46 protein-coding genes and 3 pseudogenes (1 of these 49 running past the window's edge) are annotated in these 57,671 nt (G+C 53.0%); 15 read left to right on the forward strand and 34 right to left on the reverse strand.

The genetic code is table 11. The features are described 5' to 3' along the window. The 3 genes from FDW98_RS09340 to FDW98_RS09350 all read right to left on the reverse strand — a co-directional run. The coding region (locus FDW98_RS09340) for a hypothetical protein (RefSeq protein WP_137398839.1) at positions 1–752 on the reverse strand (752 nt) is incomplete at its 3' end. A gap of 9 nt (positions 753–761) precedes the next feature. Beyond that, positions 762–2,858, reverse strand: a complete 2,097-nt coding sequence (locus FDW98_RS09345; RefSeq protein WP_096758675.1) for a DUF3274 domain-containing protein — start codon at positions 2,856–2,858, stop codon at positions 762–764. Further along, positions 2,851–5,391 (reverse strand): type VI secretion system Vgr family protein, encoded by a 2,541-nt coding sequence (locus FDW98_RS09350; protein ID WP_096758676.1) that lies wholly within the window; start codon positions 5,389–5,391, stop codon positions 2,851–2,853. Before FDW98_RS09350 ends, FDW98_RS09345 begins: the two co-directional genes overlap by 8 nt. A gap of 513 nt (positions 5,392–5,904) precedes the next feature. Here FDW98_RS09350 and FDW98_RS09355 point away from each other — a divergent pair. From FDW98_RS09355 to FDW98_RS09365, 3 genes are read left to right on the forward strand one after another with little or no spacing between them, the layout of a single operon-like run. Beyond that, positions 5,905–6,588 (forward strand): D-lyxose/D-mannose family sugar isomerase, encoded by a 684-nt coding sequence (locus FDW98_RS09355; RefSeq protein WP_096758677.1) that lies wholly within the window; start codon positions 5,905–5,907, stop codon positions 6,586–6,588. A gap of 14 nt (positions 6,589–6,602) precedes the next feature. Further along, positions 6,603–7,463 (forward strand): ketose 1,6-bisphosphate aldolase, encoded by an 861-nt coding sequence (locus tag FDW98_RS09360; protein WP_096758678.1) that lies wholly within the window; start codon positions 6,603–6,605, stop codon positions 7,461–7,463. After that, positions 7,460–8,464 (forward strand): carbohydrate kinase family protein, encoded by a 1,005-nt coding sequence (locus tag FDW98_RS09365; protein WP_096758679.1) that lies wholly within the window; start codon positions 7,460–7,462, stop codon positions 8,462–8,464. The genes FDW98_RS09360 and FDW98_RS09365 overlap by 4 nt, the downstream gene beginning before the upstream one ends. Before the next feature lie 86 nt (positions 8,465–8,550). Here FDW98_RS09365 and FDW98_RS09370 read toward each other — a convergent pair whose 3' ends face one another. Next, positions 8,551–9,282, reverse strand: a complete 732-nt coding sequence (locus FDW98_RS09370) for a response regulator (protein ID WP_096758680.1) — start codon at positions 9,280–9,282, stop codon at positions 8,551–8,553. 288 nt (positions 9,283–9,570) lie between these two features. Between FDW98_RS09370 and fdhF the strand changes: the two genes are divergently transcribed. Beyond that, positions 9,571–11,718 carry a formate dehydrogenase subunit alpha gene (gene fdhF, locus FDW98_RS09375; RefSeq protein WP_096758681.1) on the forward strand — a complete coding sequence of 716 codons (2,148 nt, stop codon included), beginning with the start codon at positions 9,571–9,573 and terminating at the stop codon, positions 11,716–11,718. Positions 11,719–11,900: 182 nt separating this feature from the next. Continuing rightward, a complete protein-coding gene (gene yjcO / locus FDW98_RS09380) occupies positions 11,901–12,584 on the forward strand; it encodes a Sel1 family TPR-like repeat protein YjcO (RefSeq protein WP_096758682.1) in 684 nt (227 codons plus the stop codon). A gap of 81 nt (positions 12,585–12,665) precedes the next feature. Here yjcO and gltP read toward each other — a convergent pair whose 3' ends face one another. The 7 genes and pseudogenes from gltP to nrfA form a co-directional block, all read right to left on the reverse strand. Then, positions 12,666–13,976 (reverse strand): glutamate/aspartate:proton symporter GltP, encoded by a 1,311-nt coding sequence (gene gltP, locus FDW98_RS09385; RefSeq protein WP_096758683.1) that lies wholly within the window; start codon positions 13,974–13,976, stop codon positions 12,666–12,668. Positions 13,977–14,320: 344 nt separating this feature from the next. Next, positions 14,321–14,938 carry a heme lyase NrfEFG subunit NrfG gene (nrfG, locus tag FDW98_RS09390; RefSeq protein ID WP_096758684.1) on the reverse strand — a complete coding sequence of 206 codons (618 nt, stop codon included), beginning with the start codon at positions 14,936–14,938 and terminating at the stop codon, positions 14,321–14,323. Next, positions 14,935–17,164: pseudogene (gene nrfF / locus FDW98_RS09400) on the reverse strand (heme lyase NrfEFG subunit NrfF). Before nrfF ends, nrfG begins: the two are co-directional and overlap by 4 nt. A gap of 13 nt (positions 17,165–17,177) precedes the next feature. Continuing rightward, positions 17,178–18,134, reverse strand: coding sequence for a cytochrome c nitrite reductase subunit NrfD (gene nrfD / locus FDW98_RS09405; RefSeq protein WP_096758687.1), 957 nt, complete (start codon positions 18,132–18,134; stop codon positions 17,178–17,180). Continuing rightward, positions 18,131–18,802: a cytochrome c nitrite reductase Fe-S protein gene (nrfC, locus tag FDW98_RS09410; protein WP_096758688.1), complete on the reverse strand. Its 672-nt coding sequence runs from the start codon at positions 18,800–18,802 to the stop codon at positions 18,131–18,133. The genes nrfD and nrfC overlap by 4 nt, the downstream gene beginning before the upstream one ends. Next, entirely contained in the window at positions 18,799–19,365 is a 567-nt protein-coding gene (gene nrfB / locus FDW98_RS09415; protein WP_096758689.1) for a cytochrome c nitrite reductase pentaheme subunit, read from the reverse strand. Before nrfB ends, nrfC begins: the two co-directional genes overlap by 4 nt. A 44-nt stretch (positions 19,366–19,409) precedes the next feature. Then, a complete protein-coding gene (gene nrfA / locus FDW98_RS09420) occupies positions 19,410–20,846 on the reverse strand; it encodes an ammonia-forming nitrite reductase cytochrome c552 subunit (protein ID WP_096758690.1) in 1,437 nt (478 codons plus the stop codon). 436 nt (positions 20,847–21,282) lie between these two features. On the opposite strand from nrfA, the gene acs reads away from it, so the two are divergent. The 3 genes from acs (at position 21,283) to actP (ending at position 25,440) form a co-directional block, all read left to right on the forward strand. Beyond that, a complete protein-coding gene (gene acs, locus FDW98_RS09425; RefSeq protein WP_096758692.1) occupies positions 21,283–23,241 on the forward strand; it encodes an acetate--CoA ligase in 1,959 nt (652 codons plus the stop codon). 238 nt (positions 23,242–23,479) lie between these two features. After that, entirely contained in the window at positions 23,480–23,794 is a 315-nt protein-coding gene (locus FDW98_RS09430; protein ID WP_096758693.1) for a DUF485 domain-containing protein, read from the forward strand. Further along, positions 23,791–25,440: a cation/acetate symporter ActP gene (gene actP, locus FDW98_RS09435; RefSeq protein ID WP_096758694.1), complete on the forward strand. Its 1,650-nt coding sequence runs from the start codon at positions 23,791–23,793 to the stop codon at positions 25,438–25,440. The genes FDW98_RS09430 and actP overlap by 4 nt, the downstream gene beginning before the upstream one ends. Positions 25,441–25,485: 45 nt before the next feature. Here actP and FDW98_RS09440 read toward each other — a convergent pair whose 3' ends face one another. Together FDW98_RS09440 and FDW98_RS09445 are read right to left on the reverse strand one after the other, a co-directional pair. After that, positions 25,486–26,175 (reverse strand): LrgB family protein, encoded by a 690-nt coding sequence (locus tag FDW98_RS09440; RefSeq protein WP_096758695.1) that lies wholly within the window; start codon positions 26,173–26,175, stop codon positions 25,486–25,488. Beyond that, positions 26,168–26,578: a CidA/LrgA family protein gene (locus FDW98_RS09445; protein WP_096758696.1), complete on the reverse strand. Its 411-nt coding sequence runs from the start codon at positions 26,576–26,578 to the stop codon at positions 26,168–26,170. The genes FDW98_RS09440 and FDW98_RS09445 overlap by 8 nt, the downstream gene beginning before the upstream one ends. A 101-nt stretch (positions 26,579–26,679) precedes the next feature. Here FDW98_RS09445 and FDW98_RS09450 point away from each other — a divergent pair, with 101 nt between their 5' ends. Further along, entirely contained in the window at positions 26,680–27,570 is an 891-nt protein-coding gene (locus FDW98_RS09450) for a LysR family transcriptional regulator (protein ID WP_096758697.1), read from the forward strand. 60 nt (positions 27,571–27,630) lie between these two features. On the opposite strand, the gene FDW98_RS09455 is transcribed toward FDW98_RS09450, so the two are convergent. The 4 genes from FDW98_RS09455 to soxR form a co-directional block, all read right to left on the reverse strand. Continuing rightward, positions 27,631–28,122, reverse strand: a complete 492-nt coding sequence (locus FDW98_RS09455; RefSeq protein WP_096758698.1) for a hypothetical protein — start codon at positions 28,120–28,122, stop codon at positions 27,631–27,633. A gap of 222 nt (positions 28,123–28,344) precedes the next feature. Then, a complete protein-coding gene (locus FDW98_RS09460; RefSeq protein ID WP_096758699.1) occupies positions 28,345–29,991 on the reverse strand; it encodes a Na+/H+ antiporter in 1,647 nt (548 codons plus the stop codon). A 158-nt stretch (positions 29,992–30,149) separates the two neighbouring features. Beyond that, complete coding sequence (gene ghxP, locus FDW98_RS09465; RefSeq protein WP_096758700.1) at positions 30,150–31,499, reverse strand: guanine/hypoxanthine transporter GhxP; 1,350 nt, start codon at positions 31,497–31,499, stop codon at positions 30,150–30,152. 599 nt (positions 31,500–32,098) lie between these two features. After that, positions 32,099–32,557, reverse strand: a complete 459-nt coding sequence (soxR, locus tag FDW98_RS09470; RefSeq protein ID WP_096758701.1) for a redox-sensitive transcriptional activator SoxR — start codon at positions 32,555–32,557, stop codon at positions 32,099–32,101. Between the two features lie 86 nt (positions 32,558–32,643). Between soxR and soxS the strand changes: the two genes are divergently transcribed. Further along, positions 32,644–32,967 carry a superoxide response transcriptional regulator SoxS gene (soxS, locus tag FDW98_RS09475; protein ID WP_096758702.1) on the forward strand — a complete coding sequence of 108 codons (324 nt, stop codon included), beginning with the start codon at positions 32,644–32,646 and terminating at the stop codon, positions 32,965–32,967. A 2-nt stretch (positions 32,968–32,969) separates the two neighbouring features. Here soxS and FDW98_RS09480 read toward each other — a convergent pair whose 3' ends face one another. After that, entirely contained in the window at positions 32,970–34,556 is a 1,587-nt protein-coding gene (locus tag FDW98_RS09480; protein ID WP_096758703.1) for an EAL domain-containing protein, read from the reverse strand. 548 nt (positions 34,557–35,104) lie between these two features. On the opposite strand from FDW98_RS09480, the gene FDW98_RS09490 reads away from it, so the two are divergent. Then, positions 35,105–35,386 carry a YjcB family protein gene (locus FDW98_RS09490; protein ID WP_096758704.1) on the forward strand — a complete coding sequence of 94 codons (282 nt, stop codon included), beginning with the start codon at positions 35,105–35,107 and terminating at the stop codon, positions 35,384–35,386. Positions 35,387–35,467: 81 nt separating this feature from the next. Here FDW98_RS09490 and FDW98_RS09495 read toward each other — a convergent pair. Together FDW98_RS09495 and ssb1 are read right to left on the reverse strand one after the other, a co-directional pair. Further along, positions 35,468–37,777: pseudogene (locus FDW98_RS09495) on the reverse strand (autotransporter outer membrane beta-barrel domain-containing protein). A gap of 376 nt (positions 37,778–38,153) precedes the next feature. After that, positions 38,154–38,687, reverse strand: coding sequence for a single-stranded DNA-binding protein SSB1 (gene ssb1, locus FDW98_RS09500; RefSeq protein WP_096758705.1), 534 nt, complete (start codon positions 38,685–38,687; stop codon positions 38,154–38,156). A gap of 251 nt (positions 38,688–38,938) precedes the next feature. Here ssb1 and uvrA point away from each other — a divergent pair, with 251 nt between their 5' ends. Beyond that, positions 38,939–41,761 (forward strand): excinuclease ABC subunit UvrA, encoded by a 2,823-nt coding sequence (uvrA, locus tag FDW98_RS09510; protein WP_096758707.1) that lies wholly within the window; start codon positions 38,939–38,941, stop codon positions 41,759–41,761. 96 nt (positions 41,762–41,857) lie between these two features. On the opposite strand, the gene FDW98_RS09515 is transcribed toward uvrA, so the two are convergent. The 5 genes and pseudogenes from FDW98_RS09515 to dnaB all read right to left on the reverse strand — a co-directional run bounded on the left by FDW98_RS09515 (position 41,858) and on the right by dnaB (position 47,168). After that, positions 41,858–42,214 carry an MmcQ/YjbR family DNA-binding protein gene (locus FDW98_RS09515; protein ID WP_096758708.1) on the reverse strand — a complete coding sequence of 119 codons (357 nt, stop codon included), beginning with the start codon at positions 42,212–42,214 and terminating at the stop codon, positions 41,858–41,860. A gap of 127 nt (positions 42,215–42,341) precedes the next feature. Continuing rightward, positions 42,342–43,055, reverse strand: a pseudogene (gene aphA, locus FDW98_RS09520) (acid phosphatase AphA). Positions 43,056–43,316: 261 nt separating this feature from the next. Further along, positions 43,317–44,510, reverse strand: coding sequence for an aromatic amino acid transaminase (gene tyrB / locus FDW98_RS09525; RefSeq protein ID WP_096758710.1), 1,194 nt, complete (start codon positions 44,508–44,510; stop codon positions 43,317–43,319). Between the two features lie 131 nt (positions 44,511–44,641). Continuing rightward, positions 44,642–45,721, reverse strand: coding sequence for an alanine racemase (gene alr, locus FDW98_RS09530; RefSeq protein WP_096758711.1), 1,080 nt, complete (start codon positions 45,719–45,721; stop codon positions 44,642–44,644). Between the two features lie 31 nt (positions 45,722–45,752). Then, a complete protein-coding gene (dnaB, locus tag FDW98_RS09535) occupies positions 45,753–47,168 on the reverse strand; it encodes a replicative DNA helicase (RefSeq protein WP_096758712.1) in 1,416 nt (471 codons plus the stop codon). A gap of 61 nt (positions 47,169–47,229) precedes the next feature. Between dnaB and FDW98_RS09540 the strand changes: the two genes are divergently transcribed. Continuing rightward, complete coding sequence (locus FDW98_RS09540) at positions 47,230–48,213, forward strand: quinone oxidoreductase (RefSeq protein WP_096758713.1); 984 nt, start codon at positions 47,230–47,232, stop codon at positions 48,211–48,213. A gap of 228 nt (positions 48,214–48,441) precedes the next feature. Here FDW98_RS09540 and pspG read toward each other — a convergent pair whose 3' ends face one another. From pspG to FDW98_RS09555, 3 genes are all read right to left on the reverse strand, one after another. Beyond that, positions 48,442–48,684 (reverse strand): envelope stress response protein PspG, encoded by a 243-nt coding sequence (gene pspG / locus FDW98_RS09545; protein ID WP_096758714.1) that lies wholly within the window; start codon positions 48,682–48,684, stop codon positions 48,442–48,444. Between the two features lie 133 nt (positions 48,685–48,817). Continuing rightward, a complete protein-coding gene (gene dusA / locus FDW98_RS09550) occupies positions 48,818–49,816 on the reverse strand; it encodes a tRNA dihydrouridine(20/20a) synthase DusA (protein WP_096758715.1) in 999 nt (332 codons plus the stop codon). 91 nt (positions 49,817–49,907) lie between these two features. Beyond that, positions 49,908–50,396, reverse strand: coding sequence for a cupin domain-containing protein (locus FDW98_RS09555; protein WP_096758716.1), 489 nt, complete (start codon positions 50,394–50,396; stop codon positions 49,908–49,910). A gap of 117 nt (positions 50,397–50,513) precedes the next feature. On the opposite strand from FDW98_RS09555, the gene zur reads away from it, so the two are divergent. Further along, on the forward strand, positions 50,514–51,032 hold the full coding sequence (gene zur, locus FDW98_RS09560; protein WP_096758717.1) for a zinc uptake transcriptional repressor Zur: 519 nt from the start codon (positions 50,514–50,516) through the stop codon (positions 51,030–51,032). Between the two features lie 44 nt (positions 51,033–51,076). Here the strand turns inward: zur and FDW98_RS09565 are convergent, their stop codons facing one another. The 4 genes from FDW98_RS09565 to FDW98_RS09580 form a co-directional block, all read right to left on the reverse strand. Further along, entirely contained in the window at positions 51,077–51,286 is a 210-nt protein-coding gene (locus tag FDW98_RS09565; protein WP_096758718.1) for a CsbD family protein, read from the reverse strand. A 137-nt stretch (positions 51,287–51,423) separates the two neighbouring features. After that, positions 51,424–52,743, reverse strand: coding sequence for an MATE family efflux transporter DinF (dinF, locus tag FDW98_RS09570; RefSeq protein ID WP_096758719.1), 1,320 nt, complete (start codon positions 52,741–52,743; stop codon positions 51,424–51,426). Positions 52,744–52,874: 131 nt separating this feature from the next. Continuing rightward, complete coding sequence (lexA, locus tag FDW98_RS09575) at positions 52,875–53,483, reverse strand: transcriptional repressor LexA (protein WP_096758720.1); 609 nt, start codon at positions 53,481–53,483, stop codon at positions 52,875–52,877. 109 nt (positions 53,484–53,592) lie between these two features. Beyond that, the gene (locus tag FDW98_RS09580; protein WP_045438520.1) at positions 53,593–53,961 is read right to left on the reverse strand and encodes a diacylglycerol kinase; all 369 of its coding nucleotides are present in this window, start codon (positions 53,959–53,961) and stop codon (positions 53,593–53,595) included. A gap of 170 nt (positions 53,962–54,131) precedes the next feature. On the opposite strand from FDW98_RS09580, the gene plsB reads away from it, so the two are divergent. Beyond that, positions 54,132–56,552 carry a glycerol-3-phosphate 1-O-acyltransferase PlsB gene (plsB, locus tag FDW98_RS09585; RefSeq protein ID WP_096758721.1) on the forward strand — a complete coding sequence of 807 codons (2,421 nt, stop codon included), beginning with the start codon at positions 54,132–54,134 and terminating at the stop codon, positions 56,550–56,552. A 53-nt stretch (positions 56,553–56,605) separates the two neighbouring features. Here plsB and ubiA read toward each other — a convergent pair whose 3' ends face one another. Together ubiA and ubiC are read right to left on the reverse strand one after the other, a co-directional pair. Further along, the gene (gene ubiA / locus FDW98_RS09590) at positions 56,606–57,478 is read right to left on the reverse strand and encodes a 4-hydroxybenzoate octaprenyltransferase (RefSeq protein ID WP_096758722.1); all 873 of its coding nucleotides are present in this window, start codon (positions 57,476–57,478) and stop codon (positions 56,606–56,608) included. A 13-nt stretch (positions 57,479–57,491) separates the two neighbouring features. Continuing rightward, positions 57,492–57,671 carry the 3' end of a chorismate lyase gene (gene ubiC, locus FDW98_RS09595; RefSeq protein WP_096758723.1) on the reverse strand. 318 nt of this gene lie beyond the right edge of the window, so only the last 180 of its 498 coding nucleotides appear in the window; its start codon lies off the right edge, out of view; it ends in the stop codon at positions 57,492–57,494.

A 57,671-nucleotide genomic window follows, 5' to 3' on the forward strand; every position in this document is an offset into this window, starting at 1 on the left:
ATCCGGGTCCAGCCCTTATAGCCCACCACCTCCGGTTCTTTGTCCGGCAGATTTTGATAGTTAGCCTTATAACCTTCCGTTAAATGAACTAAAGATGCTTTCATAAACACCACCGTTCCCCAGGCATCACCTGGAGATTCAGGTCTTATATGGCCGTTCACATACTCGCCACTGGATTTATGCTTGCCTGGCTTATAGAGATAATACGTATCATCATAGTATTGATAATCTATACCCGGACCACCCGGCGCCAGACGCGGGTCGTCAAAAGGGTATGAACTCATATACAAATGGTCCTGCTCCGTGGTAATAAATGCCTGATTATTGACCACCACCACTCTTTTTATTTCTTTTCCTTCAGGTCTGTCACGCATAACACCATCTGAATTCCTCTCCATCGACGGGAAAGAGGCCATATATGTGGCGACCTGCCACGTTTGCCCGTAATCTTTAGATATCAGATAAGCAGTCGGCTCCCAGTTTGGGATGAGTATATATTTATCGGAAGGATGAATATAGGTTCCCGAGAAAAGTCTGAAGGAGGCAAATCTTCCATCAATTAACTCTTTGTGAATATTTTTTTTACCATCGTGATACCAAAGCGCTCCCTCACAATTATAGCCTTTTAACTCCAGATAACGATTATCATCATAACGATAAATAACCTGTGAGGGTGTTTTTTTTGTACAGGCAGCGATGGCGCATAGTGAAACTGCGCCGATTATTATTCTTACCGTAATTCCTGCTTTCATAATTCATCCTTAAACGTTAAGTGGGTCAGGCATATCCCATTGCAGATTGGGAGTCTCGGCATTGTATATTTCATTGTGTCTGGCAGGTTGAACCGTTGTTGAATGACAATATTCATTAACCACACCAAATTGACCTTTGGGTAAAATATCATCCGGCCTGTTCATAAATGGTTTTGTATATAAACCATTTAAAATACCAGCATTATAATAATTAACAGCATCAGAAAAACCATTACGCTTCATACGCCAGTCTCCGCGCAGAAGTAGCTCGGTCCAGAATTCTCCGCAGCGGTGATCAAATGCTCTGCATGTTCCCACCGCCAGATCGAAGGCCATCGCTTTCGCGGGGGCATCTTTCGACATAACAATAGAGGAATGCTGGCTGTAACCAACCCGCTCTGATTGCATCCATTCTTTTTGCAGCTCATCCGGCGTTTTTTCATAAATCAACTGCACGGTCTTATTGTATCCCCCGCCCAGGACAACGCCTTTGGTATAAGGCTTGCCATATTTTTTGGTGAATATCGCGAGTTCTGCGGGCGTTAATTCCTGCCCCGGCTGTAAATAATCAAAACCGGCCCCACTCAGGTTTTTGGTGTCAGTTTCAGTACGCGCAATGACATTCGCCTTTGCAGAAAATGAGATGTCCTGATCGGGTGAACGCGGCGCTATCGAATATTTATACTGACTTCCCGCGCCTTGTAACTGGTGCCTGAAGGTAACAGGGAGCTGCTCGCCGTTAACAACCACATCCGCAAACGTATATTGTCTGGTCGCCCCCGTATCCTGATTAAAGCTATTCTTTTCTAACGCCGGCATTTCAAAAGGCACGCTCAGCGGGCTGCCGCCTATTTCCGGACCATTTTCACAGAAAACCCGCTGGCGCAGATTGCCTATCCCGCTGGCTATGTCTTGGGGGACGCCCCGCCAACCCAAACCCTGTACGTTAAGTAATGAAACCACACTGTCATTGGGGCAAAAATAATTATAGACCTTGCCAAAGTTATTACGCGTATAGAGTTTATTCTGACGCCACTGTGAATTGGTTTTACTCAGGCACAGCGCGCCTTCTAATTCATCGATCTCGGCCTGCGTGTGATATTGCCCCTTGCCGTATCTGGCGTTGGTCGCCATCAACTGGCAGAAATTGCGGAACGTCTGCCGCCGGGCGCGATCCGTTTGATGATGTCCGGGCGTCATACCTTCAGCAGCCGTTTTTTCCAGTGCGTAGGGAGAATGGTTGAGAATCACACAATCGGCGGGATCGGCACCTGTTGCTTTTACCAGCATATTAGCCAGCATGGTGATTATCGTTCCCTGGGAATGCGCAATGATATTAATGGGATCGAATTTTGTTGCCGGTTCTCTTCGAATCATCAGGATTAAATCAGCCAGCCGCTGCGCGGCAAAAAACTGATAAATACGGTGCGGATTATCATAAATAGGGTGCGTAAAATCCCCGGCATTCAGATACAGTGATGCAAATCCTGCCGCACCGTTCGCCAGGCCGCCGGAACCCGGGCCTAACATATCCGGAATAGTGGTTGTCGCATTGGCAAAGGTACCGCCGCCTTTGGCGTACACATCGTCCAGCACGTTGCCGAAATTATCATTCTGATATTTCAACGTGGCTTGGGGAATATGTCCCAGCTTTTCCAGCTTTGCGTGGTCATCTTCCTGATAGGCATTGTAAGGCAGTTTTGCGGCGTCTCCTGATTTTGCCCGCTCATCGCGATAACGCCGCTGGTCTTCTATATACGTCGCATGATCGACGGGTTTATACCCCCAATAAAATGGAATTACCGGGTTGCGTCCGGGCATTTTGACATTCTGCTGCTCGCCATCCCCCATATCCATTTTGTACTGCTGCCATTCATGCGGATACATATCCGTGCGGCCCATACGTTCATTCAGGCCAGCGATAATACCCTGCTCCTGATTCTGATATGCCTCGCCTACATCGTTGACGCCGTGCACAAGGATCACAATGCAGGGCATGGGATACTTAACAGGTACGTCGCAGACAGCCATTTTTCCGCCCGTTGATTTAGGCACGCCCTGTACACCTGTCGCCACCACCCGCGGATTAAAGGGACTGTTACTCATTTGGCAAAATCTCCATTTTCATTTCATCCATTTCAGTCATATCCAATAACGGCGTCATTCCTTCATCATCAGTGACGCCTTCAATGGTTTCGCCTGACGCCTTAGTCAGTTTGAATTTTGTATTTTTCAGAACATCGTCTGGGTTGCCAGAGCCATGTAATTTAATGCGGCGATGAAACTGCTCTTCCTGAAAGACAGGGATTTTATCTTTTACCGATTCCGGTCCGCTCCAGTCGAGAGTGGTGCCTTTCAACTGCACTTTGGCGGGGGAGAATATTTTTACGGAGCCGTCTTCATTTATTCTGATTCCGCCCCCACCGCACAAAAGCTGGATATTCTTCCTGGCGCTGATGGTTACGTTGCCGTTCATACTCTGAATATGAAAATGCTTATCAGAAAGCAGGCCCATTTCGCCACGCTGTGCCTGCACGGAAATATCATCTTTTGCAGCGATGATTTTGATACCGATGGCTCTGCTGAAAAGTGACAGGCCCTGTCCAACGGCCATTGAGAGTTTTTTAAAGACGTTGAAACTGCCGTTATTGGCAGCGTTTAGCGACAAATCTTTGTCTGCTGACAGTGCCATCGTTTGCGGTGTAAGCAGGGCCATACCGTGATCGGCATAGGCCACCAGCCCCGAGCGGGTGAGCTGTTCAAGCGCGGCGTTAAGCTGCTGCTGCGGCCCCATTTCGACATTTAACGCCTGTGCCGTCAGCGCACTTTGTTGCAGAGACGTTGCCAGCGTCAGCGCATCCTGAAGCTGCTGAACCACGGCGTTCATGTCGAGCTGCTTACCCAGGGCTTTTGGCTGCGCCTCTGTCGTGAGCAATATCCCCTTTGCTGCCCTCAGCACTGCCCGGTCATCCGTGCGCAGTTCCGCACCTTCGCCGCGCGGTTTACCGCCAGCATCGACAAGATGGCCCATATTAAGCTGTGTCTTGACGTACTCAGTACTTAGCTTGACGTGTTCCTGTCCGCGCTTATCCTCCATCCGCAGCTTGTTGAGTCCCGCAGTGCGGATGACGTTGCGGGTATTATTGCGGCTGGTGACGAGGTCAGGCTTGGGGGCATGATGCAGCGCATGCGCAATAAAAGGTCTTTCCGGATCGCCACCTTCAAACGCAATGGCGACCTCTGTCCCCTGGACAAGGGGGAAGTGATGACCATAAGTATCACCGGCATAAATCCGCGCCAGACGAACGGGCATACTTTCATAGCCTTTCACCTGGAGGTCCAGATCAAACTCAAACTTAACCCAATAGCGGCCCTGTGCATCGATATGCGCGTATTTGTCATTATCTATTGATGATGAAACGATCGCGGGAACCGTACCTGCTATACGTGGTCGGGGTAACGGCTGCGGTCGAAAGCAAACGCGCTCACGGTAAGGAATACCACTCAGTTGGGATTGAAGGGCTGCATCACGCCTGCCCGTGACCCGCATTGCAGTGACTACAAATCCAGGTGTGAATGCGTCCGGAACCGTCCCGTCAATATTAAGCACCATACCAGGCGTGATCAACGGACTGGTGGTCTCACCGCTTAATACCGACTGGTGATTTAGAATAATTTCGTGATGCAATCTGGCATAAAACCCGCTTGATTCACCCGGCTGCACATGACCAAATTCGGATCCCGGTTGATGATGGTTATCCGCGTAGCGATAATCCATGCCATACGTCGTCGATGTTTGTTCAGCCCCATTGGCATCAGCATGAAGTATTAGCGAGTTGGCAAGCCGGTAGTCAAAGTTCTTTGCTTTAACACCTGCGGAAACAACGTTGTGCGTTGATACCAGCTTATCGATCGAATAATCATTTGATGTCAGCCCGGCATGGGATGAGTGCATAATCTTTTGCTCAAAGATGTATTGGCATTGTGAATCACTGAAGATAAGCACCATAATGTGCGGAACATCATGATGATTTGCGATCCTGAACCAGATCCCGACTTCTGAGAGGATGCGGCTAATAAACGCTAAATCTGACTCCTCCCACTGCACGATCATTTCCCGGTTGGGATAGATACAAACAAGCGTATCAAAGTCGATTTCATAATCGGCAAAAGCATGTTCGTTGAGGATCTGCGTGACCAGTTTCGGAACGTTTGTGTTGAGATAAATAGCCGATCGCTTACGTCGTGAGAGTAATGCAAGCTTATGTTCCAGCTTGATTTCGTACAGTGATTCATCTGCGGAGGTGCTAATTAGCGAAAATGACGTCACTATTCCTTCTATTTGCCGTTCATATAGCCACATCTCAGAACCTTGAATATATTTATTCCAGTTATGGTTAGGTGCTCTGATTTGTAGCGATCCTTCAATATTTAGAATTGAGTCAGGAGAGATTTTTTTTAGTTTTGATGTGAATGTGATTTTATAACTATATGGTTTACTTAAATTTTCATAGCCTTCAATTGTTTCAACATCCAGCACGCCTAACGTACCCTCACCCCTCACGGAGAATAAATACTTATTTATACTCTCCTCTGAAACTATATCTTCCAGATTATAGAATCCTGAACCTTTTTTCATTATCGCATCCCTTACCAAAAGAAAGTAATACATAAGAAATAAAGTCCAGTCAGCATATCAACAATAATAAAAAAGGGGTATTTTTTACTGAAAACAAATCTGGAAAGTGAGTTAATTATCATTAGTCAAACATGTAATATAACCCTGACATATAAATAAACGGTTAACTGGTGTGATTTTATATTCAATAGCATCGTTTTTTTCATGGTAATGCAACAATCCAGCAGACAAATCCAAATGATTCCAAAAACCGAGAAGCAACTAAAAAAACAAAGCATTAAGCCAATGATTTACAATAATATTTATAAAAAAATTCTGTTTATTTATTATTTTATTGAATAAATCACATCCTCCCATAAAAAAACACAATAAAATATAACTATTCCCTATTCTTTGCGAAGGGAGAGCTAACTGGATTGTGCCCATGTCTCCCATGGGAAAGCTGTTGATTTTCTCCCTCTCCCCCTGAGAGAGGGCCACTGAGAGGTCATCTTATCAGCCACAGGAGAATCGATGAAACGCTCCGCAATAAATGAGATTCTGGGTCACACGCGCCAGTTTTTTTCCTTGCACGACGTGCATCTCCCACCCTTCGCCAGCTTCCCACCCACCCAATGGCGCAAACTCGACGCCGGAGCCTGGAGTGAAGTCTTTGACCTCAAACTCGGCTGGGACGTCACCGCATTCGGCGGTGATAACTTTGCCGCCCTGGGCTTAACGCTGTTTACCCTGCGTAATGGTTCACCAAAAGGCATGCCCTATGAGAAATGCTACGCCGAAAAAATCATGCACGTCCGCGATGGCCAGGTGACACCCATGCATTTTCACTGGCGCAAGCGCGAAGACATTATTAATCGCGGCGGCGGTAATTTGATTGTCGAACTGTGGAACGCCGGAGTCAGAGAACAAGCGGAAGACAGCGACGTCAGCGTGGTGATTGACGGCTGCCGGCAAACGCACGCCGCAGGCAGCCAGCTGCGCCTGACGCCAGGGGAAAGCATCTGCCTGACGCCCGGTCTGTATCATAGCTTCTGGTCCGAAGAAGGGTTTGGCGACGTGCTGGTTGGCGAAGTGTCTTCGGTTAACGACGACGATCACGATAACCATTTCCTACAACCCATCGCCCGCTATAACGACATTGAAGAAGACGAACCGGCGCTGCTGGTGTTGTGTAACGAATATCGCCTGTTCCGCTAACCAAGGAGCACATTATGCCGTTGATTTCCCTCGCCGATGGCCTCGCCCATGCCCGCGAGCACCGCTATGCTTTAGGCGCGTTTAACGTTCTGGATTCGCACTTCCTGCGTGCGCTGTTTGCCGCCGCGAAGCAGGAACGATCGCCATTTATTATCAACATTGCCGAAGTGCATTTTAAATATATCTCGCTGGATTCTCTGGTCGAAGCGGTAAAGTTCGAAGCCGCACGCCATGACATTCCGGTGGTGCTTAACCTCGATCACGGCCTGCATTTTCAGTCGGTGGTGCGGGCGCTGCGCTTAGGCTTCAGCTCGGTGATGTTCGATGGATCTACGCTGGAGTACGAGGAGAATATTCGTCAGACCCGCGAGGTGGTGAAGATGTGCCACGCCGTCGGCGTATCGGTGGAAGCGGAGCTGGGGGCCGTCGGCGGCGATGAAGGCGGAGCGCTGTACGGCCATGCCGACGAGTCGCTGTTTACCGACCCGATGCTGGCACGGGATTTCGTCGACAGAACCGGCATTGATGCCTTAGCCGTCGCCATTGGCAATGCCCACGGCAAGTACAAAGGCGACCCCAAACTCGACTTCCCGCGGCTGGACGCTATTCGCCAGCAGGCAGCGATCCCGCTGGTGCTGCACGGCGGTTCCGGCATTAGCGACGACGATTTCCGTCGCGCCATTGAGCTCGGCATCCACAAAATCAACTTCTATACCGGCATGTCGCAAGCGGCGCTGGCGGCGGTGGAGACGCGGATGGCAAATCGCCAGCCGCTGTACGACGAATTTGCTGAGCTGCTGCTGGGTATCGAAGAGGCCATTACCGATACCGTCTCCGAACAGATGCGCATCTTTGGCAGCGCGGGACGGGTCTGATGGAACGCAGAGGTATTATCGCCGCAGGCAACATGCTGGTCGATCATGTGCATCAAATTGTGCAGTGGCCGGAGTGCGGCTGGCTGGCGGAGATCACCCACAGCGAACGCGCTACCGGCGGTGCGCCTCTGAACGTGCTGCTGACGCTGGCGAAAATGCACACCGGGCTACCGCTGCAGGCGGTGGGATTGATCGGTCAGGACAGCGATGGCGACTACATTATGGCGATGCTCGAGCAGTATCACGTGAATCGCCAGCACGTGCAGCGCACCACGTCCGCCCCCACCTCGATGTCGCAGGTGATGACCGACCCGAGCGGCCAGCGCACTTTTTTTCATTCTCCCGGCGCAAACCGGCTGCTGGATCTGCCCGCCTTTGAGCAGCTTGATAGCACGATGAAAATTTTCCATCTCGGCTATCTGCTGCTGCTCGACAGCCTGGACAAGCCGGATGATACCTTTGGCACGCGCAGCGCCCGGCTGCTGGCGCAAATGCGCGACAACGGGTTTGAAACATCGCTGGACCTGGTGTCGCGCAAGGGCGATCCGCGCTATCAGCCGCTGGTAATGCCCGCGCTCCGTCATCTCGATTATCTGGTGATCAACGAGCTGGAAGCCGGCGAGTTCAGCGGGCTGGCGATCCGCCAGCCCAACGGTGAGCTGCATATCCCGCACATCGCCAGCGCCGCGCGTAAGCTGCTGGACGCGGGCGTGCGCCAGCGGGTGGTGATCCACTGCCCGGAAGGCGCCTGGGGCGAAACACCGGATCGGGCCGGGGCGTGGATACCGTCACAGTTACTGGCACAGGAGGAGATCGTCGGCAGCGTCGGCGCGGGTGACGCGTTTTGCGCCGGATTTTTGTATGGCTGCCATGAACACTGGCCGCTGGAAGAGAGTATCCGACTGGCGCACGCCTGCGCGCGAGCCAGTTTGCTGTGCGCCAATGCCATCGACGGCGCGAAAACGCTGGCAGAGTTAAAAGCTGGGATGGCTGATGCCTGATGCGCTGCGCTTATCAGGCCTACGGGGTCGTTATCGCCATTGTAGGCCGGATAAGGCGCTGACGCCGCATCCGGCAACTGCGTAGATCACGCCGCCTTATCGTGATGCTGCACATCGGCGGCAAAAACATAACCCAGCCCACGCAGGGTTTTAATCAACGTCGGCTGATGCGGGTTGGCTTCTATTTTGCGCCGCAGTCGCATGATTAACACGTCGATGGTGCGATCAAACACCTCGACGCTGTCGCTGCGCGTCAGTTCCAGCAGCTGCTCGCGGCTCAGCACCCGCCGGGCATTTTGTGCCAACGCCAGCAGCAGGCTGTATTCGCCCTGCGTCAGGTCGACTTTCAACTGCTGGGGATTACGCAACTGGCAGCCCGCGGTATCCAGATGCCAGCCATTAAAGGAAAGCCCGGTGGTTTGCGCACCCGAGCCTTCAGGCGTGAGCACGCCTACGCGTCTGAGCACCGCCTTCACCCGCGCCACCAGCACCCGCGCATTGAACGGTTTACCGATGTAATCATCAGCGCCCATTTCCAGCCCGACCACCACATCCGACTCACTGCCCATTCCTGTGAGCATCACTACCGGCAGGCCAGGCCTCATCTTTTGCACCTGTTGCAGCACCATCAGGCCGTTGGTGTCGGGCAGCACCATATCCAGTAAAACCAGCGCAATATCCGGCTGAGTCTCAATGCAGCGCAACGCCGCCTGTCCGGTATGACAGGCCGTCACGGCAAAGACGTGTTCGCTCAGCACATCCTCCAGGAGTGCGCAGATTGTTACGTCATCATCCACAACCAGTATCGCCGGCTTCATTGTTTTTCCCCATCTCGCGCCAACTCAAATGAGTGTGAATGATTCTGCACAGAGTGACAGCGATAAGGCACAAGGACGTGCGGGAAACATAGCCCCGGTCACACTGCCGGGCCGTCACACTTGTAGGATTCGTCACGTCAAATATGACGACAGCCTGTTTTTCGTCAGGGTTTTGCGCAAATGATGCCCGTATTATCGGCCAATGCCCCTGCTAAAAACATGGCATAAAAGATGCATAACAAAAACGACAAGCGCGTATGCGCGATTTGATTAACTGGAGCGAGACCGATGAAAAAAGTCGTCACGGTTTGCCCATATTGCGCATCAGGTTGCAAAATCAACCTGGTGGTCGATAACGGCAAAATCGTCCGGGCTGAGGCGGCGCAGGGGAAAACCAACCAGGGTACCCTGTGTCTGAAGGGCTATTATGGCTGGGATTTTATCAACGATACCCAGATCCTAACCCCTCGCCTGAAAACCCCAATGATCCGTCGCCAACGTGGCGGCAAACTGGAATCTGTTTCCTGGGATGAAGCGCTGGATTACGTGGCAACTCGCCTGAGCGCCATCAAAGCGAAGTATGGCCCGGATGCTATTCAGACGACCGGTTCATCTCGCGGAACGGGTAATGAAACCAACTATGTAATGCAAAAATTCGCACGCGCCGTTATTGGTACCAATAACGTTGACTGCTGCGCTCGCGTCTGACACGGCCCTTCGGTTGCAGGTCTGCACCAATCGGTCGGTAACGGCGCAATGAGTAATGCGATTAACGAAATTGATAACACCGATTTAGTGTTTATTTTCGGGTACAACCCGGCGGATTCCCACCCTATCGTGGCGAATCACGTGATTAACGCTAAACGCAACGGGGCGAAAATTATCGTCTGCGATCCGCGCAAAATTGAAACCGCGCGTATTGCCGACATGCACATCGCGTTAAGAAACGGCTCGAATATCGCGCTACTCAACGCCATGGGTCATGTCATCATCGAAGAAAAACTGTACGACCAGGCGTTCGTGGCCTCACGTACGGAAGGCTTCGAAGAGTACAGCAAGATTGTCGAAGGCTATACGCCGGAGTCCGTCGAAGAGATTACTGGCGTGAGCGCACAGGAAATTCGTCAGGCTGCACGTATGTATGCATCGGCAAAAAGCGCGGCTATCCTGTGGGGCATGGGCGTGACCCAGTTCTATCAGGGCGTGGAAACCGTGCGTTCACTGACCAGCCTCGCCATGCTGACCGGCAACCTCGGTAAGCCAAGCGTGGGCGTTAACCCGGTTCGTGGCCAGAACAACGTTCAGGGCGCGTGCGACATGGGGGCGCTGCCGGATACCTATCCGGGCTATCAGTACGTTAAGTTCCCGGAAAACCGCGAGAAGTTTGCTAAAGCCTGGGGCGTAGAAAGCCTGCCTGCCCATACCGGCTATCGCATCAGCGAGCTGCCGCACCGTGCGGCGCATGGCGAAGTGCGCGCGGCGTACATTATGGGTGAAGATCCATTACAGACCGATGCTGAACTGTCCGCAGTGCGCAAAGGTTTTGCGGATCTGGAACTGGTCATCGTGCAGGATATCTTCATGACCAAAACCGCCGCTGCCGCAGACGTTATTTTACCGTCTACGTCATGGGGTGAGCATGAAGGCGTCTACTCTGCGGCTGACCGTGGCTTCCAGCGCTTCTTTAAAGCGGTTGAGCCGAAGTGGGATCTGAAAACGGACTGGCAGATTATCAGTGAAATTGCTACCCGTATGGGCTACCCGATGCACTACAACAACACCCAGGAAATCTGGGATGAGTTGCGCGGCCTGTGCCCGGATTTCTACGGCGCCACCTACGAGAAGATGGGCGAACTGGGCTATATCCAGTGGCCTTGTCGCGACACCTCGGATGCCGATCAGGGCACGTCTTACCTCTTCAAAGAGAAGTTTGACACCCCGAACGGTCTGGCACAGTTCTTTACCTGCGACTGGGTTGCGCCAATCGACAAGCTGACCGACGAGTACCCGATGGTCCTGTCGACGGTGCGCGAAGTCGGCCACTACTCTTGCCGTTCAATGACCGGCAACTGTGCGGCGCTGGCGGCATTAGCGGATGAACCGGGCTACGCCCAGATCAACACCGCCGATGCTGAACGTCTGGGCATTCAGGATGAAGAGCTGGTGTGGGTTAACTCGCGTAAAGGTCGTGTCATCACGCGTGCAGCAGTCAGCGATCGCCCGAACAAAGGCGCGATTTATATGACCTACCAGTGGTGGATTGGGGCCTGTAATGAACTGGTCACCGAGAACCTGAGTCCGATTACCAAAACGCCAGAGTACAAGTACTGTGCCGTCAACGTTGAGCGCATTGCCGATCAGCGTGCTGCCGAGCAGTATGTGATTGATGAGTACACCAAGCTGAAAGCCAGTCTGCGCGAAAGCGCGATGGGCTGATCTGCCGGATGACGCCATGAATGCCTTATCCGGCCTACGACCTGTTTCTACTGTAGGCCTGATAAGATGCGTTGGTATCGCCATCAGGCATTTTCCTTACAACGGTCTCCATTCGGAGGCCGTTTTTTTATGCAAATAATCTCTCTATACTGTTCGTTCCCTACTCTAAATCTAAAAATAAGATGAAACGACTTTTCGCCTTGATGGTGTTATTGACATGTTTTGCCCATGCCGAAGAACCAGGTAGCCAGTTCCTGAAGGCCGCCGAGGCTGGAGACCGACGCGCACAATACTTTCTCGCCGATACCTGGTTTAGTTCAGGCGATTTGAGTAAAGCCGAATACTGGGCGCAAAAGGCTGCCGACAATGGCGATTCGGACGCCTGGGCTCTGTTGGCACAAATTAAAATTACCAATCCAGTCAGTCTGGATTATCCGCAAGCCAAAACGCTGGCTGAAAAAGCGGCCCAGGCGGGCAGTAAGAGCGGCGAAATTACACTGGCACGTATCCTGGTCAATACCCAGGCGGGGCGTACCGATTACCCCAAAGCCATTACGTTGTTACAAAACGCCTCGGAGAATCTGGAGAGTGACTCCGCCGTTGATGCGCAGATGCTGCTCGGCCTGATTTACGCCAACGGCGTAGGCATTCCCGCAGACGATGACAAAGCCACCTGGTATTTCAAACGCAGCTCGGCCATTTCGCGTACCGGGTATTCCGAGTACTGGGCCGGGATGATGTTCTTAAACGGTGAGCAGGGTTTTATTGAAAAGAATAAACAGAAGGCACTGCACTGGTTGAATCTGAGCTGTGCGGAAGGGTTTGATACCGGCTGCGAAGAGTTTGATAAGTTAACGAACGGGTAGTAAAGGTGGATTGCCTGATAAGCATAGCGCCATCCGGCAATCCAGAGCGGGTTGCCGGATGGCGGCGTTGCCTTATCCGGCCTACACGGCGGTCTTATCAAATTTGCCCAGTACTTCGCGCTCATAGGCCAGCGCTTTTTTACGGTCAAATTTGTGTTCCCACTTGGCGATAACCAGTACCGCCAGCGCGTTACCCACCACGTTTAGCGCCGTACGCGCCATGTCGAGGATACGGTCAACACCGGCGATAAACGCCAAACCTTCCAGCGGAATGCCCACGCTACCCAATGTTGCCAGCAGCACCACAAACGACACGCCCGGCACACCCGCGATCCCTTTCGAGGTCACCATCAGCGTCAGCACCAGTACGATTTCCTGCCACAACGACAGGTCAATGCCGTACAGCTGGGCGATAAAAATCGCGGCGATACTCTGGTACAGCGTCGAACCGTCAAGGTTGAACGAATACCCGGTCGGCACCACAAAACTGGTGATTGAGGCCGGTGCGCCATAGGCTTCCATCTTCTCAATAATACGCGGCAGCACGCTCTCAGAGCTGGCGGTAGAGTAGGCCAGAATCAGCTCGTCTTTCAGAATACGAATCAGGATCCAGATGCTCAAACCGCACACGCGCGCCACGATACCGAGCACCACCAGCGCGAAGAACAGGATGGCGAAATGCACCAGCAGCACCAGCTTCGCCAGCGGCCACAGGGAAGCAAAACCGAAGTTCGCCACGGTGACGGCGATCAGCGCAAAGACACCGACCGGCGCATAACGCATCACCATGTGCGTCACTTTAAACATCGTTTCAGAGATGGAACGGAACACGGTCACCAGCGGTTCGCGGTGAGTGGCCGGCAGTGAAGACAGGCCCAGACCAAACAGCACCGAGAAGAAGATAATCGGCAGCATGTCGCCTTTCGCCATCGACGCAACGATGTTGGTCGGCACCAGTGACAAAATCGTACCCATCAGGCCATGCGCGTGGCTCTGCACTTCTGCGGTTGTACTTTGATATTTCGAAATATCCACGGTCGCCAGCTGCGACATATCGACACCGGTACCAGGCTGGAACACATTCGCCAGCGTGATGCCGAGGATAATTGCCACGGTGGTGATCACTTCGAAATAGATAATGGTTTTGGCGCCAATACGACCCAGCTGTTTGGCATCACCGACCCCGGCAATACCGACGATCAACGTGGAGATCACTATCGGCACAACAATCATTTTGATCAGGTGGATAAAGATATCCCCTGCCGGAGACAGCAGGTTAACTACCAGCCATTCGCGGCTGTCACTGTGATAATGCAGGTAACTCCCCAGCAAAATGCCCAGCACCATGGCGATCAAAATCTGCCAGGCCAGGCTGACTTTCAAATTTTTCATAACAACGGACTTCCTCGATGGAGCGCTATTTCACATATAACCTATGGGAATAGTACATACTGAAAGGGTATGAATTGTGTTGCGTTCGTTTATGGAATTATTTAACGCTTATTATCATTATCATTTGCATGGCATTCAGCGCAACCCTTTAAGAACAGGGCCTTTAGCTGATTTTATGCATAAAAACGCGAGTTTATGCGGGTCATCATGAATAACTTTTTGTTATAAAAGAATATTCATTTGATAAAAAATGAAGAATTATGACTGTGCGTTTTTTTCGCTAATTTGTTCAACTGCTGTTTTTTTGCACAGCAAAAACGACGCAAATCACAAAAAAACAAAAATTATTTTTGTCGATTCTGCAGCAATTTCGCCATATTGATTGAGTCAATCAACTGAGCACGATCCACCCTCGGCGAGTTTAAATCGAGAACTTTTTGCCACTGCAAAATAGCCTGTGCATAGTCGGCCTGCATAAACGCATCAGCAGCCAGCAGCATCAGCGCGGTAACTTCTGTCGGGTCCAGCGCCAGCGATTTCTCAATCATCTCACGGGTTTGCGGCGTCATATGCTGCCCGGACTGATAGTACAGCACCGTCGCCAGTGCCGAATAGATCTCAGCGTTTTCACCGCGCAAACGCAGCGCCTGCTCATAGGCCAGTAGCGCATTATGATACGCGTTTTGCCAAAGATAATACTCACCCAGTTGCGCCCATTGCGTGCTGTCTTGCGGGTTGGCACGTATTTTTGACTGCAGCGAAAGCAGCTGTTTTTCCTGCATATTTTCATCAGAAAACGCATGTAACGGGTCAGCCAGTCGCGCCTGCTCCTGCTGGACCGCCTGCCATTTAGGCGACAACAAATACCCTCCCGTGCAGGCAATCACCATCAGCACAGCTATAGCGGCCAGGCGTTTTACCGGCATAGGACGTAACGGTGCACAACATTCAGGCTGACTCATCGTTCATCCTCTTCTACGCGCTGACGCATTCTCACCCGCCAGATAATCACACCCACCAGCAGCAATAACAGGCACGGCAGTGCCCACAACAACAGCGTCTGCTCATTGAGCGGCGGGTTATAGCGAACGAAATCACCGTAACGATCGGTCATCCACGTGGTGATCTCATGTTCACTTTTGCCCTCTGCCACCATGCTATACACCTGATGACGCATACTGACCGCCACCGGCGCATTGGATTCCAGTAAGTTTTGATTCTGGCACTGTGGGCAGCGCAACTGGCTGGCAATCGACAGCGCTTTTTCCTGTTGTTGCGGGTTGTCAAAACGCCAGGTGTCGACAACCTGGGCATGCGTAGCGAAAGTGATGAAAAACAAGACGATCGTTAAGAGTAAAAACTTTCTGCCGGATGGCGCTGCGCTTATCCGGCCTACGGTTTGCGTACCCTGTAGGCCGGATAAGGCGTTTACGCCGCCATCCGGCAACGCTGTGATTAATTTACGCATCGCGCTTTCTCCCCCGCCAGCCGCTGAGCAGCGCGCCGAATACCATCAGCAGCCCTCCGCCCCAAATCCAACGCACACCACTTTGCACGTACAAGCGCATGGCATAGCGCTCCGGTCCGGTTTTTTCGCCGATCACCGCGTACCAGTCGTGCAGCAGGTTCCAACGGATACCCGGCTCCATCATTTGCTGGCGACGCGCGGAATAGAAGCGTCTTTCGGGCTGCAGGCTGCCGATGCGTTTCTCATCCTGCCAGAGCGTAATCAGCGCCTTTTCACTGGTGTAGTTTCCTTTTGCTTCCAGAGAGAGGTGCTCAAAGCGGAAAACATAGCCTGCCAGTTCAACCTGCTGCCCAGGACTCAGATTCAGACTCACTTCCTGGCGGCTCCCGCTGGAGAACACGATGCCTGCAGCAAAAACCAGCACGCCAGCATGTGCCAGCAGCGCCGGAAGCTGGCTTCGCAGCGGCACCTTCCGGCTTCTGATCGTCGCTATCACGATGACCACCAGCATCAGCAGGCCAAACGGCAGCGTTGCACGGTTGAAGTAAGGCGCGCCAACGGAGAGTCGTCCCCAACCAAACAGGCCGTAAATCATCGGATACAGCGTGCCAATCAGCACAATCAGCAGCACCGCGCAAAACAGCAGCAGCGCGACCAGAATCATCATCTCACGCGACCAGCCGCCAAAACGTACCGTGTGACCGACGTCCCGCGCCCGCCAGGCATACAGACCGAGCGATGCCAGGCTTAACACGGTAAACAGCGCAAACAGCGGCGCAGCGCGGACGTTGTCCAACGCAAAGGCATGAACAGAAACCAGTATGCCGGAACGCACAATCAGCGTGCCCAACAGCGATAAAATCAGCGTGACAATCGCCAGCAGCAGCGACCAGTGCGGGAAGCCTCCACGCTGCCGTGAGACATACAGGCTATGCAGTAACGCACTGGCGGAAAGCCAGGGTAATAAGGAAGCGTTTTCTACCGGGTCCCAGAACCACCAGCCGCCCCAGCCCAGTTCACAATAAGCCCACCAGGAGCCAAGAATGATACCCAGCGTCAGGGCGCACCAGCCGGGCAGCGCCCAGCGCCAGCACACCCAGGCAGTCCGTGCGTTAAAGCCGCCGCGCAGCAGCGAAGCCAGCGCCACGCCGGCCGCCACCATCAGCCCACCGTAGCCCAGATACAGCAGCGGTGGATGCAGAATCAGCCCCAGGTGTTGCAGCATCGGGTTCAGGTCGCGCCCTTCAATTGCCGGCGGGAAGATGCGTACGAACGGATCGGACCACACCACCACGAACAGCAGCAATGACGCGGTCATCATTGACAGGACGCTGAGGGTTAACGGAAACAGCGCGTCCGGCTCACGCCTGGAGCGCCAGGCGAACAGTGCGCTCCAGGCAGAAAGAAACAGCACCCACAGTAGCAACGATCCTTCATGCCCCCCCCACACCGCCGCCAGCTTTAATCCCCACGGCAGCAGGCTATAGCTGTGCTGAGCCACGTAAACAACGGAGAAATCACTGGTCAGGAAACAGAACACCAGAATGGCAAAGGCCAGCAACAGCAGCGCAAACTGCGTCCACACGCCCACGCAGGCCAGACGCATAACGCCCTGCCAGCGCTGACGTACGCCCGTCAGCACGGCAAGCGGGGTCAACACGTTGACCCCGAGACTTAACAACAATGCCAGAAAACCGGCTTCAGGAAGGAGTACGTCCAGAAATCACCTTGCCCTACGCAACCGTCAGTTGCCCTGCATACAGAATGAAAAAGCGCAGCAGCAGCACGCCGGTCAGGCTGGCACCACACACTGCCAGCACACCGTGAAACGTCGGGCTGCGATTCGCCCACGGTTTCAGCAGCATCGGCAGGATCAGCCCCAACCCGGCCACGCCCAGCCAGAACCACCAGGTCCAGAAACCACCGCCCAACGCCGCAACCAGCGCGCGCATTTTGCCGTCATCGCCCAGCGCCAGCCCGATAAAGAACGCCGCCAGCAGGAAGATTTCCAGCCACACTACCGGGGTTTCCATGCGGTGTACAAAATGTGCCTCGGTGGTGTGCGGGTTACCGCGATGGCGCAATGCCATGGCGATCAGCGCCACCGCCGCACCGGACGAGATCCCGGAAAACAGGAACAGCACTGGCAAGATCGGGTTATTCAGGAACGGATAGGATTTCAGCGCCGACAGCAGGAACCCGGTGTAGGCCCCGAGCAGCACCGCCAGCACCAGCATCACTGTTTCCAACAGACGATGGAACGGCGCGATCAGCGCCAGCAGTTTTGGCACGATCGTCAGACGAGGCACGAAGCGCTGTTGCAGGGCAATAACCTCTTTATCAAAGATTTTTGCCAGCCACAGCACCAGCACCACCATATACAACTGGAATAGCATGACCCCCATCGACATCACCGAGGTGAAGCTGTAGTGGAACATCAGTTTCCAGAAGGTCCATGGACGCGTCAGGTGCAAGACCAGGATCAGCAGGCCGAGAATAATCGCTCCCGGCCCGAGTACCAGCGTGGTACGCAGTAACGTACTGTCTGAACCGCCCGCTTCCGGATGCAGCCGTCGAAGCAATACCGACAGCGTCACCAGTCCGGCGGAAATACCGATCAGGAACAGATAGATGGCGATGGGCCAGTCCCACACCAGTGATTCAAAATGGAATGCAGAAGCGGGTGTCATTGGCTCACCTCCCCGTATTTAAAGGGAACGCGGTAGACCTTCGGTTTGGTGCCTAACGCCAGCTTGTAACGGTAGGTATTTTTCTGGTGCAACAGACGAGAGATCTCACTGTTGGGATCGTCCAGATTACCAAACGTCAGCGCTTTCGTCGGACATGACTCAACGCAAGCAGGCTGCTTGCCCGCTTTCAGGTTGGTTTTACGGCAGAAGTCGCACTTATCTGCCGTCTTGTTGACCGGATGAATAAAGCGCACGCGATACGGGCAGGCGGCGATGCAATACTGGCAACCGACGCACAGATCCGGGTTCACATCCACAATGCCGGTGGCAGCATCGCGATACGATGCCCCCGTCGGGCAGACGTCAACACAGGGGGCGTGATCGCAGTGCTGGCACGAATGGCGGAAGAAGCGGTACTTCACATCAGGAAACGTCCCCAGCGGCTCGCTGCGAATAATCGTCAGACGCGATACGCCTTCCGGCACGCTGTTCACTTCCCGACAGGCATCCATGCAGGCGGTACAGCCGATGCATAATGACTCATCATGTATCATGCCGTAACGCACGCCGTTGATGTTTAACGTCTTCGCCACGACGCGTCCCGCCGTCCCGCTAACAGCCACCAGCGCGCCGACGCCGGTGATAAACTGGCGACGAGAGCAACTCATGGATGCTCCTTAAGCAAGGGAATCGACGCCGGGTTAAAGTTTGGATTGTTACGCTGATCGCTGTGGCAATCGACGCAAATCTTAATCCGTCCTTTATCGCTTAGCGTCTGCATCGTGTCTTGCTTCGGATGCAGTGAGTGACAGCTGGCACACGCTACTTTCGTCACGTGGACATCGTGCGGCCAGAACGCTTTTTGCAACTGCTCAGGCAGGTGACAGGACATACAGACGCTGTTCTGCTGCTCCACGTTGTACATCGGCTCGTTAAAGCGCATCACATCCTTCACCCCTTCGCGGTGATTGGGTGACGGCTGGCCGTGACAGTTGGTGCAGGTGACCGGCAGTTTATTATTCGGGTTGATCACTTCGGCATGTTTACCATGCATGCCTTCGGTATCGGGCTTGTGACAATCCAGACAGGCGGCATCCGGATTACGCTGTTGGGTGACCGTAAAGCGTTGATCCGATTCCTGTGGCGTGGGGGTCGCGGCATTCCCGCACAGGCTCCAGAACAGGCCTGACGCCAGCACCCCAGCAGTTAATAACGAACGTAATACGCTCATATTCACTCCGTTGAGTTATCCGCCCCTTGCGAGGCGGAAAGGGGTTATTGGCTTAACAGACCGTTTTTACGCGCCTGGTCTTCCCACTGCGGAATCACCGTTTTGATGAAGTCCTGCTTCTCAGCATTGATTTGCTGCATGTTCAAACCGATCGCCTTCTGGGCTTTCTCTTTGGTCGAGATATCCGGCAGCGGAATTTCATGGGTGATGCCTTTGGTCGCCAGCAGACGGACCAGTTTGGTACGGGCATCGGCCGCTTTATCCATCGCGCTACCCAACATACGCAGACCTTCTTCCGGCGCGTGCATGTGAATCCCGTGCGAGGCGATAGACAGATCCCAGCGCCATTGCGCATGGCGAATATCTTCCAGAATCGGCTTCATTTCAGCTTCCGTTGCGCCCGCATCCCATGCAGCTTTCGCTTCGAAGTGGGCATGTACCAGCTGATCTTCAACCTTGATTTTCAGGTCATGAATCGCTTGTTTACGCTCGGCAACCACTTTTTGCAGGGACGCTTTGTCCTGGGTGTGGCAGTTGGCGCAGGTCTGAGGGAAGTTATCGAACGGGTTACCAATTTTATGGTCGGTGTAGATCTTGCCTTCGGCGTTTTGCACTTTCGGCATGTGACAGTCAATACAGGTCACGTTGTTCTTGCCGTGAATGCCCGCAGTCCAGGTTTCATATTCCGGGTGCTGCGCTTTCAGCATCGGCGTTTTAGACAGGGAGTTGGTCCAGTCGGAGAACGCAATGGCGTCGTAGTATTTCTCCATGTTCTCAACTTTCATCCCCTCGTCCCACGGGAACTTAACGGCTTTGTTTTTACCGTCGAAGTAGTACTCCACGTGACACTGACCGCAGACCATGGACTGCTGATCAAAGCGACCGGCTTTATCGAACGGTTTACCGATGCTTTCCATCGCGCGTTCCGCATAAGGACGAGACAGCGTCAGCTCGGGCTTCCCTTTGGCGAAATCTGCCGAGGCGGTGTTATGGCAATCCGCACAGCCTAAATTGTTAACAATTTCCGGGCCGCCGCGCGCCCATTTACCATGGAAATAACCGTCCTCGCCGTCTTTCTGGATCAGACGCGCCACGTCAGGGCTTTTACAGCTCCAGCAGGCCATCGGCAGCGGACCATCTTCTGCAGTTTTTGGCGCGCCGGTACGTAATGTTTCACGGACATCGGTCACCGCGTAAGCATGCCCACGCGGTTTGTTGTAATCACGCGAGAAAGGATATCCCGCCCACAGAATCACCAGTCGTGGATCCTCTGCCAGCGCATCTTCACGTGCGGACTGCTCCGACGTGGCTTTCCATGAGAGGTATTGATCGGGATGCTGAGGGGCGAAGGTTTCATTCTTCGCTTCAACGGTGACGGTTTTTGCGGGTACTGGGGTTTGTTCAGCGTGAACAGCAGAGATAAATAAAAACGGTAATATCAGGCTGAAGAAACGGAGTACGGGTGATTTTGTCCTTGCCATAGGGGGGTCTCATCCAGATGACGCCATTGTCTGCAATGGCGATTCTTTTATTGTTTTCCATAACAGCAACCACACGTATACTGTCATGACATTGCTCCACCCTCTTTTTAACAAAAAACCACACTTAGAATGTTGTTTTTAATCAATTGTAAGTGCATGTAAAATACCACTTTAGAGTTAGTAACCCCTTCCAACCTCTCACTCTTTGGTCTATTCCCGACGCCGATCACCTTTTTCAAACTTCTTCATATAACTGCATGTTATCGCGAGATTTAATCAATTTTTGCTCGTTCCCTTCAAAAATCAGTTTGCCGCTAATTTGCACAATTCGCTTATTGCGTGATCTGCCGCTCAAATCCCAAACAAAACTCCAAATGCCCCTACATTTAACGTTTATGAGACATATTATTAACATCCTACAAGGAGAACAAAAGCCATGAGCCAAATACATAAACACGCTATTCCCGCAAATATTGCGGATCGTTGCCTGATAAACCCGGAGCAGTACGACGCGAAATACCAACAATCTATTACCGACCCCGACACATTTTGGGGCGAGCAGGGAAAAATTCTCGATTGGATGCAACCTTATAGCCTGGTAAAGAACACCTCTTTTGCGCCCGGCAATGTGTCCATTAAATGGTACGAAGACGGCACGCTGAATCTGGCAGCGAACTGCCTTGACCGTCATCTACAGGAAAACGGCGATCGTACCGCCATCATCTGGGAAGGCGATGACGCAACCCAAAGTAAACATATTACCTATCGCGAACTGCATCGCGACGTTTGCCGTTTTGCCAATACATTGCTGGATTTAGGCATTAAAAAAGGCGATGTGGTGGCGATCTATATGCCAATGGTCCCGGAAGCTGCGGTGGCGATGCTGGCATGCGCCCGTATTGGCGCGGTGCATTCGGTGATCTTTGGCGGGTTCTCGCCGGAAGCCGTTGCCGGGCGTATCATCGACTCAAACTCGCGCCTGGTGATCACCGCCGATGAAGGTGTGCGTGCTGGACGCGGCATCCCGCTGAAAAAAAACGTGGATGATGCGCTGAAAAACCCGAACGTGAAGACCGTTGAGCACGTGGTGGTCCTCAAACGTACCGGCGGAAAAACAGACTGGCAGGAAGGCCGCGACCTGTGGTGGTCCGACCTTATTGAGAAAGCGAGTCCTGAGCATCAACCGGAAGAGATGAACGCGGAAGATCCGCTGTTTATTCTGTATACCTCCGGTTCAACCGGTAAGCCAAAAGGCGTGCTGCACACCACCGGCGGGTATCTGGTTTACGCGGCGAGCACCTTCAAATACGTGTTCGATTATCATCAGGGCGATATCTACTGGTGTACCGCTGACGTCGGCTGGGTAACCGGGCACAGCTATTTGTTGTACGGCCCGCTGGCCTGCGGCGCTACCACGCTGATGTTCGAAGGCGTACCCAACTGGCCAACGCCTGCGCGTATGTCGCAGGTCGTGGATAAGCATCAGGTCAATATTCTCTATACTGCCCCGACCGCGATCCGCGCCCTGATGGCAGAAGGTGATAAAGCAATTGAAGGCACCGACCGTTCGTCACTGCGCATTCTGGGCTCTGTCGGCGAACCGATTAACCCGGAAGCGTGGGAGTGGTACTGGAAGAAGATCGGCAACGAAAAATGCCCGGTCGTCGATACCTGGTGGCAGACCGAAACCGGTGGTTTCATGATCACCCCGCTGCCGGGCGCTACCGAACTGAAAGCCGGTTCGGCAACACGTCCGTTCTTCGGCGTGCAGCCGGCGATTGTCGATAACGAAGGCAACCCGCTGGAAGGCGCGACCGAAGGCAACCTGGTGATCACCGATTCCTGGCCGGGTCAGGCGAGAACCCTGTTTGGCGATCACGATCGTTTTGAGCAGACCTACTTCTCCACCTTCAAGAATATGTACTTCAGCGGCGACGGCGCGCGTCGTGACGAAGACGGCTACTACTGGATAACAGGACGCGTGGACGACGTGCTGAACGTTTCCGGCCACCGTCTGGGGACGGCAGAAATCGAGTCGGCGCTGGTGTCGCATCCGAAGATTGCCGAAGCCGCAGTAGTAGGCATTCCGCATAATATTAAAGGCCAGGCTATCTACGCCTACGTCACGTTGAACCACGGCGAAGAGCCGACACCTGAGCTGTACGCTGAAGTGCGCAACTGGGTGCGTAAAGAAATTGGCCCGCTGGCAACGCCAGACGTGCTGCACTGGACCGACTCACTGCCAAAAACCCGCTCCGGCAAAATTATGCGCCGTATTCTGCGCAAAATTGCGGCGGGCGATACCAGCAATCTGGGCGATACCTCGACCCTCGCCGATCCTGGCGTGGTAGAGAAACTGCTCGAAGAGAAGCAGGCTATCGCGATGCCATCATAACCCTAACCGTGAAATGCCCGATGGCGCGCTGCTTATCGGGCCTACAGGTTCAGCATCCCTTGTAGGCCGGATAAGGCGTTAGCCGCCATCCGGCAAAATAAAAAATCCCCCTACCCTCTCTTCATCGGGAGGGAAATTATAAAACCTCCCCCAAAGGATTTCGTGTTGCCGGACTGCGACAGCTAACAGGTCATGCCTGTAGCGCGAAAGACGAAGGGGACCTCTGGAGAGCTCTGCGATGAATGACAATATTTATCAGCGGATAGAAGACAGTGCGCGTTTCAGGGAGTTAGTTGAAAAAAGGCAACGGTTTGCCGCTGTACTATCCATCATCATGCTGGTGGTTTATATCAGCTTTATTTTACTGATTGCCTTTGCGCCTGGCTGGCTGGGGACGCCGCTACATGCGGGAACCAGCGTCACCCGGGGTATTCCAATTGGGGTGGGCGTGATCCTCATCTCCTTCCTCCTGACCGGAATCTATATCTGGCGGGCCAACGGTGAATTCGATCGTCTTAACAATGCGGTTCTGCACGAGGTTAAAGCATCATGAAGAGAGTCCTGACGGCGCTAGCCGCCACGCTGCCCTTCGCCGCAAATGCGGCGGATGCTATTAGCGGTGCAGTCCAACGCCAGCCAACCAACTGGCAGGCGATTGTTATGTTCCTGATTTTCGTCATCTTTACGCTCGGCATTACCTACTGGGCGTCTAAGCGCGTGCGTTCGCGTAACGACTATTACACCGCGGGCGGTAACATCACCGGTTTCCAAAATGGGCTGGCGATTGCGGGCGACTATATGTCGGCGGCGTCGTTCCTCGGGATTTCCGCGCTGGTCTTTACCTCTGGCTATGACGGGCTGATTTACTCACTCGGCTTCCTGGTCGGCTGGCCAATCATTCTGTTCCTGATTGCCGAACGTCTACGTAACCTCGGTCGCTACACCTTTGCGGACGTCGCCTCTTACCGTCTGAAGCAGGGGCCTATCCGTATTCTGTCGGCCTGTGGTTCATTGGTGGTGGTCGCGCTGTACCTGATCGCCCAGATGGTGGGTGCCGGGAAGCTTATCCAACTGCTGTTCGGTCTGAACTATCACATTGCCGTGGTGCTGGTTGGCGTGCTGATGATGATGTACGTGCTGTTCGGCGGCATGCTGGCCACTACGTGGGTGCAAATCATCAAAGCCGTGCTGCTGCTGTTCGGTGCCAGCTTTATGGCCTTTATGGTCATGAAGCACGTCGGCTTCAGCTTCAACAACTTGTTCACCGAAGCAATGGCGGTACACCCGAAAGGCTCGGCGATAATGAGTCCGGGCGGATTGGTGAAAGACCCAATATCGGCGCTATCGTTAGGCCTCGGACTGATGTTCGGAACCGCGGGTCTGCCGCACATTCTGATGCGTTTCTTCACGGTCAGCGATGCCCGCGAAGCGCGTAAGAGTGTGTTCTACGCCACCGGCTTTATGGGTTATTTCTACATCCTGACCTTTATCATCGGTTTTGGCGCAATCATGCTGGTCGGTGCAAACCCGGCGTATAAAGACGCGGCTGGCGCGCTGATTGGCGGCAATAACATGGCGGCGGTGCATCTGGCCAACGCGGTGGGCGGTAACCTGTTCCTCGGCTTTATCTCCGCTGTGGCCTTTGCCACCATTCTGGCCGTGGTTGCTGGTCTGACGCTGGCGGGCGCTTCCGCGGTCTCTCACGATCTGTACGCTAACGTGTTCCGTAAAGGCGCTACCGAGCGTGAAGAACTGCGCGTGTCGAAAATTACCGTACTGGTACTGGGCGTGATTGCCATCCTGCTCGGCGTGCTGTTTGAAAACCAGAACATCGCCTTTATGGTCGGTCTGGCGTTCGCTATCGCGGCAAGCTGTAACTTCCCGATCATTCTGCTTTCCATGTACTGGTCACGACTGACCACGCGTGGTGCCATGCTGGGTGGCTGGTTAGGTCTGATAACGGCAGTGGTGCTGATGGTGCTTGGCCCAACGGTATGGGTGCAAATTCTCGGTCACGAAAAAGCCATTTTCCCGTATGAATACCCGGCGCTGTTCTCCATTAGCGTGGCGTTCCTCGGTATTTGGTTCTTCTCTGCCACCGATAATTCCGCAGAAGGTAATCGCGAGCGTGAGCAGTTCCGTGCTCAGTTCATCCGTTCCCAGACCGGGTACGGCGTAGAACAAGGTCGCGCGCACTAATCTCGTCTTCCCTCCAGCTTTCGGGCTGGAGGGTTCCATCTTATCTCAGAACATCAGCCTCGCGACCAGCGGTGCCACCAGCACCATCACCACGCCGGAAAGCATCATTACCAGGCTGGCAATCACCCCTTCTTGTTGGCCAAGCTCATAGGAGCGCGCGGTGCCTGCGCCGTGCGACGCCGCACCAAACCCAGCCCCTTTCGCCATTCCTTCACGGATGGAAAGGCGTAAAAACAGCATGTCGCCCACCGCCATACCGAATACGCCGGTGATCACCACAAACAGCGCCACCAGATCCGGTTGCCCGCCCAGCGGCTCGGCCGCCGCCAGTGCAAATGGCGTGGTCACCGAGCGCACCGCCAGGCTGCGCTGGATTTCATCGGGTAACATAAACAGACGCGCCAGCCATACCGAACTGGTGACGGCCACCAGTGTTGCCGTCACCACGCCTGCCGTCAGCGACATCCAGTGACGCTTAATGACCACGAGGTTATCGTAAACCGGCACGGCAAATGCGATGGTCGCCGGACCCAGCAGCCACATCAGCCAGTGCGATTCACCAATATAGTTTTGCCAGGAGATATGCCCGAACACCAGCATCAGCACCAGCAGCGCGGGCGTGAGGACCAGCGGCATCAGCGGCAATGTCCGAAAACGACGATACAGGCGCTTGTTGGCAAAATAGATACCCAGCGTAATCACCAGACACAGCACGCTTAACTGGAAATTACTCACGGTTTAACCTGCTCATTTCAAAGCGATACACTTTATCGACCACCCACGCAGTGGCACCGAGCACCATCAGCGTGCTGATGGCAATAACGGCAAAAATGCGCCAGCCATCCACCAGCAACAGGTGCGTATAGTTCACCACCGCAACAACCGCCGGGACAAAAAACAGCAGCATTTCAGCCAGCAGCCAACGGGCGCCTGCGCGTATCCAGCTAAGCGGGATCACCCTGCACACAATCAGCGCCAGCATCAGTACCATCCCGACCAGGTTGGCGGGAAGCGGCAGATGTAGCCAGGAGACAAGATATTGAGCAAAAACAAATAAACCTGCGTACAACAGAACCTGAACGGGGACCTGGAGTCGATGAATAACCGCAGGCGTCACGCGGCTAATCGCCACAGCCATGAGGGAATGTCCGTAAAAAAGAGAGAGCGCCAGTATAGAGACCCTCCCCCAAGGACTGAAATGAATTAAACTCATTGCAGGCATAGTCTTAAGGAATAATCATGGATATCAGAACGCTGCGATATTTTGTTGAGGTGGTTCGCCAGCAGAGCTTTACCCGCGCGGCAGAGAAGCTGTTTGTCACCCAGCCGACCATCAGCAAAATGTTGAAGAACCTTGAAGACGAGCTGAACTGCACGCTGCTAATCCGCGACGGGCGGCGATTGTTGTTGACCGATACCGGACGTATCGTCTTTGAACGCGGCCTGGCAATCCTCGCCGAATTCCGCCAGCTTGAGGCAGAACTGAGCGATATTAACCATCTGAATAAAGGGATCCTGCGACTCGGTATCCCCCCGATGGTCGGCATGCTAATGGCCGGCCCCATCAGCCTGTTTCGCCAGCGTTATCCCGGCGTTGAGCTGAAAATATCAGAATTTGGTGGCTTAACCGTCCAGCAGGCAGTGATGAACGGCGATCTGGATGTGGCGATGACGGCGCTACCGGTCGAAGAAGAGAGCGGTCTGGCGACCTTGCCGCTTTTCAGCCATCCACTTTGCGTGCTGGTGCCGCGTTCCGGCCAGTGGACAACCTGTGATTCTATTTCCCCCGAGGCGCTGGCCGAGCACCCGCTGCTAATCTACAACGAAGATTTCGCCCTAAGCCGTCAGTTGCTGGAGTTGTTTAGCCAGCACCACGTCAAGCCACGCATTGCGGTACGCAGCGGACAGTGGGATTTCCTCGCTGCGATGGTGCAAGCCGGGGTTGGGATCGCCATTTTACCAGAACCCATTTGCCAAAAACTGGATAAGCAGACGCTACGCTGGATCCCGCTGGAAAGCCATTTACGCTGGCAGTTGGGCATGATCTGGCGCGAAGGCGTGTATCTGTCGCACAGCGCACAGGCGTGGCTAAAATGCTGCGAAGGGTTTTGGTTAACGCAGGAGACGTAAGTTGCCGGATGGCGGCGTGACCGCCTTATCCGGCCTACAATTGCGTTCAGCGGAGCGCCATCAGGCACGTTCACCAGCACGGAGGTCCGTTATCTCACCTGCCCAGTTCTCCGGATACAACCCCAATTTAACATCACGATGAAACGTTGAAAAAGGCCATGACTTCACCTGCTGCGCCCAACCATGCTTCACAGGATTTATATAAATGTAATCCACATGCTGGCAATAATCGCGCATATCCCGGATGGTATGCTCCCAAAAGCGAGGCTGCCAGACATGCTGTGCAGACAACGATCGGGTGAAATGCTTATTAATCTCCCGCCAGCGGGACGAAAAATCAGCGTCATTTTCAGGCAACGTCCAGATACAATGCATATGCTCAGGCAAAACGACCCACGCATTGATATAAAAAGGTTTAACCTTGTTTACCTCGGAAATAGCACTGCGAAGATGATAGATTTTTGATGTCAGAAGATGGCTTCCGCGGTCTTGTAGATTCACCGTAAAAAACCATGTTCCACCGTTGATGTAATTACGCCGATAATCAGACATGTGGCCTCCTTTCCTCAACCGTAAGGAAAAAAGAGGGAATCAACAAGAAGGACGGATTCATTCAGGAAAGCCGCTCGCAAATTACACGAGGAATAATTTTTTTCGGTCTGGAAAGCTGTGCGCTATCAGGTACATCCTTCGCCGGATACGGCTTAACGCCTTATCCGGCCTACAATTGCGTTCCGTAGGCCTGATAAGCGTAGCGCCATCAGGCGCTACCGTTTATTGATTCTCTATCAGCAGAGCTTCCAGCAAATCCAGATCGTGCAGCAGTTTCTGCAGCGTTTCATTGCTGATTTCACGCGTGGCGCGCAGATGATACAGCTCTGCACGCTCCGAGCGCAGCGCCGCCAGACGGAAACGCCGTTCGAGGTTTTCTTCCTGCATCGAGCTTTCCACGTCGTTTCGCCCATCGGCACGACGGCGCAGGTTACCAATCACCCGCGAGCTCACCTCGGTCAGCAGCTGATTATCAATATTCTCTTCGCTATCCGCAGCCAGGCGCTCTTCCATTTTCTGGATGGCCACAATCGCCACTTCCGCCGTCGCGGCGCGGGCAATGCGGATCTCTTTTTGCTGCTGCGAGTGATCCGCCACTTCAAGATGCTGCAGCAGGATCGGCAGCATCACCACGCCAACAAACAGTGAAAACAGAATCACACCGGCGGCAAGGAAGATCAGCTCATAACGTGCAGGGAAGCCGCTGCCGTCAGGCAACAATAGCGGAATAGAAAGGACACCAGCCAGCGTGATCGCCCCACGCACACCCGCAAAGGATGCGATCAGGATTTCGCGCGTGGTCCACGAGCCAAACTCCATCGGCTTCTTCTTCAGAAAGCGCATGCTGAAGTTTTTCATGGTCCACAGCCAGCCAAAACGCACCAGCATCAGTGCCGCATAGATCAGCACGATATCGGTAAACAGCATCCACATTTCGACATTCGGATCGGCGTCTGCCGCCGCCAGCGAAGACTCCAGAATACCCGGTAACTGCAGCCCTAACAGCAGGAAGACCATGCCGTTAAACACGAACTCGAGCATGGCCCAAGTACTGTTTGCACGTAAGCGCATCGCCAGCGGAGCACGGCGCATGACACCTGAACGGGTGATCGTCATCCCGGCCGCCACCGCCGCGAGGATCCCGGAAACACCGATATGTTCCGCAATCAGATAAGAGGCAAACGGCAGCAGGAACAACAGGACGATTTGCGTGGCTGGCTCATCGCCACCCCAGCGGCTGAGAAAACGCAGGGAGCGACCGTACAGCCAGCTGACAACAAACCCAGCCAGGATACCGCCAATTGCCACCTTGAAGAATTCAACCGTCGCACCGCCGACGGTAAACACCATCGTGCCCATCGCCACCGCGACAGCAAACTTGAGTGAAACCAGGCCAGAGGCGTCGTTCATTAACGCTTCGCCCTGCAGGATGCCCATGATTTTCTTCGGGATGCGGCCTTCACCGACAATGCCAGAAAGTGCCACGGCGTCAGTTGGCGACAGCACGGCGGCCAGCGCAAAAGCCGGGATCAGTGGAATACCCGGCACCAGCCAGTAAATCATAAAGCCTATTCCGACCACCGTGACCAGCACGAGCGCCAGCGCAAGGCCGAAAATCTCTCGCCCATGCTCGAGAAACTCACGCGTTGGCGTCTTCCAGCCATCGGCAAACAGCAGCGGCGGGATAAACAGAACCAAAAACAGTTCAGGGTCGAACTCCACATGCAAACCAAACGTCGGCCACGCCAGCAAGGCGCCGATGGCGATCTGCATAAGGGGTAAAGGGAGTTGGAAGGGCAATACGCGAGTCACTACCCCCGACAGCGAGACCACAAGGGTCATGATGAGTATGGTAAAAAAGATTTCCATGCGTTCCCTGTTTGCGATGTTTCTTATGATATGCGACGAGAGGCGTCGTGCCTCAATTCTATCTTCCTCAGAGTAACGCAAAAGACAACGGGATGTGTTCCGAAAATAAAAACGGGCGGCAAAAGCCACCCGTTTTCAGGATCATCATGATGTGAGAATCAGATTGCCCAGCCGCCGGCATAGAAGGCCACCAGCGCGATAGAAATGACTACGGTACCGATGTTCAGTTTACGCCATTCACCGGAAACAATGCGTCCAATCACCAGCGTAGCAAAGCCGATCATAATGCCGGTAACGATGTTACAGGTCAGCACGATGAACACTGCAGTCACCAGACCCGCCATCGCATCCACAAAATCTGCGAAGTCAATTTTCGCTACGTTGCTCAGCATCAGCAGGCCGACATACATCAGCGCCGGTGCGGTCGCGTAGGCAGGAACCAGATAAGAGAGCGGAGAGAGGAACAGGATCAACAGGAACAGCACGCCGACGGTGATCGCGGTCAGACCGGTTTTACCACCCGCCGCCGTACCCGCTGCGGACTCAATATACACTGCCGCAGGAGCCGCCCCCACCAGACCAGAGAACACGCTGCTCAGGGAGTCGGTGGTTAACGCTTTACCGCCATCAATAATCTGTCCGTCTTTATCCAGCAGATTCGCCTGCCCCGCCACGGCACGGATAGTCCCGGTCGCATCGAAGACGGCGGTCATCACCAGCGCCAATACGCTCGGCAGGACGATCGGGTTCAGCGCCCCCATAATGTCCAGACTGCCGATCAGGGAATTCCCTTCCGCATCGCTCAGAGAAGGCATGGCAAAAATACCGGAAAAATGCACGGTAGGGTCGAAAATCAGGCCAACAACAGAAATACCGATGATGGTCAGCAGGATGCCGCCCGGTACTTTCAGTTTTTCAAGGCCGATAATGACCGCCAGGCCAATCAGCGACATGATCACCGGGAAGGTATCGAAATCGCCCAGAGCAACCGGCAGGCCGTCCAGTGGGTTCTTAATCACCAGCCCAACGCCGTTTGCCGCAATCAGCAGCAGGAACAAGCCGATACCAATCCCCGTGCCGTGCGCAACGCCCTGCGGCAGGTTGCGCAGGATCCAGCTACGAATACCGGTCGCAGAAATAATGGTAAACAGGACGCCCATCAGGAACACCGCACCCAGCGCCACTGGCACGCTAATATGCTGCCCCAGCACCAGGCTAAATGCGGTAAATGCCGTCAGCGAGATAGCGCAACCAATCGCCAGCGGCAGGTTTGCCCACAGGCCCATTACAATAGAACCCACGCCTGCTACCAGGCAGGTCGCTACGAAAACTGCAGCCGGTGGGAACCCGGCTTTACCCAACATCCCCGGAACCACAATGACGGAGTAGACCATTGCCAGGAACGTCGTTAATCCGGCAACGACTTCCTGACGAACGGTACTGCCGCGGTGCGAAATTTTAAACCAGGCGTCGAGTGAGCCGCCGGTACGCGCTGAAGGCGTAGACATAGAAAACATCCCCTGAGAGTTTATTTTTCGTCAATATGCGTGATGGACAATCCACTGCCTGCTAAACGTTTTCTCCATGTGCCAGGTTTGCGCCAAAAGGGGTGTCGCAAAAAAGCAAACGTTTAGCTTCACGCATAAAAAACGGGTGGTAAAAAAAAGCAAACGATTATCCTGCGATCATACGGCGGTTTTCAACAGAACTTTGCCGCTTTTTATGCATTTCTTCTTATAGCGCACAAGAAATAGCCAACCGATGCGCAAACGTTATCGTTAATGCGCAATTTGGCAACAAATTTCGCTAGGTTATTGCAACATGCGCTACTATTTCAGGCGCAAAATCGCACAGGAAAACAGGGGAAGATGCAGGAAAAATTTCGGCTAAAAAACCGCCAATTGACTGGCAATTGTCCTGGGGTGACTTACAATTACTTTATCAACACAGACCGGAACCTCCACTACGTGCTCGACTGAGGGGTGTTGATGTCGGGGGAAACCCTCCCGTGAACCAGCGGGATAGAGTGAAAGACAAAGACCGGAACCAAACTAAAGCGCCCAGTTGTGGCGCTTTAGTTTTATACCCATCACCGGTTTCAAACTCATCAATCATCTTCCAGCAATCGCGCCCCCGTCCCCTGCTCACCAAGCTGATCCCCTGGGTTACGCAACGGACAATCACTGCGTGACAAACAGCCGCAGCCAATACAGCCGTCCAGCTCATCGCGTAGTGCCACCAGAGTATGAATGCGTCGGTCAAGCTCTTCGCGCCATTGTGAAGAAAGCTGCCTCCACTCCTTCGCACTGAGCGAGTGGCCTTCGGGTAATACGCCCAACGCATCACCAATTGTTGCCAGCGGAATACCAATCCGTTGAGCAATCTTGATGATGGCCACATAACGCAGCACATCTCGTTTGTATCGACGCTGATTACCGCTATTGCGCATGCTGCTGATTAACCCTTTGCTTTCATAGAAATGCAGGGTCGATACTGCCACGCCGCTACGCTTTGCCACTTCACCAGGGGTGAGCAGCGCTTTAATCCGGGGTAATTTCTTTTCCATAAATCGCTTTACCTCAAGTTAACTTGAGGAATTATACTCGCCGACAGACAAAACGACGAATCGAATACTGAGAAAGAGGCTGCCATATGTCCCATCAGCAAATTATTCAGACACTTATTGAATGGATTGATGAACATATCGACCAACCGCTGAATATCGAAGCGGTCGCGAAAAAATCAGGTTATTCAAAGTGGTATTTACAGCGAATGTTCCGTACGGTGATGCGCCAGACGTTAGGCGACTATATTCGTCAGCGTCGACTGCTGCTGGCCGCCGTTGAGCTACGCAATACTGAGCGACCTATTTTTGATATTGCGATGGATCTCGGCTATGTATCGCAACAAACATTCTCGCGCGTGTTCCGCCGCGAGTTTGATCGAACCCCCAGCGACTATCGCCATCGTCTGTAGAATTATTGCCCGCCCTGCGTCAGTATGGTGGGCGAGCGCTTAACCCAGTGCATAAACTCCTGCGGCGGCAATGCTTTCGCAAAGTACCATCCCTGACAAAACTGTACGCCGCGCTCCAGCAGCCAGCTGATTTGATCCGCTGTTTCGACCCCTTCTGCAATTGTCTTCAGGTGTAAACTTTGCGCCATTTCGATGATATGTTCGGCAATCATGTGGCTGGTACTGTTGGTGGTCAGCGTACTGATAAACGATTTATCGATCTTCAGAATATCCACATTCAACGAAGACAGATTGTGCAGATTGGAATACCCAGTCCCAAAATCATCAAACGCGACTTCATAACCCGCCTGACGAAATGCCTGAATAACCGGGGTCATCTTCTGCAAATCAATAAATCCGCGCTCGGTGACTTCAACTTTAATTTGCTGCGAACGTACAGAGTAGTCACGTGATTTTTCAGCAATCAGCGCGATCAGCCGGGATGAATGAAAGTCGGAGGCAGAGAGATTTATTGAGATGTAAAGCTGAGGGTGTGCTGACAGAAAATAGCCCAAATCGTTGAACACTTCTTCGACCACATAATCCGTTATCTTCTCAATCATCCCTTCCTTTTCTGCCAGCGGAATGAATTCTGTCGGACTCATGACCTCACCTTTGCAACCGGGCCAGCGCAACAGCGCCTCGGCCCCAACGCATTGACCATTTTTGATATCAATGATCGGCTGGTAATGCAGGCAAAGCTGGCGTTTTTTGAGCGCGCGTTTTAACAGACGGCGAGGAGAATAGTATTGTTGGCGCGTACGCCACCACATCAGTAGGATCAGGATGCTACAGATCACGCCGAAAGGGAGCGTTAATACAGCTTCATGATAGAAATTCTGATCAACGCGATCGTCCGTGGTCGACACAATAACCGCAATGGGCCGCTTTTCTGAATGCACGATGGTATAGAAACGATCGTCTTGCTGGAATGTCGGGGCATCGCCGCGTACCAGCGGCAGTAATTGCGCAACGTTTGACCCTTCACTGGCAGAGAAAAAGCTACCCGTTACCGTATCATAAACACCCCAGGCGAGGTCCGGATCATCAGACATGACCTCGCTGTAGGATAAAGGATTGATAACGACAACGTAGTTTCCTCTTTGCATATACGTCATTCTGTAGCCAGAAAAAAACGGCGTATCGCGATAGTAATAGATGGAGATGTCCGGCGTCCGCTTATAGTCAGCGGTGGGCATAATATATGAGGCTGGCGGTACCATCGACGTTGAGCACAAAAAATGATCGCCCTGCGCATAAATGAGATCGCTGATATATAAACGCCCACGAATAATATTCAGCATACTTTTTTGATGCGCCGGGGTACACATCTCCCCTTGATACAGTTGTGCCATATCACGCGCGAGATCGGCTTGCTGGATCACCAGCTCCGTTTTATTGAGGGCCAGCTGCGCAAAAGTGCGGAGTTGATTGCGGGTTTCGGACGTCGCCCTGACATGAGCAAACCATAACGCCAGTACCACGGGGAGCAATACCACCGTGAGTGTTCCAAGGAACCTCAGCGTCTTACGTCGCGCACTGTGAGTCATGTCAGCCCTATTTCCCTGTATCGTATATGCCAGTACCCATCAAGGCAGGATGCTATAAACGCCGGCTAGTTAAGTTGTATGAATCTATCAACATTCGCAACCGCCGTCTCTATGTAAAAGTCTGATAATAGCGGATGATGATATTCTTTTTCCGTAAGGCAAACTTAAAGTTAAGCTTATTTGAAAATAGCACACTGTAAAAGTCGTAATGTTTTATACGCGTTATACGGGCTTCGCATAAAAAATACATAAATTTTTTTAAAGATTAATTTAGGATAAAGATAACAAGCAGCGTAAATACACCTTCTATTACGAATGATGCATTCGCTCACCACATCCTATAACCACAATTTAATAAAGGTTATTAGCCAATAAAAAGAGCGTCCCGCAGTGGTGAACAAACGAACAGATGTGATATAGTTCACAAAAATCATGTAACAGAAACAGTGTTTCATTGATGTGCATGCCCGCCGATAGCCAGAGTGCCACACCTGTTGTGAACAACCCCGTGCTGTCCTGGGCATCAAGACTTTTTGAGGACGTTTTTCATGGCAACAATAACAACTGGCGTAGTTCTTCTGCGGTGGCAACTGCTGAGCGCAGTGCTGATGTTTTTAGCCAGCACGCTCAATATCCGTTTTCGTAAATCAGATTATATTGGCCTGGCCGTTATCAGCAGCGGTTTAGGGCTGGTTTTCGCCTGCTGGTTTGCAACCGGATTGCTCGGCATCACCCTGATGGACGTGTCCGCTATCTGGAATAACATCCAGTCTGTGATGGTAGAGGTGATGAGCCATACGCCGCCAGAGTGGCCGATGGTATTAAACTGATCAAAAGAAAGCGTCCGACTGAACTAAAATTTCAATCGGACGCTTATTTTTAGGTTAAGTGAACCCATTCAAAGCTATGAACTACCACTCCATACGGAAACCCGCGTTAACCTGCCAGTTCATATCAATGTCACCTCCCGCCGATCTTTCCAGATCAACATACAACCGGGAGTTATTGTTCTGAGTGAGATGGATATTGGTACCTATACCATAGTTGATCCAGGAGTCACTTCCCCCTTCGCTCACTTTCAGTGCGGCATCTTTACCCCAAACGGTGACATCACGATCGCCAGCAAACTCATGCAGCAAATCCAGCTTCACGTAAATATCGCTATCCGGGCGCGATTCAAACCGATAACCTCCGCGCAATCCGACACGGCCAATAACGCTGTCTATATCGTTTTGACGGACTTTCAACCCACTACTGGTGGTGTAACTGGCCTCATCCAGATAGGTATACACGAGCTGACCTTGCGGTTCGATAAACGTAGAGTTTCCTAAGCTAAACTCGCGACCGTATTCTGCGCTGGCGCTGATTGACCATGTGCTGCTATCTGCAAAGCCAGAGTTACCGTATGTGTTCCTGTAATTGAAGTCACTTTCATGGCGGCTATATTTCAACACCAGATCCAGGTAATCTTGTTTCTCTGGGCGATTCCATGCAGCATAAAGTGAACCACCGTAGTTCTTGTTATCGCCAGTACCATAAGTGAAGTCGGCATTGCCTCTCATGTAATGCGCGGCAATCCCTCGCGTCCAGACAGACGATTCGCCTTCGTCTTTGTTGTCATAACCGAGTTGCCAGAAGCTATACAGGTTTTTGAAGTAGCTCCCAGTATCACTCTCTATTTCACCACCTTTATAGCGTATCCACAGACCATTTTGCTGCTGATCCTAGCGGAGTTCGCCTAAACGCTTATTCAGGCTGTCGATTTCAAGACGGGCGGTCGCCATTGCGTAGTTCAGCCCAGCATTGGCGATCACGGTGTTACTACCTGCGCTGGCTTTCGTCGAAACACCCGTGATATACCAGTTGGTACCGTACTGGCTTTGCGGATCGCCTTCACGGATATCAGAACGCAGCAGTGGTTTATAGTCATACACATACTCGTTCGTAATATCGACTTTATCGTACGCTTCGAATGTCACATTACTTGCCGCATCGGCAACCCAGATATCTTCCTTCAAATCAGTGAGCTTGTTGATATTCAACGCTTCAATCGCATGTGTACCGCCGGTACTACTTTTAACAACTTCAATGAAGTCGCTGCCGTTACGTCGCTGCTCATCCGTTTTATTGGTATTGACATCAATCAGGAAAATACCGTTGTTCCCTTTCAAATCATGAATTTTAACGGTTTCGTTGATACTCTGATTGGTGTGCAGGTTAAAACCATGCAGGTTTACCGTACCGCCGTCTTTCAGGGTGATGGCACTGATTTCCGCATCTTTACCATCGGGGATCCAGTGGGCGTTATTCGCCAGCGTAAGGTTGAGATCGCCGCTCCATTTTCCGGTTTTTTCATCAAAGTAATTAGCTTCATGCCCATGCCAGTATGAATCTGCACCCTTAAGCGTAATATTCATCTGGCTTGTATTAGAATAAAGTTTATCACCGAAGTCGAGGTTACCTAATACATTAACCTTGTTGCCTCCAGCCTGATTAATATTAACGACACCACCGTCTTTAGCACTGACCGCATCACTTTTTGATGAGCCTTCCGGGTAACCGCTATTGTTCTCCAGGAGTTCTTTAAAGTTACTGGCATAGGTATTAATGTAAACATCGCCACCGTTTGCCGTAATGGTTGAACCCGCACCCCGAGCATAGACTCCGTTATTAGCCAGCGTTGCATCTTCGCCCTGTTTGGTGTGCTCAACTTCAGAACGAATGTACACATTGCCGTTCACAGACACATCCGCACCACCGCCTACATATAACGCAGTATTGTTGTGTGTATACTTATTGCCAATTAGGAAATTATTTTTAAGACTAAAATTGTCGACAGTCACTTTGGTGTCGCTGCCTTCTGCAGACAACCCAAAGAAGGCTAACCCGGCACGATGCTCCTGCTCCGTGGTCCCGCTAATATTGACGTTGTAATTACCAATATGATACTCACCGCCCTGATCACTCGTGATGTTGCCAATCTTGACCTCAAGACCGTTACCTTCGCCTCGCACAGGATTATCAATTTTAACCGTAAAATCGTAGTTGTTGTCGCCGGCAATCGTATCTTTGATGCTGAAACCAGGGAGCTCGGGGTCCTTACCGATATAGTTCAGTGTATAATCTTTAGCGAATGCTGCCCCAGAATATAGCGCATTACTAATGCTCACCGACAAGGCTAAAGGCAATATTACCTTAGCGTTATTCTTCCATTGATACATATATAGACTCCGAAGTACAAAAGAATATAGAAATATCAAGACGACTATCAAATCCTCATTAATAAAAAGAGATCGGAGAGCAATACACTTGTATCAATGATGAATTGACAATCTCAGAGCATTATTTAATGCGGTACATCACGCTGTCAATATTTTTTGAATCGTGAAACAAATAACTTCGCAATAGTTTATTTAAATTTGATTGCTATCAATGTTATTAATTGCATATATTAAAATAGTAATTATAAACAATGATTATATTTCGTTTTTCCTTGCAAAATATTCGAATATTATATGTGAGAAGATCGTCAAATACAAAAAAGCCCCATTTAAATGGGGCTTTTCATTCATTACGGTAATAATCGTTAAATCACGATCAGAACGGAATGTCGTCGTCAAAGTCGATTGGCGGTTCGTTAGACGGCGCTGCCGGAGCGGACTGCTGCGGACGAGACTGTGCACCGCCGCTGAACTGGTTGCCACCCTGCGGCTGCTGAGGCTGACCCCAACCACCCTGTTGACCGCCACCTGCATTACCGCCCGCCGGTGCACCGCCGCCCTGACGACCACCCAGCATTTGCATGGTGCCGCCGACGTTCACAACAACTTCAGTCGTGTACTTCTCGACACCTGACTGATCGGTCCATTTGCGGGTACGCAGCTGACCTTCAATGTAGACCTGAGAACCTTTGCGCAGATATTCGCTGGCGACTTCCGCCAGTTTGCCAAACAGCACAACACGGTGCCATTCAGTCTGCTCTTTCATCTCGCCGGTCGCTTTATCACGCCAGGATTCGGAAGTAGCCAGCGTAATGTTGGCAACTGCACCACCATTCGGCATATAGCGTACTTCCGGGTCCTGGCCCAGATTACCGACGAGAATCACCTTGTTTACGCCTCTGCTGGCCATGATCGTGTCTCCTGAAAAACGTTTCTTAATAAGTGTAAGCGCGGGATTGTAGCATTTCCAATAGCGCTTTTACTACGTTGAGAGGTGGATTCCAGTAAACAACCTCAGCCAGACATTGTTACACAGACACCTGCGTTTTGCATTCCAATACTGTATATCCATTCAGGTCAGGTTGTGTCATAATTAACCGTTTGTGATCGCCGGTAGCACCATGCAGCCAGGCAAAAAAGCGTTTAATCCGGGAAAGATGAATGGATAAGATCGAAGTTCGGGGCGCCCGCACCCATAATCTCAAAAACATCAACCTCGTCATCCCGCGCGACAAGCTGATTGTCGTCACCGGGCTTTCGGGCTCAGGCAAATCCTCGCTGGCTTTCGACACTTTGTATGCCGAAGGGCAGCGTCGTTACGTTGAATCGCTTTCCGCGTATGCGCGTCAGTTCCTGTCGCTGATGGAAAAACCGGATGTCGACCACATTGAGGGGCTGTCGCCAGCCATCTCAATTGAACAAAAATCGACATCCCATAACCCGCGATCCACGGTAGGCACCATTACCGAAATTCACGACTACCTGCGCCTGCTGTTTGCCCGCGTCGGTGAGCCGCGCTGTCCGGATCACGACGTACCGCTGGCAGCGCAGACCGTTAGCCAGATGGTGGACAACGTGCTGTCACAACCGGAAGGCAAGCGCCTGATGCTGCTGGCACCTATCATCAAAGAGCGCAAAGGCGAACACACGAAAACGCTGGAGAATCTGGCAAGCCAGGGTTACATCCGCGCCCGTATTGACGGTGAAGTGTGTGACCTGTCCGATCCACCAAAGCTGGAGCTGCAAAAGAAACATACCATTGAAGTGGTCATCGACCGCTTTAAAGTCCGTGACGACCTGTCACAGCGTCTGGCGGAGTCTTTTGAAACCGCGCTGGATCTCTCCGGTGGCACGGCGGTGGTTGCCGATATGGACAACCCGAAAGCGGAGGAGCTGCTCTTCTCCGCCAACTTTGCCTGCCCTATTTGCGGCTACAGCATGCGCGAGCTGGAACCTCGCTTGTTCTCGTTCAATAACCCGGCGGGCGCATGTCCTACCTGCGACGGTCTCGGCGTGCAGCAGTATTTCGACCCTGACCGCGTGATCCAAAACCCAGAGCTATCGCTGGCTGGCGGCGCTATCCGTGGCTGGGATCGTCGTAACTTCTATTACTTCCAGATGCTTAAGTCACTGGCAGAGCATTATAAGTTCGACATAGAAGCCCCATGGGCCAGCCTGAACCCAACGGTTCACAAAGTGGTGCTGTACGGTTCCGGCAAAGAGAATATCGAATTCAAATATATGAACGACCGCGGTGATACTTCCGTACGTCGTCACCCGTTTGAAGGTGTGCTGCACAATATGGAGCGCCGTTATAAAGAGACGGAATCCAGCGCGGTACGCGAAGAATTATCTAAGTTCATCAGCAACCGACCGTGCGCCAGCTGTGAAGGCACGCGCCTGCGTCGTGAAGCGCGCCACGTGTTTGTTGAGAACACACCTCTGCCTACTATTTCTGACATGAGCATCGGTCATGCGATGGATTTCTTCAACAATCTCAAACTTGCCGGTCAACGGGCGAAGATTGCGGAGAAAATCCTTAAAGAGATTGGCGACCGCCTCAAGTTCCTGGTTAACGTCGGTCTGAACTACCTGACGCTGTCGCGTTCGGCCGAAACGCTCTCCGGCGGCGAAGCCCAGCGTATCCGTCTGGCAAGCCAGATCGGTGCGGGTCTGGTCGGCGTAATGTACGTGCTGGATGAACCGTCCATCGGTCTGCACCAGCGCGATAACGAACGCCTGCTGGGTACGCTTATCCATCTGCGCAATCTGGGTAATACCGTGATTGTGGTTGAGCACGATGAAGATGCGATTCGCGCCGCTGACCATGTGATCGATATCGGTCCTGGCGCGGGCGTCCACGGTGGACAGGTGGTGGCGGAGGGGACGCTCAATGACATTATGGCAGTGCCTGAGTCACTGACCGGCCAGTATATGAGCGGCAAGCGCAAGATTGAAGTGCCGAAACAACGCGTGCCTGCTAACCCGGAAAAAGTGCTGAAGCTCACCGGTGCGCGCGGCAACAACCTGAAAGATGTCACCCTGACGCTGCCGGTTGGCCTGTTTACCTGTATTACCGGCGTATCCGGTTCCGGTAAATCAACGCTGATAAACGACACGCTGTTCCCGATTGCTCAGACCCAGCTCAACGGTGCCACGCTGGCTGAACCTGCACCTTATCGCGACATTCAGGGGCTGGAGCATTTCGATAAAGTTATCGACATCGACCAGAGCCCCATTGGTCGTACGCCACGTTCCAACCCGGCAACCTATACCGGCGTATTTACACCCGTCCGCGAACTGTTTGCTGGCGTGCCGGAATCACGCGCGCGCGGCTACACGCCAGGGCGCTTTAGCTTTAACGTGCGCGGTGGACGTTGTGAAGCCTGTCAGGGCGACGGCGTAATCAAAGTTGAGATGCACTTCCTGCCGGATATCTACGTGCCGTGTGACCAGTGCAAAGGCAAGCGCTATAACCGCGAAACGTTGGAGATCAAGTACAAGGGCAAGACTATCCACGAAGTGCTGGATATGACCATTGAAGAGGCGCGTGAGTTCTTTGATGCCGTCCCGGCGCTGGCGCGTAAACTGCAAACGCTGATGGACGTTGGCTTGACTTATATTCGCCTTGGGCAGTCCGCAACAACCCTTTCTGGCGGCGAGGCCCAGCGCGTGAAGCTGGCGCGTGAGTTATCAAAACGCGGTACAGGACAAACGCTGTACATCCTCGATGAGCCGACTACCGGTCTGCACTTTGCGGATATTCAGCAGTTGCTGGACGTGCTGCACCAGCTCAGGGATCAGGGCAACACCATCGTGGTCATTGAGCATAATCTGGACGTGATTAAAACGGCCGACTGGATTGTCGATCTCGGTCCGGAAGGGGGTAGCGGCGGCGGAGAAATCCTGGTTGCCGGTACGCCGGAAACGGTTGCAGAGTGTGAAGCCTCACACACCGCCCGCTTCCTCAAACCACTGCTGTAGTTACTCATGCCCGATGGCGCAAGCTATCGGGCCTACAGGATAGACGTATTGGGTTGTAGGCCAGATAAGGCGCTTACGCCGCATCCGGCAAAAGGCTCAGAACTGCGCCAACATCCTGCGTTTATCTTCTGGCAGCGTCTTGATAGCCTGTTGATATGAGGCGTCCACCAAATAGTAAATTTGTGAATCTGGCAGCGAACCATCTAGGTACACCGTGCTCCAGTGCGCCTTATTAAGATGCCGGCTTGGCCGGACATCGCTATGCTGCTGGCGCAATAACTCGGCCAGTTCAGGGCTGGTTTTCAGCGACACAGCAGGGCGTTCTTCCACCTCTTTTACCATCGCAAAAAGCACATCTTCGACTTTAATTTGCGTGGCTTTCCAGTCGCTGTGCACGCTCTGTTCGGCACCTGTTTTCGCCATGCAGTATTGCAGCAACTCCGAGTTCGTCATCTTTATTCCCCTTACCAGCAGCTCGCCTAATGAGAACATCTTTTACTCAGTGTGCAGCAACTCTGCCAAAGGTAAAAGCCAGCAACGCAAATTTGTTTAAAAAATCACCAATAAAGAACCTGTACCCTCAGTATTCTGAGTTTACAATCACCTCTTCACCATACGCCCCGGCCTGCGGCAGCGGCTTATAGGTCGAGTTGGAGGCGCGTAAAATGCGAATACCGCGGATCCCAACGTCGCGTGCAGCAGTGATGTCATTGTCGGAATCGCCGTAGAACATGCGGATGTTTTTATCCTGCAGCCACTGCGTTTTGGTGTTCTGTCCGGCTTTATCACCGGCGAAGATAACCGGATTCATGTTGGCAGGTGGAATATGAAAGTTATCGGACAGCGTTTTGGACACCGTTTCAGTTTTTGTCGGGCTACGCCCCGTGACAAAAAAGATGCTGTCGCCGCGACGAACATGCATATCAATCAACTGACGCGCCACTTCTTTTGGAATACTAAATTCATCCCAGCCGTTGTTCATTTTCTCCCAGAACGCTGGATTCTTCAGGTAATCCTCATTCTCCGGGGAGTAAGTTTTTTTACCACGCCAAAAACCCGGGCTGGAAAAAAGAACGGTGTCATCAATATCGAATCCGACGGCCATCGGCGGACGTCCGGTCAGGCTATTTTCAATCTGGGCAACAGAGACCCAGTGAACTGGAGACTACTCAGCGAGTTTTGCAACGTTGGTGCCTGGATTAAGCTGAGGAGGGGAAGAAACTAAAGCCAGAGCGGAATGATTAAACGTGAATAACAAGCAAACGGCACTAAGTGCCAATGTGATCTTGCGCATATTTTTCCCTAAGTAGTCAGTTAGTTATCATTTTTTTATTAACAACTGGTCAAAAAACTACCTGACCTTACCCCCTGGGGAAGGTGAAAGAAAGGGGTTTCTCTCGTTTTGTTACAGAAAAAGAGGATGATCACACAGAAAAAGCGAGCCTGATGGCGCGACGCTTATCAGGCCTACAAACGAAAAATCCAATGCTTTGTAGGCCGGATAAGGCGTTTACGCCGCCATCCGGCAACACTGTGCGAGAAATGACAAATCCGGTTACATGACAGCAGCAAACGCTTTTGCCACACGCTGGACGTTACCGTGATTCAACCCGGCGACGCACATGCGGCCGCTGGCGATCAGGTAAACCCCGAACTCATCGCGCAGACGATCGACCTGGGCGACACTCAATCCGGTATAGCTGAACATGCCACGCTGTTGCAGCAGGTAGTCGAAGTTGCGGCCCGGTATCTCGGCATGGAGAACATTGACCAATTCCTGACGCATCGCCAGGATGCGGGTGCGCATCGCTTCCACTTCCGCCAGCCAGTTGGCTTTAAGCGCGTCATCGCCCAGTACGGCGGCAACTACCTGCGCCCCAAAGTTAGGCGGGCTGGAGTAGTTCCGACGCACGGTGGCTTTTAACTGCCCCAGAACACGGCCTGCAGTCTCGGCGTCTTCACACACCACGGAGAGACCGCCAACACGCTCACCGTATAAAGAGAAAATTTTAGAGAATGAGTTGCTGACCAGGGCGGGTAATCCGGCGCTGGCAATGGCGCGGATCGCATAGGCGTCGTCTTCCATTCCCGCCCCAAAACCCTGATAGGCAATATCAAGGAATGGGATCAGATCGCGAGCCTGCAGAATCTCAATAACCGCATCCCACTGCGCAGGCGTCAAGTCCGCACCGGTCGGGTTATGACAGCATGGATGCAACAGTACAATGCTGCGTGCGGGTAAAGTCTTTAACGTTGCTAGCAAGTCGTTGACGCGTACGCCGTTAGTCGTGTTGTCATACCAGGGGTAAGTACTTACTTCGAATCCAGCCCCTTCAAAAATCGCGATGTGGTTTTCCCATGTTGGGTCACTGACCCAGACGCCAGAATCAGGGAAGTAACGCTTCAGAAAATCCGCACCTACTTTTAGCGCACCTGATCCCCCCAGCGTCTGAATCGTCGCCACGCGCTGCTGCTGAAGAACCGGGTGTTCTGCACCAAACAACAGTGGCGCAATGGTGTGGCGATAGCTGTTCAGACCTTCCATCGGTAAATACAGCGACGCACCCTGCGGCTGAGCATTGAGCCGGGCTTCCGCTTCGCTTACGGCGTTAAGCTGAGGGATTATCCCGTCTTCGTTGTAATACAGACCGATGCTGAGATTCACTTTGTCACGACGTGAATCTTCCTTGAAGCGCTCCATGAGCGATAAAATCGGGTCGCCGGCGTAGGCGTCAACTTTTTGAAACACGTGGTGGTTCTCCAGGTTTACAGACAGGGGATAAGAACACAATAAACCGGAAGCGGGAGAAGATCGAGAGGATGTTGAGAGGATTATTGCCGGATGGCGGCAGAACCGCTTTATCCGGCAGACAGCCAGATTCAGTCCACGTACTTCATCGCTACCCTTGATGTCAGGCGCGTGATAAGTTCGTAAGCACTTACTTTCGTTATTTCAGCAATGCGTTCAACGGGCAGACCATCGCCCCACAGAATCACCGGATCGCCGGCTTTTTCCTGCGCTTCTGGCCCCAAATCAACGCAGATCATGTCCATAGCCACTCGACCAACAATCGGCACTTCCCGACCATTGACCAGTACCGGCGTGCCGGACGGCGCCGCACGCGGATACCCGTCGCCATAGCCCATCGCTACCACGCCCAGGCGCGTGTCACGCGCGCTTTCCCACGTTCCACCATAGCCAACAGGTTCGCCCGCTTTGTGCTCGCGCACGGCGATCAGGCTGGAGGTGAGCGACATCACCGGCTGGCAGCCAAAATCAGTCCCGGCGGAATGATTCTCCAGCGGCGATACGCCATACAGAATTAGCCCCGGACGCGCCCAGTCGAAATGGGACTGCGGCCACAGCAGGATACCGCCAGATGCGGCAATAGAACGCTGTCCCGGCTTGCCTTCACAAAAGTGATTGAAGATCTCAAGCTGCTTTTCCGTCGCGCCGCATTCGGGTTCGTCTGCACGGGCAAAGTGGCTGACGATGTTGACCGGCTGACGCACGTTTTTACAGTGGGTCAAGCGTTGATAAAACGCCTCAGCCTGCTCCGGACGTACGCCCAGACGGTGCATCCCGGTGTCGAGCTTCATCCAGACGGTGACGGGTTCCGCCAGTTCAGCCGCTTCCAGCGCCGCAAGCTGCTCCTCATTGTGCACGGCAGTATGCAGCCGCTGTGCGGAGATGGTCGGCAGATCGGAGGCATCGAAAAAACCCTCCAATAGCAGGATGGGTTGCGTGATCCCACCCGCGCGCAGTCGCAGAGCTTCTTCAAGACGAGCGACACCAAAAGCGTCCGCATCAGGGAGCGTTCGCGCGGTCTCTAACAGACCATGGCCGTAAGCGTTCGCTTTCACCACCGCAACCAGTTTACTGGCAGGTGCCAGTTCACGCAGACGTTGCAGGTTGTGTCGCAGAGCGCGGCGGTTAATGACAACAGTTGCCGCTTGCATTTGAATTCCTTAATAAATGGACGACGGAGCGTTACTCATCGTCATACTGTGGTCCGGCATAATTATCGAAGCGTGACCACTGGCCGTTAAACGTCAGGCGCACCGTACCGATTGGGCCGTTACGTTGCTTACCAATAATAATTTCCGCGATGCCTTTTAAGTCGCTGTTTTCGTGATAAACCTCGTCACGATAAATAAACATGATTAAGTCGGCATCCTGCTCGATAGACCCCGATTCACGGAGGTCCGAGTTGACCGGACGCTTGTCGGCGCGTTGTTCCAGAGAGCGGTTAAGCTGCGACAGCGCCACCACCGGCACATGCAGTTCTTTTGCTAATGATTTCAGCGAGCGCGAAATTTCAGCAATTTCCAGCGTACGGTTATCGGAGAGCGACGGCACCCGCATCAGCTGCAGGTAGTCGATCATAATCAGTCCGATACCGCCATGTTCACGGGCGATACGGCGTGCGCGCGAACGCACTTCCGTGGGCGTCAGGCCGGAGGAGTCATCAATGTAGATATTTCGTTTCTCCAGTAAGATCCCCATGGTGCCGGAAATTCGCGCCCAGTCTTCGTCATCCAGCTGACCGGTACGGATTTTGGTCTGGTCTACGCGCGACAGCGATGCCAGACAACGCATCATGATCTGTTCGGAGGGCATTTCAAGACTAAAGATAAGTACCGGCTTATCCTGCAACATCGCCGCATTTTCGACGAGGTTCATTGCAAACGTCGTTTTACCCATCGACGGACGCGCGGCGACGATAATCAGGTCCGACGGCTGTAGACCGGCAGTCTTTTTGTTGAGGTCGTCGTAGCCGGTATTCACCCCGGTGACGCCGTCATGCGGCTGCTGGAACAGCTGTTCGATGCGCGCGACGGTGGCGTCGAGCACCTCGGTAATATTTTTCGGGCCTTCGTCTTTATTGGCGCGGCTTTCGGCGATTTTAAAAACGCGGGATTCCGCGAGATCCAGCAAATCTTCACTGGAACGCCCTTGCGGATCAAATCCGGCCTCCGCGATTTCATGGGCTACCGAAATCATGTCGCGCACGACGGCGCGTTCGCGGACGATATCCGCATAGGCGCTTATGTTCGCCGCACTTGGCGTATTTTTAGATAACTCAGCCAGATAGGCAAAACCGCCGACGCTGTCGAGTTGCCCCTGCACTTCCAGCGACTCGGCCAGGGTTATCAGATCGATGGGTTTGCCCATCTCCTGCAAACGATGCATTTCGGTGAAGATATGCCGGTGCGGTCGGGTGTAAAAATCCTCCGCGACGACACGCTCGGCAACATCGTCCCAGCGTTCGTTATCCAGCATTAAACCGCCCAACACCGACTGTTCCGCTTCAATCGAGTGCGGCGGTACTTTCAGCCCGGCGACCTGCAGATCGCGGTCACGAGCATCAGTCTGTTGTTTGTTGAAGGGTTTATTTCCTGCCATAGTGAATGGAGTTACCGAGATAATGATTGGGTCGAAAGATTACCACATTTCTGGAGGAAGCATGGCAACACGTATTGAATTTCACAAGCACGGCGGCCCTGACGTACTGAAGGCTGTGGACTTTACGCCCGTTGATCCGGCCGAGCATGAAATCCAGGTCGAAAACAAAGCGATTGGCATCAATTATATCGATACCTACATCCGCAGCGGACTGTATTCGCCCCCTTCTCTGCCCAGCGGACTCGGCACCGAAGCGGCCGGCGTGGTCAGCAAAGTCGGTAGCAAAGTAACCCACATCAGCGTTGGCGATCGCGTGGTCTACGCCCAGTCAATGCTCGGTGCCTACAGTTCCGTACATAATGTCCCCGCCGATAAAGCCGCCATTTTACCGGATGCCATCTCGTTTGAGCAGGCTGCCGCGTCCTACCTGAAAGGGTTAACCGTTTTCTATCTGTTGCGTAAAACCTATGAAATCCAGCCTGACGAGCCGTTTCTGTTCCATGCCGCCGCAGGCGGCGTTGGTCTGATTGCCTGCCAGTGGGCAAAAGCATTGGGGGCGAAGCTAATTGGTACCGTCAGCACTGCGCAAAAGGCGCAAATTGCATTACAGGCCGGCGCATGGCAGGTGATTAACTATCGCGAAGAGAGCATTGTCGAGCGGGTTAAAGAAATTACGGGCGGTAAAAAAGTCCGGGTAGTTTATGACTCGGTGGGTAAAGACACCTGGGAAGCTTCGCTGGACTGCCTGCAACGCCGGGGATTGATGGTGAGTTTTGGTAATTCGTCCGGGCCGGTGACCGGCGTTAACTTAGGTATTCTGAACCAGAAAGGCTCGCTGTACGCCACACGCCCTTCTCTGCAGGGTTACATCACCAACCGCCATGAATTGACCGAAGCCAGTAATGAGCTATTTTCACTGATTGCCAGCGGCGTGATTAAAGTCGATATCGCGCAAGGTCAGACGTTTGCGTTAAAAGATGCCCAGCGGGCGCATGAAGTACTGGAAAGCCGGGCCACGCAGGGGTCGAGTTTGCTGATCCCGTGATACTTCCCCCTTAAATAATTCAAGCAGCCAACACGCCTGCGGTTTGAATTATGACGGGGAAGAAAAGAATTAGGGCTTCCCGTAGGAAGCCCTTTCTTTTTTTAGTTCGGCTGTATGTAGGGTACAGCTCGATGAATTCGTTAACCGCGCAATAGTGACAGATTTAATAATCAATTCCTATTTGGTTCTAAAGGCAATGTTGCAGGTTGTGATGTACCGCTCAATACCTTAGTAAAACCGACGGTTATTGCGCTGATAGTGCGGGACTTTTGGCGCTTTTATGGCCTTGATAACCCACACCACGGCGACAGCCAATAACAGCCATGGCAGTAGTTTAATCATCAGCGCAAACATCCCGCCGAGGAACATCACGGCGGTCGCCACCATCAGCGCGGCCAGAATCCCCAACAGCGACACGCCGGTGACCATCAGCATGACAAAAAAGCCAATCACAAAAAGTAGTTCCAGCATGATGCTCTCCCATAATGAATTTCTGCTTAAACCATTACAAAAATCATGCCAGAATTAATTGATTGATTTATAAAGAAAACGCCCCGAGATAGTGCGCAGGGCGTGGTGAAATTGACTAACTTTTGGTGAACAATTAACGTTTGTCTGCTACCAGCTTCAACGCATGTTCCAGCACATTGATATCCGCACCGGCTTTGTGCGCATTTTCGCTCAGGTAACGACGCCACTGACGCGCGCCCGGAATGCCCTGGAACAGCCCCAGCATATGGCGGGTAATATGTCCCAGATACGTTCCCTGGCTCAGTTCCCGTTCAATATACGGGTACATGGCGCGCACCACGGCAACAGGGTCCACGTCAGCACCCGTTGAACCGAAAATTTCGCGATCCACGGACGCCAGAATACCGGGGTTCTGATAGGCTTCACGTCCCACCATCACGCCATCCATATGTTCAAGGTGCGCTTTCGCTTCTTCCAGCGATTTTATGCCGCCGTTGATCGACATGGTCAACTGCGGGAAATCACGCTTCAGCTGGTACACGCGGGCGTAATCCAGCGGTGGGATTTCACGGTTTTCTTTCGGGCTCAGCCCGGACAACCAGGCCTTGCGCGCATGAATGATAAACATCTCACATTCTCCTTTGCCGGAGACCGTGTTGATGAAATCACACAGAAATTCGTAGCTGTCCTGGTCATCAATGCCAATACGGGTTTTGACCGTCACCGGAATTGATACCACATCGCGCATCGCCTTGATGCAGTCAGCAACCAGTTGCGCATTGCCCATCAGGCAGGCACCAAACATCCCGTTTTGTACGCGATCAGAGGGACAGCCCACGTTGAGGTTTATCTCGTCATAGCCCCGCGCTTCCGCCAGCTTCGCACACTGTGCCAACGCGGCCGGGTCGCTACCACCAAGCTGTAAGGCTATCGGATGCTCTTCGTCGCTATACGCCAGATAGTCGCCTTTACCATGAATGATTGCCCCGGTGGTTACCATCTCCGTATAGAGCAGCGTCTGGCTGGACAGTAAGCGCAAAAAGTAGCGGCAGTGTCTGTCCGTCCAGTCGAGCATCGGCGCGATAGAAAAACGATGTGCAGGGAAAGCGGTGGACTGAGATTCAGGCAGCATGGCGAATAATTAAGCATCCGGTTAAAAAAGGGGCGCCACTATAGCATAGACCGCGACGATAGTGAGCCACATCGTCACGGCCCCCCTCATGCTATTTCGATCCGGGTTTACCGTCGTGGGAACCAAAAAACTGTGGTGGATGGTCAACCCAGCGATCCTCGCGCGTGGCCGCATACACCGGATTCAGTGGGTAGTAGATGCGGTTGAATTTTTTATTTGCCTCGCCGACGACCAGCAGTCGCACCTCTTCACTGGTGTTATTGATAAAGGTGTGACACACGCCGGTTCCCGCTGGAAATCCGACGCTATCCCCCGGTTCCAGCTTCCATAAATAGCCGTTAATCCAGGCCTCCGGATACCCTTCCAGCACGTAGATAAACTCTTCTTCGTCGCTTTCGGCGTGAGGGTACGAGGTGCGACGGCCCGGAGGCAGGCGTTCATGGTGAATGCCGAGGCGACCCAAGCCCAGCTTACGAGCAAGCGGTGCGCCGATAGAAAACAGCTCATCGCTTCCGGGATAGGTAGCGTCGTCAGCCCCCTCCACATCACGCCAGTGGCGAATACAATCCGGTCTTTTCATTTTATATTTTCCAGTATTGCGATGCGTCAGGTATAGCACACCACGGCTGATCTCGGCGTTTTATGCAGAACATGATAAAGTAAGGGATTAACCTTCCACGCAAATCGAGGCGCCAAAATGGAAAGAACCCCTACGCAGGAGTTGCTGGCTCACGCTGAAAAACTCTGTGCGCAACGTAACGTGCGACTCACGCCGCAACGCCTCGAAGTGCTGCGCCTGATGAGCCTCCAGGAAGGGGCAATCAGCGCATATGACCTGCTGGATTTATTACGGGAAACTGAACCACAGGCTAAACCGCCTACCGTCTATCGTGCGCTCGATTTTCTGCTCGAACAAGGTTTTGTCCACAAGGTAGAATCCACCAACAGCTACGTGCTTTGCCATTTGTTCGATCAGCCCACCCACAGCTCAGCGATGTTCATTTGTGACCGCTGCGGCGTGGTGAAAGAAGAGTGTGCGGAAGGCGTGGAAGACATCATGCATACGCTGGCGGCCAAAATGGGCTTTGCCCTACGTCATAACGTAATTGAAGCGCATGGCCTGTGTCAGGTCTGTGTGGAAGTTGAAGCCTGCCGTCATCCTGGCGACTGCCAGCATGATCACACGATTCAGGTAAAAAAGAAGGTCGGGCGCTAAGCGAGAGAACGTACATCCTTGTACATTCAGGCGGGAGGGGATAATTACCAACGGTAGTCGTTGCGGGTTTCCCAATCCTTCACTTCTTTCTCCGCCTGATCTTTCGCATAACCGTAACGTTCCTGGACTTTACCCACCAGCTGGTCACGCTTACCTTCAATGACCGTCATATCATCATCGGTCAGTTTGCCCCATTGCTCTTTCACTTTACCTTTCAACTGCTTCCAGTTACCACCGACTTCGTCTTTATTCATCATCAAATCCTCATCGTTAGGTTGTGAATAGCGAGAGTGCTGCGTCCAGACACGCTATGTTTTTTGCTGGACGTGAGAATAAGTGTAGTCAGTGATTCTGAGTTCTATTTATTATTCGGAATTTTTAACCATACGAGTCAGGAAAACCAGGTGCCATTTCGCCAGTGACGCCGCCAGATAAAAGCCAGCGAGAGTCCGCGCAGCGCCAGAAAAACGGCAAGTGCCAGCCACAAACCGTGGTTACCTAACAGCGGTAACGTGAATAAGGTTAAGCCGAATCCCGCAGCGGCAACGGCCATACTGTTACGCATTTCCGCAGCACGCGTTGCGCCAATAAACATGCCGTCCAACAGGTAACACCAGACGCCCACCAGTGGTAACACCACCTGCCAGATAAGGTAACGATCGGCCAGTTGCTGAATCTGCGGTAGTGAGGTCAACGACGCAATAATGTGCTCGCCAAACAGGGCATAGACCAGTGAAAAAAGGATCGCCACAATGCCCGACTGTCGACACGCCACGCGCCAGACATCCAACAGTTGGCTGCCATCCCGCGCACCATAAGCCTGACCAGAGTGCGCTTCCACGGCATAGGCAAATCCGTCCAGCGCATAGGCGGTGAAGGTCAACAGGGTCATCAGAACGGCGTTGACCGCTATAATATCGCCCCCGAGACGCGCCCCCAGTACAGTAATCGCACCAAAACACAGCTGCAGCAACAGCGAACGCAGCATGATGTCGCGGTTAAGCGCCATCAGACGGCGGAAGTTTCCGCGCCATGCCTGTTTCAGCATCATGAGCGAAACACCGCGCAGGTGGAGAACCTTGCGCACCATCAGCAGGCCAATCAGCAACGTGGCATATTCGGCAATCACCGTCGCCAGCGCGGCGCCCTGCACGTTCATATGCAGCCCCATCACCAGCCATATATCGAGCACAATGTTGAGGATATTGCCGACAATCAACAGGATCACCGGTGCTCGCGCGTACTGAACGCCCAGCAGCCAGCCGAGCAGTACCAGGTTCGCCAGCGAGGCAGGCGCGCTGAGCCAACGGATCTCAAGGAAGCGCCGGGCCTGTTCCAGTACCGCTTCGCTCCCCCCCACGATGTGTAACGCCAGATCGATAATCGGCGTACGAAATAGCGCAATTACCGCCCCCGCCCCCAAAGCCAGAATCAGCGGCTGCACCAGCGCACGGGCCAACGCCTGCGGATTTTTTGCGCCAAATGCCTGAGCCGTCAGCCCGGTGGTACTCATGCGTAGAAAGAGCAGCAGCATAAAGAGAAAACTGGTTGCCGTCGCACCCACTGCGACGCCACCCAAATAGACCGGGCTATCCAGATGACCAATCACAGCTGTGTCCACCAGTCCCAGCAGGGGAACGGTGATATTAGAAAAAATCATTGGCAGGGCAAGGTGCCAGAGCGCTTTATCAGAGGAGGTAAAAAAAGGCATACAGGAGAGCCTGAGAAGACGTTAGAGATACTGGAAAAAGTCGTATAGGCCCGGTAAACAGAGTGCCACCGGGCACGTTGCCGGATGACGACGTAAACGTCTTATCCGGCCTACAGGAAATCAACAGATCGTTACAGCCATTCACCGTTACGGATAACGCCGACGGCCAGTCCTTCAATGGTGAAGTTCTGCTCACGCAGGTCGACAACGATCGGTTTGAACTCGCTGTTTTCTGGCAGAAGCTCGACCTTATTGCCCTGTTTTTTCAGGCGTTTAACCGTCACTTCATCATCAATGCGGGCAACAACCACCTGGCCGTTACGCACGTCCTGTGTCTTATGCACTGCCAGCAGATCGCCATCCATAATACCAATATCTTTCATTGACATACCGCTGACGCGCAGCAGGAAATCAGCATTAGGTTTGAACAGGGATGGATCAACCTGATAGTGGCCTTCGATGTGCTGTTGCGCCAGCAGCGGCTCACCTGCAGCAACGCGGCCTACAAGCGGTAATCCTACCTCTTCTTCATGCAACAGACGAATACCACGCGATGCGCCAGAGACGATTTCGAGCACCCCTTTACGCGCCAGCGCTTTAAGGTGTTCTTCAGCCGCGTTTGGGGAACGGAATCCCAAACGCTGCGCGATCTCCGCACGCGTCGGTGGCATACCTGTCTGGCTGATGTGATCCCGAATGAGATCAAACACCTCTTGCTGCCTGGCCGTTAACGCTTTCATTCCGCCCCCTGGGTGTATATACAGTTATGCTGTGAGTATATACAGCTAAAGGCGATTTTGGAACCGCAAACTGCACAAAAAACAGGAGATTTATGAAGTTGTGGAATCCTTATCGAAAATGGGACCACAACAGGATGCCCCAGGTGATCAGGGCGACAAAAATAGACAGCAGAACAGCCGCCGACCCCATATCTTTCGCTCGACCGGAAAGTTCGTGATACTCCGATCCAATACGGTCGACCACTGCTTCAATAGCGCTGTTTAAGATTTCAACGATCATCACCAGCATGACTGAACCAATCAACAACACACGGGTAATGGCGTCGACGTCCAGCCAGCAGGCGATGGCGACGCCCAGCAGTACGGCAACGCTTTCCTGACGAAATGCTGCTTCATTTATCCATGCGGCGCGAAAACCTTTCCACGAGTAGCCAGCAGCTTTGATAATTCGGGTGAATCCAGTGGTATTATTGGCCATCAAAAGAACCTTTTTACATTATTAGCGTCAATGTCATTGTAACGTTACCCCGTTTGTTTCCGGGTGTGGCAAAGCAGCGCAAAGTATCACGGGATACACCAGAAATTCACTAAACTTTCTGATATCCTTGCAGCGCATTTGCATTATTAACCAGAGGCTTTACATCGTTTATGTCCGGCTGGCCACGAATTTACTACAAATTACTGAATTTACCATTAAGCGTCCTGGTAAAAAGCAAGTCTATTCCGGCAGAACCTGCCCCGGAGTTGGGACTCGATACCTCTCGTCCCATTATGTACGTCCTACCGTACAACTCAAAAGCAGACTTGCTGACGCTGCGTGCCCAATGTCTGGTGCACGACCTCCCCGATCCCCTGGAACCGCTGGAGATAGACGGGACTTTACTGCCGCGCTACGTGTTTATTCACGGCGGTCCGCGTGTGTTCACCTATTACACGCCAAAAGAAGAGTCCATCAAGCTGTTCCATAACTATCTCGATCTGCATCGCAGCAATCCTGACCTGGATGTGCAGATGGTGCCGGTTTCGGTGATGTTTGGCCGCGCGCCTGGCCGCGAAAAAGGTGAAGCCAACCCGCCGCTGCGCATACTGAACGGCGTACAGAAATTCTTCGCCGTTTCCTGGCTCGGTCGCGACAGTTTTGTCCGTTTCTCGCCGTCGGTCTCTCTGCGCCGCATGGCAGACGAACACGGTACGGATAAAATCATCGCTCAGAAACTGGCGCGCGTGGCGCGTATGCACTTTGCCCGTCAGCGTTTAGCCGCAGTTGGCCCGCGCCTCCCTGCCCGCCAGGATCTGTTTAATAAACTGCTGGCCTCAAAAGCAATCGCCCGTGCGGTAGAAGATGAAGCCCGCAGTAAAAAAATCTCCCACGAAAAAGCGCAGCAAAATGCCATTGCGCTGATGGAAGAGATCGCCGCCAACTTCTCCTACGAGATGATCCGCCTGACTGACCGTATTCTGGGATTCACCTGGAACCGACTGTATCAGGGTATTAACGTTCACAATGCAGAACGCGTTCGCCAACTGGCGCACGACGGGCATGAAATTGTCTATGTCCCCTGCCACCGCAGCCATATGGATTACATGCTGCTGTCGTACGTTCTGTATCACCAGGGGCTGGTTCCTCCGCACATTGCGGCCGGGATCAACCTGAACTTCTGGCCGGCAGGCCCGATTTTCCGCCGCCTGGGTGCGTTCTTTATTCGTCGTACCTTCAAGGGCAATAAGCTCTATTCCACCGTCTTCCGCGAATACCTTGGCGAGTTGTTCAGCCGCGGTTATTCGGTTGAGTACTTTGTCGAAGGCGGGCGCTCACGTACCGGTCGTTTGCTGGATCCGAAAACCGGCACGCTGTCGATGACCATCCAGGCGATGCTGCGCGGCGGTACGCGTCCTATCACCCTGGTGCCGATTTACATTGGCTACGAGCACGTGATGGAAGTCGGCACCTACGCGAAAGAACTGCGTGGCGCGACAAAAGAGAAAGAGAGCCTGCCGCAGATGCTGCGTGGCTTAAGCAAGCTGCGTAATCTGGGTCAGGGCTACGTCAACTTTGGCGAACCAATGCCATTGATGACCTACCTCAACCAGCACGTGCCGGAGTGGCGTGAGTCTATCGATCCTATCGAGTCGATTCGCCCTGCCTGGCTGACGCCGACGGTCAATAACATTGCCGCCGATCTGATGGTGCGCATTAACAACGCCGGTGCGGCCAACGCCATGAACCTGTGCTGTACCGCGCTACTGGCATCCCGCCAGCGTTCCCTGACCCGCGAGCAGTTAACTGAGCAGCTTGATTGCTACCTCAGCCTGCTGCGTAACGTACCGTATGCATCAGATGCAACGGTTCCGACGCAGAGTGCCAGTGAGCTTATCGATCACGCCCTGCAGATGAACAAGTTTGAGGTCGAGAAAGATACCATCGGTGACATCATCATTCTGCCGCGCGAGCAGGCGGTATTGATGACTTACTACCGCAACAACATTGCGCATATGCTGGTACTGCCGTCACTGATGGCGGCGATTGTGACTCAGCATCGCCGGATTTCACGCGTCGCATTGCAGCAACATATTGATGCACTGTATCCGATGCTGAAAGCCGAGCTGTTCCTGCGCTGGGAGCGCGATGAGCTTACAGGGGTGATCGACGAACTGGCTGGAGAAATGCAGCGTCAGGGTCTGATTACGTTGCAAAACGATGAGCTGCAAATCAACCCGGCACGCTCCCGCACGCTACAGCTGCTGGCCGCAGGTGCGCGTGAGACTCTGCAGCGCTACGCCATCACCTTCTGGCTGTTGAGCGCGAACCCGTCTATCAACCGCGGTACGCTGGAGAAAGAGAGCCGCACCGTCGCTCAACGTCTTTCCGTACTGCACGGTATCAACGCACCGGAATTCTTCGATAAAGCGGTGTTCAGTTCCCTGGTGCTGACCCTGCGTGACGAAGGCTACATCAGCGACACCGGAGATGCCGAGCCGGAAGAGACGATGAAGATATACCAGATGCTGGCCGAACTGGTGACGTCGGATGTCCGTCTGACTATCGAGAGCGCCACTCAGGGTGAGTAAGCATAAAAAAACCGGTCAAAATGACCGGTTTTTATTTTATCGCAGACTAAAACTCAAAGATGCCAGTAACTCATCGCAAGGCCTAAGAACAGCACCAGGCCCACGTAGTTGTTATTCATAAACGCTTTAAAGCAGGCATCCCGCTCGCGGTTAACGATCAGCTTCTGCTGATACACAAACAGCGCCCCAGCCACCAGCAAAGACCAGTAATAGCCCAGCGCCAGTCCGTTCAGCCAGCCCACCAGCGCCATCAGCACCAGTACGCCCACTTGCAGAAGACCAATAATCAGTTTGTCGTTTTGGCCGAACAGGATAGCGGTCGATTTAATGCCAATCTTCAGGTCATCATCGCGGTCGACCATCGCATATTGGGTGTCATAAGCCACTGCCCAGAGAATATTGGCCAGAAACATCAACCAGCAGCTGAGCGGCACCGACTCGCTCACGGCGGCAAACGCCATCGGGATAGACCAGCCAAACGCCGCACCCAGCACCACCTGCGGTAGGTGCGTATAGCGCTTCATGAAGGGATAAACCCACGCCAGCGCCAACGCGGCAATCGACAACAAAATGGTCATCGTGTTGAGCGTCAGGACCAGCAGGAAGGCGAGCAACACCAGCACAACAAACAACGTGCGAGCTTCTTTCTCCGTCACGGCACCGCTTGGCAGCGGTCGGTTCGCGGTGCGTTTCACATGACCGTCAAATTTGCGGTCAGCATAATCATTCACCACGCATCCGGCGGCGCGCATTAACCAGACGCCAGCCACAAACACCGCGAGGATCCACAATTGCGGAACCCCAGGGGTCGCCACCCACAACGCCCACAGCGTTGGCCAGAGCAGCAGTAAGGCGCCGATTGGCTTATCCGTACGCATCAAGCGGTGAAACGCCAGCAGCTTATTCTGCGTCAGACTCCACTCCATCTTTATCTTCCTCTCAGTACAACGGCGATGCAGGTAAAAAAAGCTCGGTAAGCATCAGTGGCTTACCGCTCAGCCGCAGGCGGGAACGACGCCCCCACAGCTCTGCATCGCGGCCAATCTCAATAAAATCTCGGGTCAATGTCGATGACGTAAACAGGTAGCGCCCGAGCGGGGTTTTCCCCAGATTTTGCAA

Source organism: Citrobacter sp. wls711 (genome assembly GCF_005281055.1).
Lineage (GTDB): Bacteria > Pseudomonadota > Gammaproteobacteria > Enterobacterales > Enterobacteriaceae > Citrobacter > Citrobacter gillenii.

Bases quoted from the DNA above. Each gene is read 5' to 3' on its own strand.
- FDW98_RS09345 (WP_096758675.1), bottom strand. From the start codon at position 2,858: ATGAGTAACAGTCCCTTTAATCCGCGGGTGGTGGCGACAGGTGTACAG.
- FDW98_RS09350 (WP_096758676.1), bottom strand. From the start codon at position 5,391: ATGAAAAAAGGTTCAGGATTCTATAATCTGGAAGATATAGTTTCAGAG.
- FDW98_RS09355 (WP_096758677.1), top strand. From the start codon at position 5,905: ATGAAACGCTCCGCAATAAATGAGATTCTGGGTCACACGCGCCAGTTT.
- FDW98_RS09360 (WP_096758678.1), top strand. From the start codon at position 6,603: ATGCCGTTGATTTCCCTCGCCGATGGCCTCGCCCATGCCCGCGAGCAC.
- FDW98_RS09370 (WP_096758680.1), bottom strand. From the start codon at position 9,282: ATGAAGCCGGCGATACTGGTTGTGGATGATGACGTAACAATCTGCGCA.
- yjcO (WP_096758682.1), top strand. From the start codon at position 11,901: ATGAAACGACTTTTCGCCTTGATGGTGTTATTGACATGTTTTGCCCAT.
- gltP (WP_096758683.1), bottom strand. From the start codon at position 13,976: ATGAAAAATTTGAAAGTCAGCCTGGCCTGGCAGATTTTGATCGCCATG.
- nrfG (WP_096758684.1), bottom strand. From the start codon at position 14,938: ATGAGTCAGCCTGAATGTTGTGCACCGTTACGTCCTATGCCGGTAAAA.
- nrfD (WP_096758687.1), bottom strand. From the start codon at position 18,134: ATGACACCCGCTTCTGCATTCCATTTTGAATCACTGGTGTGGGACTGG.
- nrfC (WP_096758688.1), bottom strand. From the start codon at position 18,802: ATGAGTTGCTCTCGTCGCCAGTTTATCACCGGCGTCGGCGCGCTGGTG.
- nrfB (WP_096758689.1), bottom strand. From the start codon at position 19,365: ATGAGCGTATTACGTTCGTTATTAACTGCTGGGGTGCTGGCGTCAGGC.
- nrfA (WP_096758690.1), bottom strand. From the start codon at position 20,846: ATGGCAAGGACAAAATCACCCGTACTCCGTTTCTTCAGCCTGATATTA.
- acs (WP_096758692.1), top strand. From the start codon at position 21,283: ATGAGCCAAATACATAAACACGCTATTCCCGCAAATATTGCGGATCGT.
- FDW98_RS09430 (WP_096758693.1), top strand. From the start codon at position 23,480: ATGAATGACAATATTTATCAGCGGATAGAAGACAGTGCGCGTTTCAGG.
- actP (WP_096758694.1), top strand. From the start codon at position 23,791: ATGAAGAGAGTCCTGACGGCGCTAGCCGCCACGCTGCCCTTCGCCGCA.
- FDW98_RS09445 (WP_096758696.1), bottom strand. From the start codon at position 26,578: ATGGCTGTGGCGATTAGCCGCGTGACGCCTGCGGTTATTCATCGACTC.
- FDW98_RS09450 (WP_096758697.1), top strand. From the start codon at position 26,680: ATGGATATCAGAACGCTGCGATATTTTGTTGAGGTGGTTCGCCAGCAG.
- FDW98_RS09455 (WP_096758698.1), bottom strand. From the start codon at position 28,122: ATGTCTGATTATCGGCGTAATTACATCAACGGTGGAACATGGTTTTTT.
- FDW98_RS09460 (WP_096758699.1), bottom strand. From the start codon at position 29,991: ATGGAAATCTTTTTTACCATACTCATCATGACCCTTGTGGTCTCGCTG.
- ghxP (WP_096758700.1), bottom strand. From the start codon at position 31,499: ATGTCTACGCCTTCAGCGCGTACCGGCGGCTCACTCGACGCCTGGTTT.
- soxR (WP_096758701.1), bottom strand. From the start codon at position 32,557: ATGGAAAAGAAATTACCCCGGATTAAAGCGCTGCTCACCCCTGGTGAA.
- soxS (WP_096758702.1), top strand. From the start codon at position 32,644: ATGTCCCATCAGCAAATTATTCAGACACTTATTGAATGGATTGATGAA.
- FDW98_RS09480 (WP_096758703.1), bottom strand. From the start codon at position 34,556: ATGACTCACAGTGCGCGACGTAAGACGCTGAGGTTCCTTGGAACACTC.
- FDW98_RS09490 (WP_096758704.1), top strand. From the start codon at position 35,105: ATGGCAACAATAACAACTGGCGTAGTTCTTCTGCGGTGGCAACTGCTG.
- ssb1 (WP_096758705.1), bottom strand. From the start codon at position 38,687: ATGGCCAGCAGAGGCGTAAACAAGGTGATTCTCGTCGGTAATCTGGGC.
- uvrA (WP_096758707.1), top strand. From the start codon at position 38,939: ATGGATAAGATCGAAGTTCGGGGCGCCCGCACCCATAATCTCAAAAAC.
- FDW98_RS09515 (WP_096758708.1), bottom strand. From the start codon at position 42,214: ATGACGAACTCGGAGTTGCTGCAATACTGCATGGCGAAAACAGGTGCC.
- alr (WP_096758711.1), bottom strand. From the start codon at position 45,721: ATGCAAGCGGCAACTGTTGTCATTAACCGCCGCGCTCTGCGACACAAC.
- dnaB (WP_096758712.1), bottom strand. From the start codon at position 47,168: ATGGCAGGAAATAAACCCTTCAACAAACAACAGACTGATGCTCGTGAC.
- FDW98_RS09540 (WP_096758713.1), top strand. From the start codon at position 47,230: ATGGCAACACGTATTGAATTTCACAAGCACGGCGGCCCTGACGTACTG.
- pspG (WP_096758714.1), bottom strand. From the start codon at position 48,684: ATGCTGGAACTACTTTTTGTGATTGGCTTTTTTGTCATGCTGATGGTC.
- dusA (WP_096758715.1), bottom strand. From the start codon at position 49,816: ATGCTGCCTGAATCTCAGTCCACCGCTTTCCCTGCACATCGTTTTTCT.
- FDW98_RS09555 (WP_096758716.1), bottom strand. From the start codon at position 50,396: ATGAAAAGACCGGATTGTATTCGCCACTGGCGTGATGTGGAGGGGGCT.
- zur (WP_096758717.1), top strand. From the start codon at position 50,514: ATGGAAAGAACCCCTACGCAGGAGTTGCTGGCTCACGCTGAAAAACTC.
- FDW98_RS09565 (WP_096758718.1), bottom strand. From the start codon at position 51,286: ATGAATAAAGACGAAGTCGGTGGTAACTGGAAGCAGTTGAAAGGTAAA.
- dinF (WP_096758719.1), bottom strand. From the start codon at position 52,743: ATGCCTTTTTTTACCTCCTCTGATAAAGCGCTCTGGCACCTTGCCCTG.
- lexA (WP_096758720.1), bottom strand. From the start codon at position 53,483: ATGAAAGCGTTAACGGCCAGGCAGCAAGAGGTGTTTGATCTCATTCGG.
- FDW98_RS09580 (WP_045438520.1), bottom strand. From the start codon at position 53,961: ATGGCCAATAATACCACTGGATTCACCCGAATTATCAAAGCTGCTGGC.
- plsB (WP_096758721.1), top strand. From the start codon at position 54,132: ATGTCCGGCTGGCCACGAATTTACTACAAATTACTGAATTTACCATTA.
- ubiA (WP_096758722.1), bottom strand. From the start codon at position 57,478: ATGGAGTGGAGTCTGACGCAGAATAAGCTGCTGGCGTTTCACCGCTTG.